45 protein-coding genes (2 of these 45 only partly in view) are annotated in these 57671 nt (G+C 35.1%); 12 read left to right on the plus strand and 33 right to left on the minus strand.

What is annotated here, in order from left to right:
- On the plus strand, nt 1-827 hold the end of the coding sequence (locus ABD859_RS23490; RefSeq protein ID WP_345147271.1) for a glycoside hydrolase family 78 protein. Its footprint begins 1924 nt before the window's first position; the window shows 827 of its 2751 coding nt (coding positions 1925-2751); the start codon falls outside the window, past its left edge; the stop codon is at nt 825-827.
- Nucleotides 828-875: 48 nt separating this feature from the next.
- Here ABD859_RS23490 and ABD859_RS23495 read toward each other — a convergent pair whose 3' ends face one another.
- Nucleotides 876-1364, minus strand: coding sequence for a hypothetical protein (locus ABD859_RS23495; RefSeq protein WP_345147272.1), 489 nt, complete (start codon nt 1362-1364; stop codon nt 876-878).
- A 377-nt stretch (nt 1365-1741) separates the two neighbouring features.
- Between ABD859_RS23495 and ABD859_RS23500 the strand changes: the two genes are divergently transcribed.
- From ABD859_RS23500 to ABD859_RS23520, 5 genes are all read left to right on the plus strand, one after another.
- Nucleotides 1742-2887, plus strand: a complete 1146-nt coding sequence (locus tag ABD859_RS23500) for a sialidase family protein (RefSeq protein ID WP_345147273.1) — start codon at nt 1742-1744, stop codon at nt 2885-2887.
- A gap of 162 nt (nt 2888-3049) precedes the next feature.
- Complete coding sequence (locus ABD859_RS23505; RefSeq protein WP_345147274.1) at nt 3050-3937, plus strand: sugar phosphate isomerase/epimerase family protein; 888 nt, start codon at nt 3050-3052, stop codon at nt 3935-3937.
- 237 nt (nt 3938-4174) lie between these two features.
- A complete protein-coding gene (locus tag ABD859_RS23510) occupies nt 4175-6904 on the plus strand; it encodes an alpha-d-galacturonidase (protein ID WP_345147275.1) in 2730 nt (909 codons plus the stop codon).
- Nucleotides 6905-7226: 322 nt separating this feature from the next.
- The gene (locus ABD859_RS23515; protein ID WP_345147276.1) at nt 7227-10667 is read left to right on the plus strand and encodes a malectin domain-containing carbohydrate-binding protein; all 3441 of its coding nucleotides are present in this window, start codon (nt 7227-7229) and stop codon (nt 10665-10667) included.
- A gap of 283 nt (nt 10668-10950) precedes the next feature.
- Nucleotides 10951-13359: a glycoside hydrolase family 2 TIM barrel-domain containing protein gene (locus ABD859_RS23520; protein ID WP_345147277.1), complete on the plus strand. Its 2409-nt coding sequence runs from the start codon at nt 10951-10953 to the stop codon at nt 13357-13359.
- 362 nt (nt 13360-13721) lie between these two features.
- Here ABD859_RS23520 and ABD859_RS23525 read toward each other — a convergent pair whose 3' ends face one another.
- From ABD859_RS23525 to ABD859_RS23555, 7 genes are all read right to left on the minus strand, one after another.
- A complete protein-coding gene (locus ABD859_RS23525) occupies nt 13722-14450 on the minus strand; it encodes a YARHG domain-containing protein (protein WP_345147278.1) in 729 nt (242 codons plus the stop codon).
- Between the two features lie 216 nt (nt 14451-14666).
- Nucleotides 14667-15995, minus strand: a complete 1329-nt coding sequence (locus tag ABD859_RS23530; protein WP_345147280.1) for a hypothetical protein — start codon at nt 15993-15995, stop codon at nt 14667-14669.
- Nucleotides 15996-16026: 31 nt separating this feature from the next.
- A complete protein-coding gene (locus ABD859_RS23535) occupies nt 16027-18405 on the minus strand; it encodes a TonB-dependent receptor (RefSeq protein WP_345147282.1) in 2379 nt (792 codons plus the stop codon).
- Between the two features lie 223 nt (nt 18406-18628).
- Nucleotides 18629-19618 carry an FAD:protein FMN transferase gene (locus ABD859_RS23540; protein WP_345147284.1) on the minus strand — a complete coding sequence of 330 codons (990 nt, stop codon included), beginning with the start codon at nt 19616-19618 and terminating at the stop codon, nt 18629-18631.
- Between the two features lie 301 nt (nt 19619-19919).
- Complete coding sequence (locus tag ABD859_RS23545; RefSeq protein ID WP_345147286.1) at nt 19920-22103, minus strand: PepSY domain-containing protein; 2184 nt, start codon at nt 22101-22103, stop codon at nt 19920-19922.
- A 135-nt stretch (nt 22104-22238) separates the two neighbouring features.
- Nucleotides 22239-22721, minus strand: coding sequence for a DUF2271 domain-containing protein (locus ABD859_RS23550; protein WP_345147288.1), 483 nt, complete (start codon nt 22719-22721; stop codon nt 22239-22241).
- A gap of 63 nt (nt 22722-22784) precedes the next feature.
- Nucleotides 22785-24272, minus strand: coding sequence for an ankyrin repeat domain-containing protein (locus tag ABD859_RS23555; protein WP_345147290.1), 1488 nt, complete (start codon nt 24270-24272; stop codon nt 22785-22787).
- A gap of 734 nt (nt 24273-25006) precedes the next feature.
- On the opposite strand from ABD859_RS23555, the gene ABD859_RS23560 reads away from it, so the two are divergent.
- The gene (locus ABD859_RS23560; protein WP_345147292.1) at nt 25007-25981 is read left to right on the plus strand and encodes a ribonucleotide-diphosphate reductase subunit beta; all 975 of its coding nucleotides are present in this window, start codon (nt 25007-25009) and stop codon (nt 25979-25981) included.
- Between the two features lie 12 nt (nt 25982-25993).
- Nucleotides 25994-27691 carry a ribonucleoside-diphosphate reductase subunit alpha gene (locus tag ABD859_RS23565; protein WP_345147294.1) on the plus strand — a complete coding sequence of 566 codons (1698 nt, stop codon included), beginning with the start codon at nt 25994-25996 and terminating at the stop codon, nt 27689-27691.
- Between the two features lie 148 nt (nt 27692-27839).
- Here ABD859_RS23565 and ABD859_RS23570 read toward each other — a convergent pair whose 3' ends face one another.
- Nucleotides 27840-28412: a Crp/Fnr family transcriptional regulator gene (locus ABD859_RS23570; protein WP_345147296.1), complete on the minus strand. Its 573-nt coding sequence runs from the start codon at nt 28410-28412 to the stop codon at nt 27840-27842.
- A gap of 3 nt (nt 28413-28415) precedes the next feature.
- Entirely contained in the window at nt 28416-29078 is a 663-nt protein-coding gene (gene ribB / locus ABD859_RS23575) for a 3,4-dihydroxy-2-butanone-4-phosphate synthase (RefSeq protein WP_345147299.1), read from the minus strand.
- A 189-nt stretch (nt 29079-29267) separates the two neighbouring features.
- Between ribB and ABD859_RS23580 the strand changes: the two genes are divergently transcribed.
- The 3 genes from ABD859_RS23580 (at nt 29268) to ABD859_RS23590 (ending at nt 31560) form a co-directional block, all read left to right on the plus strand.
- Complete coding sequence (locus ABD859_RS23580) at nt 29268-30869, plus strand: Na+/H+ antiporter (protein WP_345147301.1); 1602 nt, start codon at nt 29268-29270, stop codon at nt 30867-30869.
- Nucleotides 30870-30976: 107 nt separating this feature from the next.
- Nucleotides 30977-31177 (plus strand): hypothetical protein, encoded by a 201-nt coding sequence (locus ABD859_RS23585; RefSeq protein ID WP_345147303.1) that lies wholly within the window; start codon nt 30977-30979, stop codon nt 31175-31177.
- Between the two features lie 197 nt (nt 31178-31374).
- On the plus strand, nt 31375-31560 hold the full coding sequence (locus ABD859_RS23590) for a hypothetical protein (protein WP_345147305.1): 186 nt from the start codon (nt 31375-31377) through the stop codon (nt 31558-31560).
- 36 nt (nt 31561-31596) lie between these two features.
- Here the strand turns inward: ABD859_RS23590 and ABD859_RS23595 are convergent, their stop codons facing one another.
- From ABD859_RS23595 to ABD859_RS23640, 10 genes are all read right to left on the minus strand, one after another.
- Nucleotides 31597-32043, minus strand: coding sequence for a copper resistance protein CopD (locus tag ABD859_RS23595; protein WP_345147307.1), 447 nt, complete (start codon nt 32041-32043; stop codon nt 31597-31599).
- 44 nt (nt 32044-32087) lie between these two features.
- The gene (locus ABD859_RS23600; protein ID WP_345147308.1) at nt 32088-32816 is read right to left on the minus strand and encodes an anaerobic ribonucleoside-triphosphate reductase activating protein; all 729 of its coding nucleotides are present in this window, start codon (nt 32814-32816) and stop codon (nt 32088-32090) included.
- Nucleotides 32761-32952 (minus strand): anaerobic ribonucleoside-triphosphate reductase, encoded by a 192-nt coding sequence (nrdD, locus tag ABD859_RS23605; RefSeq protein ID WP_345147309.1) that lies wholly within the window; start codon nt 32950-32952, stop codon nt 32761-32763. Before nrdD ends, ABD859_RS23600 begins: the two co-directional genes overlap by 56 nt.
- Complete coding sequence (locus tag ABD859_RS23610; protein WP_345147310.1) at nt 32906-35029, minus strand: ribonucleoside triphosphate reductase; 2124 nt, start codon at nt 35027-35029, stop codon at nt 32906-32908. Before ABD859_RS23610 ends, nrdD begins: the two co-directional genes overlap by 47 nt.
- Nucleotides 35030-35040: 11 nt before the next feature.
- Nucleotides 35041-35772, minus strand: a complete 732-nt coding sequence (ric, locus tag ABD859_RS23615; RefSeq protein WP_345147311.1) for an iron-sulfur cluster repair di-iron protein — start codon at nt 35770-35772, stop codon at nt 35041-35043.
- Nucleotides 35773-35792: 20 nt separating this feature from the next.
- Nucleotides 35793-37316 carry an L-aspartate oxidase gene (gene nadB, locus ABD859_RS23620; RefSeq protein WP_345147312.1) on the minus strand — a complete coding sequence of 508 codons (1524 nt, stop codon included), beginning with the start codon at nt 37314-37316 and terminating at the stop codon, nt 35793-35795.
- A 16-nt stretch (nt 37317-37332) separates the two neighbouring features.
- Entirely contained in the window at nt 37333-38265 is a 933-nt protein-coding gene (gene nadA / locus ABD859_RS23625; protein WP_345147313.1) for a quinolinate synthase NadA, read from the minus strand.
- Nucleotides 38266-38477: 212 nt separating this feature from the next.
- Nucleotides 38478-40472, minus strand: coding sequence for a TonB-dependent receptor domain-containing protein (locus ABD859_RS23630; protein WP_345147314.1), 1995 nt, complete (start codon nt 40470-40472; stop codon nt 38478-38480).
- Nucleotides 40473-40533: 61 nt separating this feature from the next.
- Nucleotides 40534-41385 (minus strand): hypothetical protein, encoded by an 852-nt coding sequence (locus tag ABD859_RS23635; protein WP_345147315.1) that lies wholly within the window; start codon nt 41383-41385, stop codon nt 40534-40536.
- Between the two features lie 72 nt (nt 41386-41457).
- Nucleotides 41458-41829 carry a hypothetical protein gene (locus tag ABD859_RS23640; protein WP_345147317.1) on the minus strand — a complete coding sequence of 124 codons (372 nt, stop codon included), beginning with the start codon at nt 41827-41829 and terminating at the stop codon, nt 41458-41460.
- A gap of 198 nt (nt 41830-42027) precedes the next feature.
- On the opposite strand from ABD859_RS23640, the gene ABD859_RS23645 reads away from it, so the two are divergent.
- Nucleotides 42028-42399 carry a group III truncated hemoglobin gene (locus ABD859_RS23645; protein ID WP_345147318.1) on the plus strand — a complete coding sequence of 124 codons (372 nt, stop codon included), beginning with the start codon at nt 42028-42030 and terminating at the stop codon, nt 42397-42399.
- Between the two features lie 160 nt (nt 42400-42559).
- Here the strand turns inward: ABD859_RS23645 and ABD859_RS23650 are convergent, their stop codons facing one another.
- The 13 genes from ABD859_RS23650 to ABD859_RS23710 form a co-directional block, all read right to left on the minus strand.
- Nucleotides 42560-43156, minus strand: coding sequence for a Crp/Fnr family transcriptional regulator (locus tag ABD859_RS23650; RefSeq protein WP_345147320.1), 597 nt, complete (start codon nt 43154-43156; stop codon nt 42560-42562).
- Nucleotides 43157-43341: 185 nt separating this feature from the next.
- Nucleotides 43342-44175, minus strand: coding sequence for a hypothetical protein (locus tag ABD859_RS23655; protein ID WP_345147321.1), 834 nt, complete (start codon nt 44173-44175; stop codon nt 43342-43344).
- A 51-nt stretch (nt 44176-44226) separates the two neighbouring features.
- Nucleotides 44227-49782: a T9SS type A sorting domain-containing protein gene (locus ABD859_RS23660; protein ID WP_345147322.1), complete on the minus strand. Its 5556-nt coding sequence runs from the start codon at nt 49780-49782 to the stop codon at nt 44227-44229.
- 15 nt (nt 49783-49797) lie between these two features.
- Entirely contained in the window at nt 49798-50736 is a 939-nt protein-coding gene (locus tag ABD859_RS23665) for a formyltransferase family protein (protein WP_345147323.1), read from the minus strand.
- Nucleotides 50733-51863, minus strand: a complete 1131-nt coding sequence (locus ABD859_RS23670) for an ABC transporter substrate-binding protein (RefSeq protein WP_345147324.1) — start codon at nt 51861-51863, stop codon at nt 50733-50735. The genes ABD859_RS23665 and ABD859_RS23670 overlap by 4 nt, the downstream gene beginning before the upstream one ends.
- A 62-nt stretch (nt 51864-51925) precedes the next feature.
- Entirely contained in the window at nt 51926-52465 is a 540-nt protein-coding gene (locus ABD859_RS23675; RefSeq protein ID WP_345147325.1) for a phage tail protein, read from the minus strand.
- A gap of 11 nt (nt 52466-52476) precedes the next feature.
- Nucleotides 52477-53019 carry a phage tail protein gene (locus ABD859_RS23680; RefSeq protein WP_345147326.1) on the minus strand — a complete coding sequence of 181 codons (543 nt, stop codon included), beginning with the start codon at nt 53017-53019 and terminating at the stop codon, nt 52477-52479.
- A 39-nt stretch (nt 53020-53058) separates the two neighbouring features.
- On the minus strand, nt 53059-53601 hold the full coding sequence (locus ABD859_RS23685; protein ID WP_345147327.1) for a phage tail protein: 543 nt from the start codon (nt 53599-53601) through the stop codon (nt 53059-53061).
- A gap of 342 nt (nt 53602-53943) precedes the next feature.
- Nucleotides 53944-54864 carry a carbohydrate kinase family protein gene (locus ABD859_RS23690; RefSeq protein ID WP_345147329.1) on the minus strand — a complete coding sequence of 307 codons (921 nt, stop codon included), beginning with the start codon at nt 54862-54864 and terminating at the stop codon, nt 53944-53946.
- Nucleotides 54865-54912: 48 nt separating this feature from the next.
- On the minus strand, nt 54913-55935 hold the full coding sequence (locus ABD859_RS23695; RefSeq protein WP_345147330.1) for a LacI family DNA-binding transcriptional regulator: 1023 nt from the start codon (nt 55933-55935) through the stop codon (nt 54913-54915).
- Between the two features lie 106 nt (nt 55936-56041).
- Complete coding sequence (locus ABD859_RS23700) at nt 56042-56287, minus strand: hypothetical protein (RefSeq protein WP_345147331.1); 246 nt, start codon at nt 56285-56287, stop codon at nt 56042-56044.
- Between the two features lie 161 nt (nt 56288-56448).
- A complete protein-coding gene (locus ABD859_RS23705; RefSeq protein WP_345147332.1) occupies nt 56449-57558 on the minus strand; it encodes a PepSY-associated TM helix domain-containing protein in 1110 nt (369 codons plus the stop codon).
- A gap of 43 nt (nt 57559-57601) precedes the next feature.
- Nucleotides 57602-57671 carry the 3' portion of a TonB-dependent siderophore receptor gene (locus ABD859_RS23710; protein WP_345147333.1) on the minus strand. The gene runs 2375 nt beyond the window's last position, so only the last 70 of its 2445 coding nucleotides appear in the window; its start codon lies beyond the right edge, outside the window; the stop codon is at nt 57602-57604.

The raw sequence follows: 57671 nt of genomic DNA on the forward strand, positions 1-57671 counted from the left end.
ATCAGTTGTTGAATATCATGAAGAAATTTGCGGTGATTGCTCATCAGGAAAAAGATATTCAGCATTACGATGAATTGGCTTCAAGAATTAAAAAATCATTCAATGCAAAATATTTGAATGCAGATAAAAACAGTTACGCTAATAATACTGTAACCGCCAATTTATTGCCTTTAACTTTCGGAATGGTTCCAGATGAACTTCAAACCAAAATATTCGAAAATTTGGTACACCAAGTTGAAGTGGTTAAAAATGGTCATATCAGCACAGGTGTTATCGGAACACAATTTTTAATGCGTACGTTAACCAATTTCGGAAGAGGAGATTTGGCTTTCAAATTAGCATCCAACAAAACCTACCCAAGCTGGGGTTACATGGTCGAAAACGGCGCAACGACAATCTGGGAACTTTGGAACGGAAACACCGCAGATCCAGCGATGAATTCTCAAAACCACGTGATGCTTTTGGGTGATTTACTGATTTGGTATTACGAAAATATGGCGGGAATCAAAAGCAATCCTGAAACTCCGGGCTTCAAACAAATAATAATGAAACCTGATTTTAATGCGGGATTGACGTATGTAAATGCTTCGTATGAATCAATTTATGGAACCATTAAAAGCGATTGGAAAAAAAATAAAAAAGGATTGGTTTGGAATATTAGTATTCCAGCTAATACTTCTGCGGTTGTGCATCTTCCAGCGAGCGATATTTCATCAGTTACAGTAAACAAACAAAAGCTGTCTCAATTTTCGGGAACTTATAAAACAGAAGATAAAACTATAGTTCTAACTTTGCCTTCGGGTGATTATGTTTTAAATATACGGTAAATTTTTATTGAAACAACAACTAATGCACTTACATTAGAAGGTTTAATACTATATCGATTCATCAAAGTTTATTCCTCCTCTTTCTGTTCGTGTAAAAGCTTGTCTATCCATATATGTGGGCGGACGTTTTACGACTTGTTTATATCCAGCGCTGTCAAAGCTTATAAAACTGTCTCCAACAAGTTCTATTTGCCAGTGCCAGCTTTTATGCCCATTTTCATAGAGTTTTTCTTTTCTTTTAATATCGCTTATTTCAAGTTCAGGTAAAAAGCTAGTTCCAGAAGCATATTGAATTTTTAAATTGGTAACTTCTCTAAAAATTAAGGCGCAGGGCGCTGTCCAAAAGTAATAATGTGCCGAGTCTTTATCTAATACCCATTTAAAAATATAATCTATGTCAAACAGTAAATCGCTTTGTATGAAGTCATCATAAGCATCTGAATCAAGGGCAAATGCATGTATGAAGCAATCGTGCCATCCCATTTGTTCAAAGTCAATTTCTGTCCAGATATTTTTTTCTAACTCAAATGTTTTCATTTAGTTTATAATTACGCATTATGGAGTAATTTTTTTGCAAATTAAAAAATATAATCAAGAATGTATAGGTAAACACTTTTAAATTGTAGTACTTTTCCTTTTTTTAAATACAGAAGCCTTTTGAAATAAATCATAATAGTAAAAGATTGATTTTAATGGGGATTATATGCAACTTAAAAAAATGAGGCTGTAACGACACTTTCGTCAGGAAATTTTGCGATAAACGTTAAATAATTTGCATTTTTAGCATTTCGGGACAGTACAGGATAGATTGTTAATTTTTTAGTGTTATTTTTACACTTAATAAATATTTTTACCTAAAAAAATGTTGGGTATATATTTATAGTCAGAAAAAATAATTCATAATTTAATTAATAATGAAGATTACAAAATTAGTATTTGTCTTGTTTGGACTTCTCCTTTTAGGAAGCTGTAAGTCGGCTTTAGAAAAAAAGACTTGGAAAGAAGGAATTTTAGTAGATCAGTTTATTTACGATAAAGCGCCTTATCCGTCTTGCCACGCCGTTACAATTGTCGAAGCAACAAATGGTGATTTAGTAGCTTCTTGGTTTGGAGGAACGCACGAAAGACATCCAGACGTTTGTATTTATGTAGCAATCAAACCAAAAGGAAGCGATACGTGGAATGAAGGTGTAAAAGTGGCCGACGGTGTCATGAAAGAAGGTCCAAGATTACCAACTTGGAATCCGGTTTTATATCAAATTCCGAATGGCGATTTAATGCTTTTCTACAAAATCGGACCAAAACCATCTGAATGGTGGGGCGTAATCAGAACTTCATCTGACGGTGGAAAAACATGGTCTGAAGCTCAAAAAATGCCAGACGGTTTCTTAGGACCAATCAAAAATAAACCAGTTTTATTAAGCAACGGAACTTTATTATGTCCGTCAAGTATTGAAGGCGACGGCTGGAGACTTCGAATGGAATCAACTCCTGATTTTGGAAAAACTTGGGTAATGGGCGATACGCTTCCAAGAGGAAAACAAAAAATCAACGCGATTCAGCCAAGTATTTTATTTCACAAAGACGGAAGCATTCAAGCTATCGGAAGAACCAGAAATAGAGCAATTTTTAGCACTTTCTCAAAAGACAACGGAAAAACATGGTCAGATGTGGAGTTAATCGGACTTCCAAATAACAACTCAGGAACGGATGCTGTAACTCTTAAAGACGGAAGACATTTGTTAGTTTACAATCACGTTCTGCCTCCGGGAACAGAAGCCAAAGGCCCAAGAACACCTTTGAATGTTTCAGTTTCTAAAGACGGAATCAATTGGAACGCCGCTTTGGTTTTAGAAGATTCAAAAATCAGCCAATATTCGTATCCATCGATGATTCAAAGTTCAGACGGAATGGTGCATATTGTGTACACTTGGAGAAGAGAAAAACTGAAATATGTAAAAGTTGATCCGAGTAAATTAGTAGCACTCCCAATCAAAAACGGAGTTTGGCCAGGCGAAGAAGGAAAAGTAGTGACAGCGGTAAAAGCAGAAGAAGAGTAAAATTAATTTAAACCATTAAGGCATTAAGGGAATTAAGTTGCAGTGGTTAATCAACTTAAAATTAAGAACATTAAGCTTAATTCTCTTAATTTTCTATTCGCAAAGATTTAAATACAGTAAAGCTTAATTACCTTAATATCTTAATGGTAGAAAAAAAATAACATGAAACTAAATAAAAACTTAATTGTTGCAATACTATTTGTTGCTTCAACAACATTCAACAGCTGTGCAACGGCTCAGGCATCAAAAAACAAACAGCAGTACAAAGTTGCAGTTTGCGACTGGATGATTTTAAAAAGACAAAAATTAGGTTCTTTTGCTTTAGCATCTGAAATTAAAGCTGACGGAATCGAACTCGACATGGGCGGTTTAGGGCAAAGACCCACTTTTGACAGTAAACTAGGTGATCCTGTAGAAAGACAAAAATTCTTAGATAAATCAAAAGAATTAAATGTCGGAATTAGCTCAATTGCGATGTCAGGTTTCTATGCGCAGTCTTTTGCCAAAAGAGAAACCATCGAACCGATGATTAACGATTGTGTAGCGGCAATGAAAAACATGAAAGTAAAAGTGGCTTTTTTACCATTAGGAACAGAAAGTGATTTGACTAAAAATCCAGAACTGCGTCCGATTATTATCGAAAGATTAAAATGGGCAGGAAAACAAGTCGGTAAAATTGGAGGAGTGATTGCAATTGAAACTTCTTTAAGCGCTACAGACGAGAAAAAACTATTAGAAGAAGTCGATTCAAAATACATTAAAAGTTCTTTCAATTTTGCGAATGCCGTTGATAACGGAAGAGATATTGTATCAGAATTAAAAATTTTAGGAAAGAAACATTTAGCGCAGATTCACGCTTCTAACACCGATAAATTTTGGTTAGAAAATGATCCTGCGATCGACATGCTAAAAATCAAACAAACATTGGACGAAATGAAATGGAGCGGTTGGCTGATTGTAGAGCGTTCAAGAGACGTGACACAAGTTCATAATGTAAAAGCCAATTACGGAGCGAATGTCGCTTATTTGAAGAAAGTTTTTCAGAATTAAAAAAATATTTGCCACAGATTAAAAGGATTTTCACAGATTAATTAATCCTTTTAATCTTTTAATCTGTGGCAAAAAAAGATTCTCATTTTTGTCATTTCGAGGAACGAGAAATCTCCGCGAGAAGCTCGACAAAGATTGTCGATTTAGTTTACGGAATTACTTGCGAAGATTTCTCGTTCCTCGAAATGACAAACTAGATGAAAATATATTGATTGCCAAGAATAAAAACAAAACACAATGAAACAATTACAATTACTTTTTTTATTTTTTTACGTCACTTTCGCGCAAGCGCAAAACATCACCATTGTGAGTGATGCCAATGCGCCGAGAGCAAAATACGGTGCAGAAAAATTAGCCGAAACGTTAACTTCAAAAGGGTTTCAGATTACTGCTTCAGACAAACTAAAAAAATCAAAAGACAAAGTAATTGTGATTGGCGAAAAAGGAACCGATTTCTGGAAGAAAAACGCCAAAAGTGCTAAAATAGACGACAGTAAACTCACTAAAAAAGAAGGTTTTCAGATTCGTACTCAAAATAATATCACGTATATCGAAGGAACAGATGCGACAGGAGCGTTGTATGGCGCTTTAGAATTGGTAGATAGAATTAAAGAATCGGGTAAATTTCCATCAGAACTAAATATTGACGACAGTCCGGAAATGGTTTTGCGTGGCGCTTGCATCGGAATGCAGAAACCAGTTTATCTTCCGGGGCGTGACGTTTACGAATATCCGTATACGCCAGAAACTTTTCCTTGGTTTTACGATCAAAAATTATGGATTAAGTATTTGGACATGATGGTTGATAACCGCATGAATTCCCTGTACTTATGGAACGGGCATCCATTTGCTTCTTTAGTAAAACTAAAAGAGTATCCATTTGCAGTAGAAGTAAGCGACGAAGATTTCAAAAAGAACGAAGAAATTTATAAATTCTTAACTGTTGAAGCCAACAAAAGAGGAATCTGGGTCATTCAGATGTTCTATAATATTATCGTTTCTAAGCCTTTTGCTGAACATTACAACATTAAAACTCAGGATCGTTCACGACCAATTACGCCTTTGTTGTCAGATTATACTAGAAAATCTATTGCTGCTTTTATCGAAAAATATCCAAACGTTGGTTTAATGGTTTGTTTGGGAGAAGCGATCAATACGGTTGATGATGACGTAGAATGGTTTACCAAAACAATTATTCCGGGGGTTCGCGATGGTTTGCAGGCATTAGGAAAAACAGAAGAACCGCCGATTATCCTTCGTTCTCATGATACGGACGGACCTTTGGTAATGGAAAAATCGCTTCCGTTATACAAAAACTTATACACAGAAAGTAAATATACTGGAGAATCGTTAACAACTTACACACCGGGTGGACCTTGGGGCGAAACGCACAAACAGTTAAGTTCTCTAAAATCGATTCATATTGAAAACGTACATATTTTGGCGAATTTGGAGCCTTTCAGATACGGTTCACCAGATTTTATCCAGAAAACGGTAAAAGCAATGCACAACATTCACGGAGCAAATGCTTTACATTTGTATCCGCAGGCTTCGTATTGGGATTGGCCGTATTCTGCCGATAAAACCAAAACTGGCGAACGTTTATTAGAAATGGATCGCGACTGGATTTGGTACAAAGCGTGGGCAAGATACGCTTGGGACAGTAAAAGAGACCGAAACGAAGAAATTAAATATTGGGATAACGACTTAGCTTCAAAATACGGAACGAGTCAGGAAGCAGCAAACAATATTCTAAAAGCCTACGAAGAAACAGGAGAAATCGCTCCAAAAACCTTAAGACGTTTCGGAATTACTGAAGGAAACCGTCAAACCTTATTGTTAGGAATGTTCGAAAGTCAGTTGGTCAATCCGTCAAAATGGAGAGTATATCCAGGATTCCACGAATCTTGTGGGCCTCCGGGCGAATTGTTATTGGAATACGCTAAAAAAGAATGGAACAAAGAACCACATTCTGGCGAACTTCCAACGCAGATTATCGCTGAAATTACAGAACACGGAAGATTGGCAGTTGAAGCCATCGACAAAGCTGAAGCCAGCGTAACCAAAGACAAAGAAGAATTTTTACGTCTTAAAAACGATGTACATTGTTATAAAGCTTTCGCCGATTTCTTTTCAGAAAAAGTAAAAGCTGCGATTTTGGTTTTACGTTACAGCTATTCAAATGATATTGCCGATTTAGACAAAGCATTGCCGCATTTAGAAAAAAGCATCGAATACTACGAACTTTTGGTAAATCTAACGAAAGATCATTATTGGTATGCCAACAGTATGCAGACTGCACAACGCCGAATCCCGATTGGTGGAGACGACGGAAACAACAAAACATGGGCAGAATTATTACCGCATTACGAGCGTGAATTGGCGAATTTCAAAAGAAATTTAGAAAAGCTAAAATCATCTAAAGATGGTAAAATCGAAACCAAAGAAGGCAAACCTTGGAAACCAGCCGAAGTAACTTTTATTGACGAAAAACCAGGAAGTTATTTGGTAAAAACAGGAACAAAAGTTTACGGAACAGATATCTCTGAATTAACCAAAATTGCTCCTGAACTTCAAAACCTAAAAGGATTCTCATTCGTAGAAAACGACCAAAACGAAAAAGGAACACATTTGAAGTTTAGAAACACAAAAGCGGTTAAATTAGTAGTCGGCTATTTCAACTCCGATCAAAAAAGGTTTTTGTTACCGCCAAGTTTAGAAACCGATGCAGCAGGAAATGCGCACGGTCAGGCCGAAGTAATTTTGGCAAGCGCCATGAATTTGAAAGACTTACCACGTGTAAACATTCATACGTACACTTTCCAACCGGGCGAAAACAAACTCGATTTAGGCAAAGGAAAAGTATTGATTTTAGGTTTCATCGACGCAGATCAAAATATTACACCGCGTGATGTCGGGTATATCGACGCAGGAGAAAAAGCAGCAATCGACTGGTTATTTTATTAATAATTTGGGCGTGTCCCTCCGGGTCGGGCTTTCGGCTATATCTTTTATTCCGCTCCGCTACATAAAAGGATACCGCCTCAATCCCTCACGCAAACATGATCACAAGAACGTTTCGTCTCCTGCAAGGTTTCCAAAACCTTGTAGGTATCTAAGTTAAACATCACAAAATTCAGACCTACAAGGTTTTGAAAACCTTGCAGGACAACACACAAAAACAACCTTATATAACTTATATGGTTTCAAAAATATGAACAGAATAGTTTTTTTTATTTTTTGTTTTTTCTCAAGTTTTTGCTCTGTTTGGAGTCAGGGCAAAAGTTCAGTGCGTAAAGAAATTTCGCTGAATTCATCTTGGGAGACCGTAATGCTGGATAATCTTCCGCTGAAAGAAGAAGATTTTGTAGAAAATCCAAAAACTGATTCCAATTGGCAAAAGGTAAGTGTGCCTCACAATTGGGATCAGTATTATGGTTTCAGGAGAACAAAACATGGAAATTTACACGGAACAGCCTGGTACAAAAGAACTTTAAAACTGGATAAAATCACATCCGGACAAAAGTTCTTTTTGTTTTTTGAAGGCGTAAGTTCGTACGCAACAGTTTGGGTAAACGGAAAAAAAGCCGGCGAACACAAAGGCGGAAGAACCACTTTTACATTGGATATTTCCAAATTAATTGCTTCAAACAAAGAAAATCAGATTCTCGTAAAAGCATCACATCCATCATTTATTGCTGATCTTCCTTGGGTTTGCGGAGGTTGTTCGGGCGAATGGGGATTTTCAGAAGGTTCACAGCCAATGGGGATTTTCAGACCTGTTTCTTTAGTCATTACAAATGATATTAGAATCGAACCTTTTGGCGTTCATATTTGGAATGACAAATCAGTTTCAAAACAAAAAGCGATTCTGCATACGACAACCGAAATCAAAAATTATAGCACTTCAAACCGAAATTTAACGGTAGAAAATACTCTTTTTGATGCTTCAGGAAAGAAAGTTTCAAGCATTAAAAATCAAATCAAATACAATTCAGGAGAGAAAAAAGAAGTAGCGATGACATTGCCGGAAATTCAAAACCCGAAATTATGGTCGCCTTCAAATCCGTATTTGTATAAACTGGTTACAACCATTTCTGAAAACGGAAAAATCTTAGACCAATTAACAACACCTTACGGAATCCGCTGGGTGAGCTGGCCGGTTAGTCGTGACGGAAAAGACAATCGTTTTTTCATTAATGATGAACCCGTTTTTATCAATGGAGTTTGTGAATACGAACATCAGATCGGAAACAACCATGCGTTTTCAAATGAGCAAATTCATGCCCGAATTGAGCAGATTAAAGCAGCAGGATTTAATGCTTTCCGCGAAGCGCATCAGCCTCATAATTTATTATACCAAAGTGAATTAGACGAAAACGGAATCTTATTCTGGAGTCAGTTTTCGGCGCATATTTGGTACGATACACCAGAATTTAAAGAAAATTTTAAAACCCTTTTACGCGAATGGATTAAAGAACGCAGAAACAGTCCGTCTGTTATCATGTGGGGTTTGCAAAACGAAAGTACCATTCCGAAAGAGTTTGCAGAAGAATGCACGCAGATTATCCGCGAAATGGATCCGTTATCTGAAAAGCAAAGAATCGTAACGACTTGCAACGGCGGAGAAGGAACAGATTGGAACGTTGTTCAAAACTGGTCTGGAACGTATGGCGGAGATCCGTTAAAGTATCATCTCGAAATGACGACGCAGTTATTAAACGGAGAATACGGTGCTTGGCGTTCGGCAGATTTGCATACAGAAGGTGAATTCGATCAAAAAGGAACTTTAAGCGAAAACCGTTTTTCACAGTTAATGGAAATTAAAGTGAGAGAAGCCGAATCGGTTCGTGATAAAATTGCGGGACAATTCAACTGGCTTTTTGCTTCGCACGAAAATCCGGGACGTGTTCAAAACGGAGAAGGATTTAGAGATATCGACAAAGTCGGACCCGTAAATTACAAAGGACTTTTTACGATTTGGGGCGAACCTTTAGATGCGTATTATATGTACCGCGCTAATTACGTTTCGAACAAAACCAATCCGATGGTGTATATTGTTTCGCACACTTGGCCAAGCCGTTGGGAAAGTGTCGGAATCAAAAACGGAATCGATATTTATTCAAATTGTGACGAAGTAGAATTGTTTAATGACGTCAATAAAACATCATTAGGAAAACTAAAAAATCCAGGAATAGGGAAACATTTTCAGTTTAATAATGTCAATGTTCAATACAATGTTTTATATGCAGTTGGTTATGTAAACGGAAAAGCAGTTGCTAAAGATTATATCGTTTTGAATAATCTTCCAAAAGCACCAAATTTAGAAACTTTGACGCCGAATAAAACCGATATTTTAAAAGCAAAAAGCGGTTTAAATTATATTTACAGAGTCAATTGTGGTGGTTCAGAATTTACGGATAGTAATGGAAATACATGGTTAACGGATACTCATAAAAGCGGAAAAAATACTTGGGGTTCTTTATCATGGACAGATAATTTCGAAAAACTTCCTGATTTTTATGCAAGTCAAAGAAGTACTTTCGACCCAATTGACGGAACAAAAGATCAGACTTTATTTCAAACCTTCAGATACGGAGTTGATAAGTTAAGTTATGAATTTCCTGCACCAGACGGTGAATATGTAATCGAATTGTATTTCACAGAACCTTGGTACGGAACAGGTGGCGGACTAGATTGCAAAGGCTGGCGCTTGTTTGATGTTGCCATAAACGATAATGTAGTTTTAAAAGATTTCGACATTTGGGCAGAAGCGGGTCATGATAATGCTTTAAAGAAAACATTAAAAGTAAAAAGCATTGGTGGGAAAATTAAAATTTCGTTTCCAAACGTAAAAGCGGGACAAGCTATTATTTCGGCAATTGCGATTGCGACAAAAGATTATCACGCAAGACCAGCTGAAGAATCGGCTAGAAATATTGAGAACATAAGTTTAGATTCTAAAGATTTTAAAATCGCTTCTTGGCTGGATATTAATTCTAAAGAATATGTAAATTCAGAAGTAGCTTTTACAGAACTTCCGTCAGAAGTTTTTGGAGCAGATTATTTACAGTTTTCTGCTGATTCTAAAGTTTCAGGTTCGTTTACGGCAAAAGAAGAATCGAATGTTTTTGTTTTAGTTGATAATAAAATAAAGACTTTAAATTGGCTTTCAGATTATAAAAAAATAGAAGAAAAAGCGAAAAATAGCAACGGAATTTTTTTTGATGTTTTCACTAAAAAAGTAAAAAAAGGAGAAAAGGTTTCTTTTGATAATTCAGAAACGACGACTTCAATTGTTGTGGTTCCAACTTATGATATGGGTGAAAAAGACGATTCAAGACCAGCCGTAATTATCGAAGCCGAAAAAACAAAAACAACCGGAAGCGGAATCGAAAAAGGGAATTTCAAAAAAGCAGATTACGTTGAATTCACTCAAAAGACAAATAACAGCATTGAGTTTGAAGTAAAACCAGGAGTCGCAGGGATTTATTTAATGCGTTTCCGTTTTATGAATCGAAATGAGATGCCAATGAAAGTAAAATTCAAAATGGAAGACGCATACGGAATTTTAATGCGAAACGACACGATTGAATTTTTCCCTTCACCAGAAAAATGGAAAATATTAAATACAACATCAGGAGGTTATATTAATGCAGGAACTTATAAAATTACTTTGGAAGGAGATGATTTGAAAGGGTTGTTGCTGGATAATTTCGAGTTTCAGTAATTTAGCCGCAAAGGCACAAAGACGCAAAGTTTTAAATTTATAAAGATTTGGATTGTAGAGACGCACCGCAGTGCGTCTCTACGGAAACTTTACGGAATTACTTTATAAAAGAGTTTAGATTAGAATAAAAATAATCGCGCAAAGACGCAGAGTCGCAAAGAAAATTAAACCATATAAGTTATTTAAGTTCATTTTAGACAAAGCTTAAATTCTCTTATATAACTTATATGGTTAAGAAAAAAACTTTGCGGTTTTGCGACTTTGCGAGAGAAAAAAAATAAATATGGTTAAGAAAATTACACTTGCATTTGCAATCTTGTTTTCAACAGCAATAATGGCGCAAAAACAAGCCAGAATTGTAGAAGACTTCAATAAAAACTGGAACTTTAAATTAGGAGATTATCCAGAAGCGGTAAACACAAATTATAATTCAGCTGATTGGAGAACGCTTCAATTACCGCACGATTGGAGTATTGAATTACCTTTTGATAAAGACGCTAAAACCAAACAAGCACAAGGATTTTTGCCTGCCGGAAAAGGCTGGTACCGCAAAGTTTTTAGTATTCCTGCGAACTGGAAAAACAAAACGGTTTCAATTGAATTTGATGGTGTTTTTAAGAACAGTGAAGTTTTCATTAATGGAAAATCATTAGGAATGCGTCCAAATGGCTATATTTCTTTTGGTTATGATTTAACGCAGTATTTGAACTTTGGAAAACAGAATATTATCGCCGTAAAAGTCGATAATGATGCACAACCAAACTCTCGTTGGTACACAGGTTCTGGAATTTACAGAAATGTGAGACTGGTTACTTCGGAGAAATTACATGTTGGAAAGTGGGGAACTTTTGTAACAACTCCAGAAGTTTCGGCAGAAAAATCTAAAGTTAATATTGAAGTTACGATTGATAATGATAATGCATCTTCGAAAGAATTTAAACTGGTTACTTCGATTGTAAATACTGACAATAAAGAAGTGGCGAATTTCACTTCGACAGAAAAAATCGGAGCTAAAACTTCTGAGAAAAAAGTTCACAATCTGGAAGTGAAACAGCCAAAATTATGGAATACCGAAAATCCGTATTTGTATAAAGTGATTACAAAAGTGTACGAGAAATCGAAATTGGTTGACAATTACGAAACACCTTTAGGATTTCGTTATTTCAATTTTGATGCTGAAAAAGGATTTTCTTTGAATGGAGTTCCAACGAAAATATTAGGCGTTTGCCTTCATCACGATAATGGTGCTTTGGGCGCTGTAGAAAACATTCACGCGGTTAGAAGAAAACTGACGTTAATGAAAGAAATGGGAGCCAATGCCATCAGAATGTCTCATAATCCGCATTCTTTGGAAATGATGCAATTGTGTGATGAAATGGGATTCATCGTTCAGGACGAAGCTTTTGATGTTTGGAAGAAGAAAAAAGTAACCAACGATTACCACAAAGATTGGGATGCTTGGCACAAACAAGATTTAGAAGATTTCATCAAAAGAGATCGCAATCATCCGTCAGTTATGATGTGGAGTATTGGTAACGAAATTCGTGAGCAGTTTGATTCAACGGGAATTGCGATTACGAGAGAATTGGCTAAAATCGTAAAATCTTTAGATACAACTCGTCCCGTAACTTCTGCTTTGACAGAAAATGTAATCGAGAAAAACTTTATTTATCAGTCAGGCGCTTTAGATTTATTGGGTTTCAATTACAAACATGAAGATTATAAGGATTTCCCAACTAAATTTAAAGGACAGAAAATATTAGCTTCAGAAAGTGTTTCAGCTTTGGAAACTCGCGGACATTACGATCAATCGGAAGTTATTAAAGCCTGGCCAACTAAACATGGCGCTCCTTTTGACGGAAATGCAGATTGGACGGTTTCGGCTTACGATCAGGTGAAATCGTATTGGGGTGCCACGCACGAAGAGAACTGGAAAACCATAAAAAGTCAGGATTTCATGGCGGGAACTTTTATCTGGACAGGATTTGATTATATCGGAGAGCCAGATCCGTATCCGTATCCGGCAAGAAGTTCGTATTTCGGAATTGTGGATTTAGCCGGACTTCCAAAAGATGTGTATTATATGTACCAAAGCGAATGGTCAAAAAAAGACGTTTTACATATTCTACCACATTGGAACTGGAAAAAAGATCAGGAAATCAACGTTTGGGCATATTACAATAATGCAGATGAAGTGGAACTTTTCTTAAACGGAAAATCGCTTGGAACAAAATCGAAACAAAATGATGATTTGCATATTTCATGGAAAGTGAAGTTTGAACCTGGAATATTAAAAGCGGTTTCCAGAAAGAATGGAAAAGTAGTTTTAGAAAAGGAAATTCACACAGCTGGAGAAGCGTCAAAAATTGATTTGAAAGCCGATAAAACCACAATTAAAAATGATACTTACGATTTGGTCTATGTAACGGTTTCTATGACCGATAAAGACGGGAGTTTAATTCCAAACGCTATGGATTTAATAAATTTTGAGGTTTCCGGCGGAGGAAAATTAGTTGGTGTTGATAATGGTTATCAAGCCAATTTGGATTCGTTTAAAGCCAATTCCTGTAAATTGTTTAACGGAAAATGTATTGCGATTATTCAGTCGAATGGGAAGAAAGAAAATATTCAGTTAAAAGCGACGGCTGGAAATAGAATTCCAGTTTCGTCAATTCAAATAAACGTCAATTAATATGTCGCCCCGCTGGGGCTGTGATACTATTCATGGGATGTTTTTTCTATAAATATTTAGCTTCTCCGAAGCTTTCTATTAAAACATAATATGTACGATTTTAGGTTTTTCGAAGCTTTGCATAGAACATTAAAAAAAAGGATTTTCAGCTCTGGAAGAGCTTAATATTTATAGAAAATATAATTCCAATCCTATAAAAAGCTCCAGAGGAGCGAAATATAAAAGTTTTTAAACCACATAAACAATGTAAGTAATTTTAAGTTTTGGTTTAATTAAACTTATATGGTATTTAACTAATGACGCAAATGACTATTCTCTTCATTTTATAAATTTTGAATTTATAATGTTTCTATAAGAAACTTTTATCCCGCAATTGCGAGTCTTATAAATTTGAGTTTGTTGTTCTTAAATTCAAATTGCCAGTTATACATGTATTCATCTTCAGAATGATAATCGTTAAATTCATCAAAACCTTCAATTATTTTAGAATGGCTCATGTAATTGTAATAGAGATTTATTTCTCTTTTTTCTATAGCTAGTTCATAAACAATTTTTACAAAACCATTGTCTGTCATTACACTATTTAAACCGTTGCTTTTGTAGTAATTAATATCATCCAGATTTATTTTATTGAATACTTTTTTTAGTAGTTCAGCATTTTCGCTTCCATACTGCTGTTCGTACACAAAACCAAATTTTGATTTAAGCTCATCTGTTTGGTTTGTCAAAACTAATTTTTTTAAGGTTTTGAGCTGATTGATAAGTTCCTCCTGTTCGGCTTTCAGCAGCTTAGTCTGGTCTTGTAAGATTTTAATGTTTTGTTTTTCTATTTCTTTTAAAACGATACTTTTATTATTTGCGATGGATTTATACCACGATTTAGTTTCAAAATAGTTTTGAAACCTTGAATTTTCAAACTGATAGCCGTTTCTAGCAAAAATTTCATTCGATAATAACCGAATTTCATCTATGCTTAAATCTTTTATCTGTTCTGTTTTGATGATTTTTACGGCGCAAGCAGAACAATCTTTAAGTGTTTGTGCATTAGATGTAAGATTGAATAGTATAAATAATAAAGCAATTCGGTTCATTTTTTTGATGTTAAGTATTTAGAGTTTCAGTGAGTTTTTAAAGTTTTTCAAATGTGACTTTTAAGAAGCAATTGGTATCTGCGAATATAATTAATAGAATTTATTTTACATTTTTATTATTAGTCAAAAAAAAACATTCCGCCTCAATTAAGAAGCGGAATGTTTCACCATTAAAAAAAAATCAAGAATTATCGCTATAATTCAAGTTATCGTTTATTAGAAAACACCTATGTAGTGGTTTCCTGGTTTGTTGACCAATTTTGCACCTTTAGTTACAGCACCAGTTACAGAGTCAATAATGTAAATATTTCCATCTTTTCCAACTGGTGTAACGGCAATATAAATTTCGTTCCCGTCAACTACAAATCCTTGGTATTGACCAAAATCTAAGTCAGCATCATACGCAATACCGTCTACTAATTTTGCTGTTTTTGCATTTAAATCAAGTCTTGCAACAAAACCCTGATCGCTTCCTTCGTGGTGATAAACAGCATATGCAATTCCGTTTCCAACATATCTCCAAGCATCAACATAAGAGCCTTTAACCCCTAGAGCAGTATCTAAACTAAAAACATATGAGTTGTCGTATTCATTACTTTGGTTAATTTTTAAAATATAAGAACCGTTTTTAGTATCTCTTTGTGTTGCCTGATAGATATTTCCATCATTTGCCACAAAGCTGTTGAAACTTCTGTAACCGCTTGTATCACCAAAACCAACAGTAGAAGTAATAATTTTTGGATTTTGTAGAGAAGGATAGTCTACTACAACTGATTTAGATCCTATACGCTCAAATCCGCTTTCATTTGTTCCTGTTGAAGGATTTGTTTTACGCATCCATGTTCCAATAATTAATTTGTTTCCTGCTTTGTTAAGTGTTGGAGCATCTAAACGGAAAATATGATGTCCTAAAGCTTCTTCTTCTGCTGATAAAGGAAGAGGATATTGCTCATAAGTTGCAATTTTAATTCCCAGAAAATCTAAACTCAATACGGTTGCAGTACCTCTTGTATGTTTATATGTTACTCCATCGGCTTCAGTTGTTACAACGGGAGCGGTTACGTTTACGGCAACACCTGTTTTGTCACCATCAAAAAGTTTAACCCATCTTGGTGAAGCTCCAGCATATTGTGCAATACTTACAGTTTGTCCTGACTGAGAGAAGTTTTTACCTCCGTTTACATTGTAAGTCATAAACTGACCGCCATTTGCACCAGTGTAAGTAATATTAAAAAGTGTTTTTCCGTCTACAGACGATTGTAAACGCGCTGTTCTGCTTGACTGAACAGGTTCTCCGTTATCATAAACATTAATAGAAACATTTGGATTTTTTGCATCTTCTTTGCTTACAGAATATACTTTTGTTCCTCCGTCGCCGTCGCCCGGATTAGTCTGCATTATAGCTCCGGCTACTGTTATCCATCTGTCTTCAGTTGGAGCTACCGGAGTTTCTTCATTTTTATTATCATCACTGCTGCAGCTTGTCAGCGCAAATGTGGTAAAAGCCAATCCACATGCCAGTAGTTTAAATGTACTTTTTTTCATATTGATTACATTAAAGATTAATTATTAGTTACTAAAATTTATTAAGTGTATAGTTTAGTTTTATATAAAATGCTCTTCCTGGTTTTTGAACAGCAAAATTGTCATAAACCTGCTCGTTTGTAATGTTTTTAGCATCAAAGCTTACAATATATCTTCTGCTTGGAAATGTGTAACTCAAACCCAGATCATGTGGAAATTGAGATGGTGTTTTATCCATTTCTGTCTCAAGCCATGTCGTGTAAAATTCACCTACATAAGTAAAATTGTAATACAGATTTAATTCTGATTTTTCCTGTAATACATTTTTAAAATTATATTGAGCATTCGCATTAATTATAAAATATGGTTCGTTAGGATATTGTTTATTATAATTGTCGTAGATTTTGCCGCTTGGATCATATTTAAGTTTGAAAAGAGAATTAAACCTTGACATATTCATGGATAAAAACAGCCTGTTTTTATTTGAATATTCTAATGAAGCTTCATAACCAAGAGATTGGGCTGTTCCCATATTTACAGATGGTGTTGCCTGAAGCGCCTCATTAACTCTGGTGCTGAATTGACGAACAATTTTATCTTTTGAGTTTCTCCAGAAACCAGAACCGCCAAAACTGAATTTATGATCATTAACAGCAAACGGACCAAAACGCACACCCGCATTTAAATTGTTACTTCGCTCTGGTTTTAAAGCGCTGTTCTGAATTTGATTTTCGCCGGGATTCCCAAATATTTCATTTTCAGAAGGAAGTCTGACAGCTTTTTCTGCAGATGTTGATAACATTACTTTGGGCAGCACAAAATATGAAGCGGCGAAACCATAACCATAATTAGTAGTAGTACTGCTTTCATAATTTTCAGTTAGTGTTGACTGCCCGTTAACTGTTGTTATTAACGGCGTTCTTTGTTCAACTTTCTGCTGGTATCTTTTACCAAATAAATTTGTTCTTAAACGTGAGCCAAACCCTTGAAATTCATAAGCAAATGAAAGTATGTTTTTTTCCAGATCACGCATTTGCTGAAAACTTCTTTCGAGTTCTGATTTCATTTCATCACGATCATCTCTCATAAATGAATACAGCATAGTACTGAATACCAATCTGTGATTTTCATTTATAGAATAATTTAAACCGCCTCTCGTGCTGAAAATTTTATTATTAATATGAAGGATTGTCGGCGCTCCCTGTTGTGCGCCATACGGCGTTAAAACAGGAAGACCTTTAAGTCCAATTGCTTTTTGATTAAACCAGTTATAATTCCACTTTACAGTATCATTTAAAACCTCATTTCTCTGGCTGAAGACAGAATTTATAGTAAATTCCAGACCCTTAACTATAAAGTCTTTTTTAGCATAATTAATGCTGATTACCCTTGCATCTGCTTCTGTAAATCTTCCTTTATACGGTGTTGACATTGCCTGACCGTGTTGAATTTCATTATAATCATCAGACAGATTAATACCAATTAAAAAAGTGTCAGCCCACTCAACATCTGTAAAACCAAGTTCAAAACGGCCTCCGTAAGAACGATAAGCATCATTAAAACGTTTAGCTCTTATTTCCTTCATTACGCCATCTGCCTGAACATCGCGTGCAAATTTTCCCCATATTTCATAATTATTGTCAGAGTAATTATAAAATCCGGAACCTTTTAAGGTAAAACCTGATTTATCGCGATAAGTAGTATTAAAATTGGACTGAATAGTATTAAACGAACCGTAAGAAACAGAAGCATTCAAAGTATTTTTAGCTCCTTTTTTTAGAATAACGTTTATTGCGCCGCCCAAAGCATCATCGGCCAAATGCGCCGGAATTACACCTTTGTAAACTTCAATACGCTCAATTAAAGCTGGCGGAATACTATTTAAGTTGAAAGAAGATCCATAAGTAGCAATCGGAATTCCGTCAATAAATATTCGGATTGCGTTGCCCGACATTCCGTTTAAATTGTAATTTACACTAGAGCCTAAACCTCCGTTTTGTCTGATTCTAACTCCTGCAGATTGTCCTAATAAATCATTAGTCTGAATGTTTCTTTTTGCTGCTTCCTGCGTTTCTATAACATTTACAGAGAAACCTTTTTGTATGATTTCTTTTTTTGCAGTGGTTTTTTGAATGAATACTTCTTTTAAAACTTTTGGATCAGTTATTTTTTCTAAAGAAATTGTAATCTCTTGTAATGGACGGTTTAAAACAATATTTACGGTTTTCTTTTTGGCTTCCATCGATGAAATTTCCAAAGTATAATTTCCGTAAGGAAGACCTTTAAATTCGAACTTTCCGTCATTATCAATCACCGCAAATTTCGCAGTGCCGGTAATTTGTACAGAAGCTCCAAAGGCAATTTCATTATTGGTAAAAGTTACTTTTCCTGTAATTTTTCCGTTTTGAGACCATCCGGAAAAGGTTATCATGAAAAGGAGAAAGTAAAGAATTCTCATATTATAAGTGTACTGATTTTGATATGGCAGCAAACTTATGTTATTATTTAAATTTGATCTAAATAAACCCGTTAGAAGATTATTAGATTTACATTAGAGATTTTAATCTTAAATAATTAGGTGTATTCATTACTGTTTTTGTAAAAAAAAACCTGCAGAATTGCAAGCCTTGATATTTTGTAGTTAACTAATAACTTCATAACTTATAATTAAAATTCTTCGATTTAATCACTTTCCCTTTATCAGTAATCATAACACAGCTGTAATCAGGGAATTTTTGAAGTAAAAGAAGTCCTTCTTTTTGTCCTAAAACCATCATCGAAGTACTTAATCCGTTTGCTGTTTCAGCATTTGGACCAAAAACAGTTACGCTGCATAAACCCGTTGCAGGATATCCGGTTGCAGGATTTATAATGTGTGAATATCGTTTTCCATTAAAAACAACAAATTTTTCATAACTGCCGGAAGTGGTTACAGCACCGTCTTTTATTGGAACTGCTGCCAAAAGTTTTTCGGGATGAAACGGATTTGTAATTCCAATTTTCCAGTCTTTTCCGTTAGGTTGTTTTCCCCAGGTGCTCATATCGCCGGAGCCGTTTATAATCCCGGCCTGAATGCCTTTTTCGATCATCATAGCACGGCATTTATCGGTTGCATAACCTTCGCCCAAAGCACCAAAGCCAATTTTCATTCCTTTTAGTTTCAAGAAAATAGTCGACTCGACACTGTCTAAAATAATATTTTTATAACCTACTTTTTCTACCGACTTTTTTATGGCTTCCGCCGAAGGCATTTCGTTCATAGAACCGTCAAATTTCCAGATTCTGTCCATTGCAGCGAAACTTACGTCGAATCCGCCGTTGGTAATTGCAGAAAGTTTTAAGGCTCTTTGTGTTAATTGAAAAACTTCGCGATCTACTTTTATAGGTTTGATTCCTGCGTTTTGATTTACCTGAGAAACCTGCGAATCTGATTTCCAGTCCGAAATCAGATTTTCAATTCGGGTGATTTCTGCAATAACAATATCAATGTTTTTTTCTGCCGAAAGCGAATCTTTATCCACAATGCTGATATCGAAACGTCCGCCCATAAGCAGTGTTGTTCTTTTTCGCAAAACCTGAGCATTTGCAGAAAAACAAATAATAGTAAACAGAAACAAGAATTTATATGATAAAAATCGATTCATTAAAAATCTTTAAAATTATAATTTAAGCTCCAGAGGATTGTGTTTTTTCTATTATTTCGCCCCTCCGGGGCTTCCTTTATGGGGATTAATTAATTTTCTACAAATATGTAATCCCTCTGGGATTTTTAAGTTGATAAATCAATAATCAATAATCAATAATCCAAAATCTACAATCTGCAATCTACAATCTGCAATCTAAAATCTACAATCTAAAATCTACAATCTAAAATCTGCAATCTAAAATCTAAAATCTACAATCTAAAATCTGCAATCTAAAATCTGCAATCTAAAATTCTAAATTTTAATAGCAGTCCGTTAAAATCTGGCCGTTATTTTTGTATTCTGCGATAGTTTTAATTTCGTTTTCTCTGCACAAATCATCAAGAATCGTTTCAACATCTTTTTGCATGGCAAGCGAACCGCAAATCATAATAACTCCGTTTTCTTTTAGCAGATTCATAAAAAATAAGCTGTCTCGGCGAATTAAATCCATTACATAAATTTGTTTGGCTTCGCGCGATAAAGCAACGTGAAAATGTTCAAGATGCTGTTTTTCTTTCATTACTTTGGCGAACTTTTTATAAGCCAAAAGAGTAGGCGTTACCATTCTGAATCCGCTGTAAAGATGTATTTCTTTTTTAGCTTTATTTTGCTCGATCATTCCTAAAAATGGAGCAATTCCGGTTCCGTTTGAAATAAAAGCTGTTTTTGATGCTTTTTTAGGAAAATGAAATGCTTTATTATTAATAATTCTGGCTTTTATTGTATCGCCCGGTTCCAGATTATTTAAATATCCCGAACCTAAACCGTTTGGATGTAATTTGACTACTAATTGTATATTTCCAGAATGATTTCCAATAGAATATAAACGTTCTCTGGAATCATTTGCCGGATAAACAGCCAGCAAATCGCCTGAAGCAAATTTTGTTCGGCTTGCGGCGCGTAAGGTTAATATAAAAGTATGTTCAGTATCAGAAATTGGTGTTTTGTCTAAAACCATTAATTTATCAAGACCTTTTGGAACATGATTGTATAAAGATGGAGTAGTGGCAAGCGGAATTTGTGTTTTGGCGCTCCAAAGTTTAATCCATTCTGTAAATTCTACTGCTGATTTATCATTAACGGTCTGCAATTCTAAAAAGCGTTCTGCCCAGTTTTGTTTTTCTAACAACTGATCTATTTCAACCGCAAATCCGCAGAAATCCGGATATGATTTTGAACCAAAACCAACTACCGAAAATTGAATTTTCTGATCCTGATTTTGTTTCTGTAAAAGTGTTTTAAATTTCCGTGCGTTTGAAGGCGGATCTCCTAAACCGTGTGTTGACGAAAAAACAATAATATGTTCCGCCTTTGGATAAACCGAAAAATTATTCATTTCGGTTATAAAAGCTTTATGTCCCTGATCTGTTAATTGTTTTAAAATGGCATTGGCAAAACGAAAAGTGCTTCCGTTTTCTGAACCTGCGAGAAGTATAAAAGTACTTTCGTGAGCTTTAAATTTGTTTTTAATTCGGCTTGATCTTCTTTTTAAAGTAATCGCAAAACCAGAATAAATAAAGAAAAGGATATTAATACAGGCAATTGCCAGAATAACAGCCCAAATTCCGTTTATTCTTCCTGTATGAAGATCAAGACTTAAAGCTGATAATTGAACGGTAAACGGTGAACGTTTTTCTGAAATTACAGTTCCGTCAACCTGATTTACTTCAATTTCACGGTCTTTAAGTTCTATGATGTAATATTCTTCGGGATCGTCTGTAAAGGGAAATTCAATTTTTTTGACTTCGGATAAAAGTGTCGTTTTAAATACAGAAGTTTTTTTGGCTTCTGCCGAAAGTTCTGTTTTTACAGGTTTCGCTTTTTCTTCACCCATAAAAAAGTTGAATCTTTCCAGCGATAAATAGGTTCCGGTAAGTGCAATAATCAAAATTGGAATTAAAGCCAGACGCCCTAAAACAACATGGTAATATTGGGCGAAATATTCTTTTATAACTTTCGAAAAGAAATTGCGAATTCCTCTTTGTCTTTTTAAAACCAAAACAAAACCGGAAATCGAAATCAAAAGCAGGCAAAATGAAATTATGCCGACAAAAAAACGTCCAGTTTCATGAAGAAAAAGTGAACGATGAAAACCAGTTATCCATTTAATAAATTCGCCTTTTTTAGCAGGAATTCCTAATGTTTTTCCTGTTTTGGCATCAATGTACGCATTTACGTCGTTTCCGTCTTTATCCATCGCCTGTAAAGTCACAAACTGATTATAATCAACAGAAAGTTCGGTAATTTCAGAATACTCTTTTTTTAATACAGGCAGTGTCTGCGCTAACGTAATTTTGTCAAAATCTGCAGCTTTGTACGGAAGTGTTTTTTCCTGTACCGCATCAACCGCCAGAATAATTCCAGTAACGGAAGCCAAAAGCAGAAATATCGAAGAAAACAAGGCCAGAGCCAAATGTGCATAACGCCAGAAAGAAAGAGTCATTGAATGTATTCTAGAAATGTAATAAATGTTTAAAGCTTTGTCAAAATTAAAAACTTTGACAAAGCCCAGATTCAATTTTAAGCAGAAAAATAGAATTCATGCTTATAATTAGGTTAAGAAATAATGTACAAAAAATTATATTTTGTTAAGTCGAACATATTTAATGTATCCTTTTCCTTCTGTTTTATCTGCGAGACCTTCTGTAGAAAGCGGGATTTCAAGATCGCTTACATAATATTTCTGATCTTCAACTGCTGATTCAAAACGCAGTTTGTAACCTTTGTTTATTTTAGAATCTTCGATTTCTATTGTTGTTACGCTGCGATCGCCTCCTGTTACAGATGCTCCTGTTTTTGCGCTGATGTCTTCACTTTTTTGAGCATGGAATTTATTCCACTCTTTTAGTGATTTGTACCATTTTTTGTCATCGCCCATAACATAAAGCGTTTTTTCGTATGCACCATTTGGGTTAATAAGCGATACTACGATATAAGCACCTTCTCCCATATAATTAGTCATTTGAAGCATGCATTTGTATTTGCTTGATTGCGCGTTTACCTGTATAGCAGCAAAAAATAAAAGAGCTCCGCAAAGTGCAGTTTTAAATATAGATTTCATTTTGTATTAGAATTTTAATGGAATTTAAAGTTTAGATTTTCGAATTTGAATTTTAAAAAAGCATTATTTTAAAAACTCAACCGAAATGTTGTTTTTAGTCAGAAGTTCGTTTTCTTTTGCCAATGCATAAGCGGTTTCGTCAAATTCTGTATTGATATCTTTTTTAGCACCAGCTTCGATAAGATATTTTAAAACAGCATCATCTTTAGAAGTCATTGCGGCTCTGTGTAAAGCTGTTAAACCATCTTTGTTTTTGGCATTTATGTCTGCTTTTAGTGCTGTGATTTTTTTAAGAAGTGCAACATCATTTTTAGTAATCGCCAAATGATATAATGTATTTCCGTCTTTTTGAGCTGCTGCTAAATCTAATCCTTTATCCTGAAGCAGTTTTGCTTTTGCATCAAAAGGATCTGCCGAAGCATCTTTTCCGGCTGGTCTGTAAGACTGCACTAAATAAACGCCTAAATTGTTTCCGTCTTTATCTTTAATAGTAACATCAGCGTCTTTATTTAAAAGTAAAGATACCGCATTTGGAGTTCCGTATCTTACTGCATTTGTCAAAGCCGATTCTCCTTTTAAGTTTTGTGCATTAACGTTTTTAGCTAAAGGAAGTAAAAGTTCTAAAACCGAAGTTTCTCTTGCCGATGCTGCAGCCATTAAAGGCGTATTACCTTCTTTATCTGCTTTGTTTGCATCAGTTCCTTTGCTTAAAAAGTATTTTACAATTTCAGTCTGGTTTGGTTTTCCAGCTAAAATATGAAGTACATTTTGTCCGGCTTTATTCTGCGCCGTTGGTTTTAGTTTTACTTCTTCAACTAAATATTTATAAGTTTCAATTGTATTTGTTTCTCTACGGCTTCCCTGAGCAGCAGTAAAAAGAGCGTTATCATTTGGTTTTACTCCTTTAGCCAAAAGTTTTTTCAAAAGATCAATATTTCCAGATCTTGCGGCATAAGTAAAGGCTGTGTTTCCATCGTTATCTACATCTTTAAGCGACATTCCTTTCGTTGCAAAATAATCAGCTGCCTTTAAATCTTTATCAGATGAAATGGCTAAAAGCAATAAGTTTGCACCGTTTGCATATTTTTTCTTTGGGTCGATTCCGGCTTTAAAAAAAGTATCATACAATGCCGGATTAGATTGTCCGTTTGCAGCAGCAAAATCTACAGGAGTTGTACCGTGGCTGTCTTCAAATTTAATATCAGAACCTTTTGCAATTAAATAATCTACTAATTCAGTATTTCCTTTGTAGGCCGCCCAGTGCAGATAAATACGATTATCGTGGGTTAATTTTGTAATTGAATTTCCCGGCTGATCGATTAAAAACTTAATAGTTGCAATTGGCGCATCGTTGTTTATAGCCAGCGTTGCAACATCAAAAGCATTTACATTAGCTTCTGCAGGATTGTTTCCTTTTGCAATTTCAGCTTTTACAGTATTTACATCTGGAGAAGTTTTCCAAAATGATTGTTCTAATAATGTATTTTTTTGCTGCGCATTAACGAAGAATGCCGATGCTAATGCTAAAGAAATAAAAAGATTCTTTTTCATATTATATTATGTGTTTATTGGTATTTGATTACCAAAAATGATAGATGAGATATAAGTCTATTTAGAATAAATCAAAATAATGGCAAATGTAGAAATTAATATTTTGAAATCAAGTTTTATTGGCTTCAAAAGTTGAATTCTAATGATATTTTAATTTATTTTTTGTATTTTATAGTTTGCGATCAGCTGCTCTAAATAATTTTAAAATTGTAAGACAAGGATTTTATGTTTTAGTTTAAAATTGTTTAATATTTTTTATTTCAATTTTAATTTAACATGTTGGTATTTAATTTTTTAGCTTTTGTTTTGCTATAACATTCTGCTGTGCAGCTATTTACTTTCTTACCATTAAAATTTGTTTTTGAAGACGAAAATTTTGTTTGAAAAAAATCATTTCCTGAAAGAAAAAACTTAAAAATTAAAAACACTCTGTTGATAACTGTTTTTTTATCTCATGTAATATTTCAGATTTTTTTGTTGACAACTCTATTTAGATTTAGTATAAATAACTGATAACTCGGCAACTACAGAAAATTATGTCCATGTTAATAAATAGTTTTTTTAATGGTTTTTAACATAGGTTTACCTGTTGATAATTGCTCGGATTTTTAACATCAAAATTTAGACAAAAGAAGATTCGAGGGTTAATTTTGTATGTATAGAAAACGCAGTTATCCTTCCCCAAATTCTGTTATTTTCTATTCTAAAATTAGTCACCGATAAATACTATATATATGTCTATATTTGATAAAAGAGTCAATTATAAACCTTTTGAATACCCGGAGGTTTTACAATTTACAGAAGCGATAAATAAAGCGTATTGGGTACATACTGAAGTTGATTTTACTGCAGATACTCAGGATTTTCATGCTCATTTAACATTAGCAGAAAAAACCGCAGTAAAAAACAGTCTGCTGGCAATTGCCCAGATTGAGGTAGCCGTAAAAAGTTTTTGGGGAAACATTTACGAGCATTTTCCAAAACCGGAGTTTAATGGTTTAGGAACTACTTTTGCAGAGTGCGAATTCAGACATTCTGAAGCATATTCGCGACTTTTGGAAGTATTAGGTTATAATGATGAGTTTGAAAAACTGCTTGATGTTCCGGTTATCCGCCGTCGTGTAGATTATCTTTCAAATGTTTTAAAAGATACTCGCTCTCAGGATAACAGAAAATATATGGTTTCGCTGATTTTATTCAGTATCCTTATAGAAAATGTTTCGCTTTTCAGCCAGTTTGCTATTCTGCTTTCTTTTACAAGATTTAAAGGTTACATGAAAAATGTAAGCAACATTATTGCGTGGACTTCTATCGATGAGCAGATTCATGCCAACGGTGGTATTTACATCATTAATAAAATCAGAGAAGAATTTCCGGATTATTTTGATGCCGATACTCTTGAATTAGTTAGAGAAACGGTTAAAGATTCTATTGCCGTAGAATCAGATATTTTAGACTGGATATTTGAAGAAGGTGAAATCGAAAGCATTAAAAAAGGCGATTTAGTCAATTTTATGAAGTTTAGAATTGATGAGAGCTTAAAACAGATAGGTATTCCAACTATATTTAATGTAAATATCGAAGATTATAAAGCTCTTGCCTGGTTTGAAGAAGAAGTTTTTGCAAACAGCCTGGATGATTTCTTTGCAAAACGTCCGGTAGAATATACAAAACACGATAAAAGCATCACGGCAAACGACCTTTTCTAAACAGCAGCAATTATGAATACAATAGATACAAATGAAGTAAATAGTCTTCCGCAGAATGAAGCGGGAACTAAAATGTGGTGGAAGAACTCAGAGAGTGAACAAATTTTAAATCGTGGTTATCTTCTAAAAGGTGAAACGGTTGAAGGTGCAATTGACAGAATTTGTACTGCAGCCGCAAGAAGATTATACAAACCGGAATTAAAAGAGTCTTTTGTAGAAATGATTGAGCGCGGCTGGATGAGCATTAGTTCTCCGGTTTGGGCTAATATGGGAACCGAAAGAGGTTTGCCAATTTCTTGCTTTAACGTACACGTTCCGGATAAAATTGAAGGAATTACTCATAAATTAGGTGAAGTTATTATGCAGACTAAAATAGGCGGCGGAACGTCTGGTTATTTTGGTGAACTGCGCGAACGCGGAAGTGCTGTAACTGATAATGGGAAAAGCAGCGGGGCTGTAAGTTTTATGAAACTTTTTGATACTGCTATGGATACTATTTCACAGGGTGGTGTACGCCGAGGTGCTTTTGCTGCTTATCTTGATGTTGACCATCCGGATATCGAGGAGTTTTTGAAAATTAAAAGTATTGGAAATCCAATTCAAAACTTGTTTACTGGAATCTGTGTGCCGGATTACTGGATGCAGGAAATGATTGACGGCGATGTAGAAAAAAGACAAGTTTGGGCAAAAGTATTAGAAAGCCGTCAGCAAAAAGGTCTGCCTTATATTTTCTTTAGTGACAACGTAAATAAAAACAAACCGCAGGTATATAAAGATCAAAATCTTAGAATCAACGCCAGCAATTTATGCAGTGAAATTATGCTTCCGTCAACTCATGACGAATCATTCATCTGCTGTCTTTCTTCTATGAACTTAGAATTGTATGAAGAATGGAAAGATACTGAAGCGGTTAAACTGGCAATCTTTTTCTTAGATGCTGTTTTACAGGAATTCATTGAAAAAACAGAAGGTAACTATTATCTTTCTGCAGCAAATAAGTTTGCAAAAAGACACCGTGCATTAGGTTTAGGTGTTTTAGGATGGCATTCTTACCTGCAGAAAAATATGATTCCGTTTGAAGGAATGGAAGCTAAAATGAAAACGACTGAGATTTTCAAACATATTAGTGACAAAGCTGATAAAGCAAGTCAGGAATTGGCCAGAATTTACGGCGAACCAGAATTGTTAAAAGGTTACGGAAGACGTAATACAACCACAATGGCAATTGCGCCTACCACTTCATCTTCTGCTATTTTAGGACAGACTTCACCGGGAATTGAACCTTTCAGCAGTAATTATTACAAAGCCGGATTAAGTAAAGGTAATTTTATGCGTAAAAACAAATACCTTAAAAAACTATTAGAAGAAAAAGGTTTAGATAATGAAGAAATCTGGAGAGGAATTATGCTAAACGGAGGAAGTGTTCAGCATATGGAACAATTGACTCAGGAAGAAAAAGATGTTTTTAAAACATTTAAAGAAATCAGCCAGCTTGAAATTGTACAACAAGCAGGAATTCGCCAGAAATTTGTAGATCAGGGACAAAGTTTAAATCTTAATATTCCGGCAGAACTGGCTATTAAAGATGTAAACCGTTTAATGATCGAAGCGTGGCAGCAGGGAGTTAAAAGTCTGTATTACCAAAGAAGCCAGAGTGTTTCTAAAGAATTGGTTACAAGTCTTGTTTCTTGCAGCAGTTGTGAATCATAAAAATTATAAAGCCGAGTCGTTTAGATTCGGCTTTTTTTTAGCGCTACGAATTCACGAATCACAAATTTCTTTTTATTCAGCCACAGATTAAAAGAATTAAAAAGATTAAAATCTGTGAAAATCATTTTAATCTGTGGCAAATAAAACTCTAAATCTTCGACTTTAATCTGCTTAAGGTTTCTTGTGAAATATTAATATAAGAAGCTACAATTTTATTGGGAAGCCGTTTTACAATAGCTGGATTTATTTTTAAAAGCTGATTGTATCTTTCTAAAGCATCCATAGTAGTAAACGACATTAATCTATTGGCATTATTGACATATGCTTTTTCGAGATAATTACTGTAAAACTCACGCCACTGCGGAATTATTTTCATTAAATAATTAAAATCTTCATGGGCAATGGCAAGCAATTCTGATTTTTCGATAACCTGAATATTTTCTGCAGCGGGCTTTTTGGTAATAAAACTGACTAAAGCTGTAGCGAATTGATTTTCAAAGCCAATATATCGGGTTACATCTTTTCCTTCTTCATTAATAAAAAAGATCCTTACACAGCCTTTTCCAATAAAAAAAGTGTGTTGGCTGGTTTGTCCTTGTTCCAGCAGCAGTTCGTTTTTGTTTTTCTTTAAAGGTTTAAAATAGGAGAGAATCGTATTTAAATCTTCGTCAGAAACGTCAATGTTTTTTTTGATGTAATTGCCAAGCTGTTCGTATATCATTTTTTATTTGTAATCCCTCACGAATTTACGGTAATAGATAATATCTTCGATCGATAATACTACCAAATCATGTTGTTGTGCAAAGCTAACGATTTTGTCCAGTTTAGCCATAGTACCGTCTTCGTTCATTAATTCGCAAAGAACTGCTTCGGGCTGTAAACCGGCTAATTTCATTAAATCGACACTTCCTTCTGTGTGTCCGTTTCGTTCTAAAACGCCATTATTTTTTGCACGAAGAGGAAAAATATGTCCCGGTCTGGCAAGATCTTCCGGTTTTGCATTTTGTGCAATGGCGGTTTTTATGGTTGTAATTCTATCGGATGCAGAAACTCCGGTTGTCACGCCTTTTTTTGCTTCAATTGTTACTGTAAAAGGTGTTTGAAAACTGCTTGTATTTTCTTTTACCATGTAAGGAAGATCCAGCTGATCTGCTTTTTCATTTGGCAGACAAAGGCACACAATACCGCTGCATTCGCGAATCATAAGCGCCATATCCTGAACATTTATATGCTGTGCAGAAAAAATAAGATCGCCTTCGTTTTCGCGGTTTTCATCATCTGTAACTATAATTCCTCTTCCGTTTTTAAGCTGTTCAAGAGCATTTTCTACACGTTCTTTACTGGTAATTCCAAATTGCACTAACGGACTTAGTTCTGTACTTATCATTGTATTATATTGAAGTTGTTTTTTTGAAATAAATAGAAAACAAATCTAAACTTGTCAGCGCTTAAAAAGTTTGATGTAAGTCAATAAATTGACTATTCTTTTTTTAGTGATATTCTAATTTAATTATCATAAAATCTTAATTTAGCACCTCAAATTATCATCCCAAATAAATAATACTTGCAGTAAAAAATGGAAAATATTACAGTAATTATCATGCTGCTTTTTGGCGTAGCTTTTCTTAGTTTAGTAAGTAAAAGATATAATTTTCCAATTCCTATTGTGCTCGTTATGTGCGGTGTAATTATTAGCGTAATTCCGGGACTTCCGGTTATAGCACTGAGTCCGGAAATTGTCTTTATTATATTTTTACCGCCTCTTTTATACCATGCGGCATGGCATACAAGCTGGTCTGAATTTAAACAGACAATCCGTCCCATAACATTAGCTGCTGTTGGTTTGGTATTTTTTACTACCGGTTTAGTTGCCGTTGTGGCACATTGGCTTATAGATGATATCTCTTGGCCGTTAGCTTTTTTATTAGGTGCCATTGTTTCGCCTCCAGATGCAGTTTCGGCTACTGCGATTACTAAAGGATTAGGTTTACATCCAAGATTAATTGCCATTCTTGAAGGAGAAAGTCTTGTAAACGATGCAAGTGGTCTGGTTGCTTACAAATATGCACTTACGGCTATTACAGCGGGGAATTTCGTTTTATGGCAGGCTGGATTAAACTTTGTTTTGATGTCAGTTCTTGGAATAGCAGTTGGTCTCGCGGTTGGTTTTATAATGTATTACATTCATAAAAGATTTGTGTGTGATGATATTATCGAGGTAACGCTGACATTATTAACGCCTTTTGCATCGTATTTAATTGCTGAACATTTTCATGGCTCAGGCGTTTTGGCAGTTGTAGCAACTGGTCTTTTTTTAGCGGCAAGGTCTGGTACTATTTTTTCTCATGAAAGCCGAATCATGACTAATACAATATGGGATGTTTTAAATAATATTCTCAACGGATTGATTTTTATTTTAATTGGTCTTCAATTGCGTCAAATTATAGAGGGAATCAGTAATTACTCCGGTAATTCTTTATTTGTATGGGGATCTGTAATAAGTATCGTTGTTATTTTGGTTCGTTTTTTATGGGTAATTCCCGCCACGATAATTCCGCGAATATTGAGTAAAAAAATCCGCGAAAAAGAAGAATTCGATTATCGCAACATGATTATTTTTGGATGGTCTGGAATGAGGGGAGTGGTGTCTATGGCCGCAGCTTTGGCACTTCCGTTAATGCTTAATAAAACTGAAGAGTTTCCGTTAAGAAACTTAATTATCTACCTCGTTTTTTGTGTTATATTATCTACTTTGGTAATTCAGGGACTTACGCTTCCGTGGCTGATTAAAAAACTTAAAATACAACGTTATTCTATTCTTGCCGAAGAATATGATGTAAGAAATAAAATTGTTTCTGAAACTATTTCGCATATTGAAGATAATTTTTCTTTGCTGGATGGTGAATTGCTTCATAATATTAAAAGTAAATATGAAGTTAAGTTTAATCGCTTGCAGAAAACGGAACTTCCTGCAAACTTTTTTGGAAATGGAAAAGTATTAGGCGGGCAGATTTTTAATGAATTTACCAAAGTTCAAATCGACCTTTTAAACGTAGAGCGTGCTAATCTTGAAAGTATGCATAAAAAAGGTTCTGTAAACGAAGAGATTTTTAGAAAAATTGAAAAAGAACTTGATCTGGAAGAAACCAGATTATGGATGGAAATGTATGACGAATAGAATTTCCTGAATCTTATAAATGATTGTCATAATTATGTAAATGTATTCACGACCAGTTTTTTAAATTTGGAATATTAAGTTGAATACAAACAGTAAAAAATATAATTATGAAAACGATATTAAAAACCAAAATCGCATTGCTGATTCTGTTAACGGGACTTGCATTTTCTTGTAAGAAGAATGAAACTACGATAGAATCTACTTCTGTAGATTCAACAGAAACTATGATTGATACCGTAGGTCCTGAGGTAGATACAACTTCTACAGATACAATGAGAACAGTTCCTGCAGATTCTGTTAAGAAATAGGAATTTTAAATTTAAAATTTAACCCGCAATGTTTATTCATTGCGGGTTTTTTATTGTTTTAGATTTTGTTTTTAATAAATACAGAATATTATTATTTAGAATTAAAATAGAATACAGTTTGAAAGAAGTATTTGAGATTTTAAAAGCGTTCTGGTTCATTTAAACGCGTATTTTTGATTCAAAAAAAAAATTAAACAATGAAAACTGATTTTATTAAATTTTTATCTCTTGCTTTTATGGCAGTGTGTATTGCTGGCTGCAGCGTTCACAGTTCGTCACCTTCTACTGGTTCAGGAAAAATTCCGCCGGGACAGGCTAAGAAAATGTCAGGAAGCAAAAGTGCAAAAGAATATGCACCGGGACAGCAAAAAAAGAGAAATTAGTATCTTATTTAAAACCGTAATTTTTTACGGTTTTTTTTATATCCCTCCGTATCGTAATGTTGATCCTAAAATAAGCATAATAATGCCTATTGAAGTAACGGTAATGATTAAAACGGCCATCTTTTTTATATTGTATTCATTAAGATTGGGAATAATTTTAAACTGAGCAATTAAGGCACATAGAATGGTAAGAAATAACAAGATTAATTTAGTGGAAACTACTTTTTCAAAACTTCCTGAAAAATGAAACCAGGAATCGATTGTAACACCAAAATCATACGCCATCCAGATTCCGGTAATAACAAGTGTTATTAAAGAAGACATTCCGAGTGTTTCAAATTTTCTTTCAAAATTTAAAATAATATTTGGGTCTTTTTTTCGTAAAGCCGAGGGCAGAAAAACAATACTCAATGTAAGATGTCCGCCTACCCAAATTGTGGCTGCCAAAAGATGAATTATTAAAATAAAATGATGAAGTGTCATAGTACTGTTTTTTAGAGTTAAGTATTCAAAAAATCAGTGAGTTATTATTCTCTAAAAATAACTTTTATTTTTGAGGTTGAGAAATTTTCAGTGTTTAGTAATTTATCTGAATGTCCTAACTGACCAATAGTGGGAACGTTATTCATAAAGTATTGTACATAATAATTTCCTTCATATTTTTTGTTTTCAAGGTACTGGATCATTTTTAAAAAACGACTTTCAGAAATAAGTGCTGAATGAAGCGTAGTCCTGACTTCAAACGGAATGGAGGAATTCATTAAAAGTTTCAGACTTTCTTCAAATTCAGCAAATACATTGGATTGTGTAATAGATTTAAAACTTGTTGGCAGCGATTTAAAATCTAAAGCGACATAATCCATTAAATTTTTCTCAATTAATTGTTTTAAAACCTTTGGTTTTGAGCCATTGGTATCTATTTTTACCAAAAATCCCAAGGCTTTTATTTTTTCGATAAAAGGAATAATACTTTTATGAATGGTGCATTCGCCTCCGCTAAGGACTACGCCGTCTAATAATCCTGTTCTTGTTTTCAGAAAATCGAGTACACTTTTAAAATCCTGTCGGCCTTTTCCTAAAACTATATCTGGATTATAACAATACAAACACCGCATATTACAGCCCGCAAACCACACTATGCAGGCTGCTCTATCCGGGTAGTCTAATAAAGTAAAAGGTGTTATGCTGTAAACAGCTTTATTAGACTGAAATTTCTTTAAAATGTGTTCGCTGCTGGTGTTCGCCTTTTTTTCCAATGTTAAAACTTTCTACAGGCCTGTGATAGCCCATTACTCTTGTATATACTAAACATTTGCTTCTTTTAGCATTTTGCTTTTCGGGAATTTCATGAGACTGTGTTTTCATATAGTAGCGTTTGTTGGTTATTTTCATTTAAAATTATTTCATCGCATTTTGGGCAGTATTCATGTTCACCGTTTAGATAACCATGAATAGGGCAGATGCTGAAAACCGGCGTTACGGTTATATAAGGCAGTTTAAAATTGGTCAGTACTTTTTTAACGAAGTTTTTACAAGCTGCAGGACTGCTTATTTTTTCTCTCATATAAAGATGCAGAACCGTACCGCCGGTATATTTACACTGTAGCGCATCCTGAAGCAGCAACGCTTCAAAAGGATCATCAGTATGGTCAACCGGAATTTGAGAACTGTTTGTGTAATAAATATTTTCACCACAGCCGGCCTGTAATATATCAGGGAAACGCTTTTTATCTTCTTTTGCAAAACGATATGTTGTTCCTTCTGCCGGAGTAGCTTCCAGATTGTATAAGTTTCCGGTTTCAGACTGAAATTCTTTCATTCGGTCGCGGATATAATCTAAAATTTCTGAAGCAAAATGAATTCCTGAACTGGTTGTAATATCTTGTTTTCCATCAGTAAAATTTAGTACCATTTCATTCATTCCGTTTACGCCAATTGTAGAAAAGTGATTTCTAAAATGTGATAGATAGCGTTGTGTATATGGATACAAACCTCGGTCATACATTTTTTGAATAAACATTCTTTTTTTCTCCAAAGTCGATTTGGCAATTTTAAGAAGATCATCTAAATGATGAAACAGATTAATAATGTTTCCTTTATACAGATATCCTAAACGTGCCATATTTATGGTCACAACGCCAATGCTTCCGGTCATTTCTGCACTTCCAAAAAGACCATTTCCCCGTTTTAATAATTCGCGGAGATCAAGCTGTAAACGGCAGCACATACTGCGCACAGCATTTGGTTTATAAGCGTCTGGATTTTCAATTCTGTTTCCGTTATCGTCCAGAATATACTGGCTTCCCATAAAATTCTGGAAGTAAGATGAACCAACTTTGGCCGTATTTTCAAACAATAAATCGACGTTTTCTCCTTCCCAGTCAAAATCTTCTGTAATATTTACTGTTGGAATAGGGAAGGTAAAAGGCTGACCGTTTGTATCGCCTTCTGTCATGATGGTGTAATAAGCCTTGTTTATGAGGTTCATTTCATTTTGAAAATCACCATATTTCAAATCCGTTAATTTGTTAACACCTCTTTTTTTGGCTTTATAAACTAACTCCGGATCGTTTGAATAAAGAAATAAATGTTCGTCATTTCTTGTTGGAATTTGTTCTTTTAAATCAGCAGGAGCAACCCAGTCCAGCGTTACATTGGTAAAAGGCGATTGTCCCCATCTGGCCGGAACATTTAAATTGTACACAAAACTGCGAATGCCTTTTAAAACCTGATCATACGAAAGCTGATCTTTAAATACATAAGGAGCTAAATAGGTATCAAAAGAACTAAATGCCTGAGCGCCGGCCCATTCGCTTTGTAGAATTCCAAGAAAGTTTGCCATTTGTCCCAATGCTTCTCTAAAATGCGAAGGAGGTCTGCTTTCAACACGTCCGCGAACGCCGTTAAATCCTTCATTTAAAAGCACACGAAGACTCCATCCGGCACAATATCCCGTTAGGCAGTCAAGATCATGAATATGAATATCGCCGTTTCTGTGTGCTGCGCCTTCTTCTTTAGTATAAATTTTATCGAGCCAGTAATTGGCAATTATTTTTCCGGCTGTATTGCTTACTAAACCAGCGTTGGAATACGAAGTATTGGCATTTGCATTAATTCGCCAGTCAGACTGGTTAATGTATTCTTCGACTGTTTGTGTGCTGTCTACATAAGTAGTATCGTCGTTAAGGCCATTAATATGTTCTCTCTGAAGTTTACGGGTATGGCGATAGATAATAAACGAGCGCATGGTTTTGAAATAACCATTTTCAAAAAGCACCCGTTCTATTATATCCTGAATTTCTTCTACAGGCCACGAATATTTAGATTCGAGTCCGGTAAGAACAATTTTTAGGACTTTTTTATCCATCGGCAGATTAACACTTTTAAAAGCTTTTTGAATGGCATCCTGAATTTTATAGGCTTCAAAAGGTTTGTATTCTCCGTTTCGTTTGATCACATATTTTTCCATGATAATATAATTTAAGGCACTTGCTCAAAGTTTTTTTCAAGCATAATTGCTTTTGGAAACAGTATGTTGTTTTCCATGTGTATATGTTTGTGCAGGTTTATTTCGAAATCTTCCAGCATTGCAAAAGCGGCTTTAAAAGTATTGCAGGCTTCTGTATGCGGAATATAATTATTGGTTAATGCGGCAATTTTTCTAAAACGCTGTCCTTCCAGATTATGTTCTTCTTTCATCATGATTACCTGATTTTCGATGCTTCCAAACGGAGTTGTTTCTAATGAAAAACCTTTGCTTTGTGCTCTTTTCATTTGTATGATGAAAGGAAAAAGTACACGTTCTTCTTTTTCCATGTGTTCTTCAAGATCTAAAGAAGAAGCTTTGAAAATCTTAAATATTTCGAATAATTCAGGAAAATTTTCGCCGTGAACATTGCATAATTTGTGCAGGTATTCTAAAAGTATCGGTGTTTTTTCTTTTATGTAGCGATGATGCGTTTTTATAATATAATCTGTTAACAAATCCAAAGGCCATGATTTATAATCAAATGATTGGTTGGCGGCCTGAGTTTTTGCTTCTTCCAGTTTTTCTATTAAAACGGCTTCCTGAATATCTCTTTTTCTGCATACTTCTTCAATAGTACGATGCCCTTTACAGCAAAAATCGATGTTGTATTTGGTAAAAATGGCCGCTGTTCTAAAATCATTTGCTGCGATCTCGCCAATTGTGGTTTTACTGGTTATTTTCATAATGATAGTGTTGGTTATGTTTAATTTAAAGACAAAATATATGGGGACTTTCTTTTTTTGCAGTGTTTAATAATGATTAAAGCCACTGTAAGCATATTTGAAAATTCGATAAACGGAATCGTGATTTCCTGATTGTGTATGAGTGTTTCAGCAGCATTTTTTATCAATTTTATTTTATGAATGGCATAATCAGTATTGCGTTCTTCACTGGAATAAAAATTCGTAATAAGGGCTTGTATCTCTTTTTTTAAAATTAAAAAGGCAACATAATCTGTTTTGATTTCTTTGTTTGGGAATTTTGGAATCAGCACTTTTGAGGAAAACTGATATAATTCGATTGTTTTATCGATATTCTCAGATGCCTGATGGGCAAATACCAAAGCCTCGAGAAGCGAATTAGAAGCCAGACGGTTTTTTCCATGCAGTCCGGTTCGGGCACATTCGCCTACAGCATATAGGTTTGGAATTGCCGTGGCGCTGTTTCTATCTACTTTAATGCCTCCGCATTGATAATGTGCCGCGGGTACAACAGGAATCAAATCTTTTTCAGGAAATAAGCCAAGTTCGTTACAATGCGAGGTAATGGCCGGGAATTTTTTATAGAAAGCTTTCATGTCTAAATGCCTGCAGTCGAGATATACATGTTTTTTTTGAGTTTCATGCATTTCTTTGTGAATGGCGTGTGAAACAATATCGCGTGTAGCCAGTTCTCCTCTTGAATCGTATTTAAATAAAAACCTTTTTTGATCTTCGTTTACTACATAAGCTCCAAAACCCCTAACGGCTTCTGAAATTAAAAATAACTGACTTTTTTTTCCTGTGTATAAAGCCGTTGGATGAAATTGAATGTACTGCATATCTTCAATTTCTACTCCGGCGCGGGCTGCAATAGCGATTCCATCTCCGGTTGCAATTTCAGGATTTGTAGTATTTTCAAAAAGATTGCCGCATCCGCCGGTGCTAAGAATTATAGATCTGCAGCGGATATACTTTATTTTATTTTCGTTTTTATCATAAAAAAATGCACCTGTACAATGAGTTTCATTTTCTTTCTTTTCCGTATTAAGATCTATAACCTGATAATTTTCAAATAATCGTATGTTAGGTAATTCGGTTATTATATTCAGGAGTTTTTTTTCTATTTCCAGCCCGGAACGATCTTTATGATGCAGAATTCGATGCTGCGAATGTCCGCCTTCTAAACCCAAATCCCATTGTCCGTTTTGGTTTTTATCAAACGAAGTTCCAATTTCCAGTAATTCCTTAAGTCTTTCCGGAGCCTGCTCTACAACCATTTTTACGATTTCTTCATCACATTGTCCGCCGCCGGATTTTAAAGTATCTTGTATATGCTGTTCAAAACTATCCTGCAATAAATTAGTCACCACTGCAATACCGCCTTGGGCAAGCTGTGTACTCGTATTTTTTGCCATTTTTTTTGTCATAATCACAATCGATAAATCTGGACGTTTTTTTGCTGTTTTCATGGCAAAAAATAATCCTGAAATACCAGAACCTACTATAAGGATGTCTGTTTTAAGCATGGTTTGTTTATTTAGTTTATGACAATTCAAGCATTCTTTGAATGGGTTTAAGCGCTTCCATTCGCAAAGACTCATTTACTATAATTTCAGGACTTTCGTTTTTAAGGCACCAATACAATTTTTCGAGCGTATTTACTTTCATAAATGCACATTCGCTGCAGGCACAGCTGTTATCTTCTGTGGAAGGAGCCGGAATCAGCGTTTTATCAGGTACCGCTTTTGAAAGCTCATGCAGGATACCGGCTTCTGTAGCCACAATGTAAACGGCAGCAGGATCCGTTTTAATAAAGTTAATAATGCCGGAAGTCGAGCCAATGTAATGTGCTGCTTTTAAAATATGGCTTTCAGATTCCGGGTGTGCCGCGATCTTAGCGGTTGGATTTTTATTGTAAATTTCGATTAGTTTTTCCATCGAAAAAGCTTCGTGAACCACGCAGGAACCATCCCAGAGAACCAATTCACGCTGGGTTTGTTTTTGAAGATAGTTACCTAAATTTTTATCGGGAGCAAAAATGATTTCTTTATCAGAAGGAATCGAATTAATAATTTTTTTTGCATTTGATGAAGTGCAGACTAAATCGCTCATGGCTTTTATTTCGGCAGAGCAGTTAATGTAGGTAACGACTACATGGTCTGGATATTTTTCTTTGAAAATTTTAAAATCTTTGGGATCACAGCCGTCTGCAAGCGAGCATCCGGCATTTAAATCCGGAAGAATTACCTTTTTATCCGGATTAAGTATTTTGGCTGTTTCTGCCATAAAATGAACTCCGGCAAAAACAATAATATCAGCATTTGTATTTTGTGCTTTTTTTGATAATTCAAGACTGTCTCCAATGAAATCTGCAATTTCCTGAATTTCCTCATTTTGATAATAATGAGCCAGAATTACAGCATTTTTTTCTTGTTTTAAGCGGATGATTTCGGGTATCAAAAATGATTTGTCCATTTTTTTGAGTCTTGTTTTTCCTAACCGTTAAGTATTAATTACTTTGTTGAGGAAGTTTGTGGTTTTATTAAAATTTGTTTTTGAAATGTATTAATACATTCATTTGATAGGGTAAATATAGTATCATCAAATTTTTCAAATTATGATTCCAGTCATACTATTTTATGTTTATTTTTTTATTGTTTAATTAAAAGTCTTTAAATCAATGTTTTCTAATTGAAGCTGAAAGTGAGATTAATAAAAACATTTCTGCCCATTCTTGGAATTTTGTTCCAGTCTGAAAATGTCGTGTAATATTTATCGAAAATATTCTCGACTCCGGTTTGTATTTGCGCAGTATTTTGGTTCCATTTAAAATTATATCCGGCATTGATATTAAAAATTAAATAATCTGGTGTTTTGGTTTGTCCGTAAGTTTTAGCAAAATCGTTTTGAGCCAGATTGCCAAGTACCAGAATTCCGGCATTGAATTTTTCTTTTTTAAAATCGATTCCGGCATTGTAACGAAACGGACTTATAAATGGAAGGTTATTTCCTTCGTTATCTTCGCCAAGACTGTAAACGAGCTGGCTTTTTAACTGCCAGTTTTCTGCAATGGAATAATCAAAATTAAAATCAGTATTAAATATAACGGCATGCGGCATTGCGTCGTAAACTTTTATTCCAGAAGCGCCAATTGTCATAGGCAGAGCCTCAGGATCAATTTTACCAATGATATAATCTGAAATATGGAAGTAGGAAGCACTTATTTTAGCATGAAGTCGATTTGTTTTAAAACCTAAAAAAGCATTACCTTCCAGAGCTTTTTCGTTCTTTAAATTTGGGTTTCCTATGTAATCGTAAAAGTCGCTGCTGTTGTACAAATAAAATCCGTATCCTTCTGAAACCGACGGAGCTCTTTCGGCGTAAGCCAAACCAAAACCATATTCCAGTTTTCCATTGTTTTTACTGTAATTTCCTGAAAAACTTTTTAAGAATCGGTTTTTTGAAGATTCCATTTCGGGATAAAAAATGCGGAGACTCTGTAATCCAAAATCATTAGCGACGGTGTTAGAATGAAATCCCAGATTTGTACTTATTCGTATAATGCTTTCGCGTGTAATTTTGATATTATCTTCAAGCGATAATCCGTTGTAAAAAGTTCTAACATCAGGCCAGGTGTACATGAACATCAAATTTTCTGCGGGATCTTTTGGATACATCGTCATTTCGGCAATTGATTTATTGTAAAAAGAATTTAAATCAGCCAGAAATTCATGGTTTTCATATTTTCCTTTCATTTTAGAATAAACCCCATATGTATCAGACCAGCCGGGCATATCCATGTGTATAGGAACAAAAGGTCTTTTGGTATCATCCATTTTATGCGTAATGGTGTTGAAATATGCTTTTGTTTCCCAATTAGAAATCCAGCCGGAATCTGGCATGTATTTATAACTCAGCGACAAGATTTTGGCTTCTGCCAATGAAACATCCATAGGAAGTGCCGGATAACCCACATTAGTCGCTTTATCATAAATTACTGCTGCTTCGAGCAGATTTTTGATATTGATAAAGTAACCCGCAGTGCCTGAAATATTGTACTTTGTAAATTGAGAAAAACTGATTTCTTTTCCATTGCCGGCTTTATAATTTTCGGCATCACGATGCATAAAATCAATATGACTGTAGAATTTATGATCATTATAGCCAAATGATCCGCCTATGATTTTCTGCTGATTATTAGTTTCATATCCTGAACTTAAACCGCCGTTCCAGCCGTTTTGTTTCTGGCTGTATACATTTCTCTTTAAATCGAGAGAACCGCCAATTGCTGCGCCGTGACAGCTTGCCTGCTGACCGGAGGTAACATTGGCTTCAGATAAGTTTGAAACTTCTACATAAGATGTTACAGGATCCATTTTATCTGTACAGGCACCAAAAATCCGCATTCCGTCAATTGTAATAACAGTGCGTTCTGTCGACATATTATTAATCATGGGTTCCCAGGCATAGGCACCACGTTTTATCATGTTTATTTTAGATGATTTTTGAAGATAATCTTCTACAGATGTAAGCGATTTTGACTGTTTTTGGTTTAAAGCTGCTTTTTTACCAATGACAATTATTTCATTTAGTTTTACTGTTTCTATACTATCCGTTTGTTTTTCCTGTGCCCAGCATATTGTTGAAATTGCAGTTAAGATAACTGCGATTGTATTTTTCATTTTAAGATACTTTAAAAGAAAGAGACAATTGTTTTTGCCTCTTTCTTGTTATTAGAAGTCTTTAGAATTCGATTTCAAAATAGAGACTGCTTGCCGGATTTTCTGTTGTTACTGCTTCTCCTTTTAGAACTTCATTTTCAGGATTTAAAAGCTGAAGATTAATTTTCCAGTAACCCGTCATGGTTAAAGAAAGTCTGCCTTTGTAAAAACCGTTTGTTTCAGACTGAACTAAATCGACATTGTTTGGTGATCCGTGATTTCCCATACTTGGCATTCTGGGATCTATTTTTACCTTAAAATTATTTACAACCGGAAATGTCATCATATCCTGCATTTTGTAAATCCCAATTGTCATATCGTTTTGGGCCACTTTTGGAGTTTCTGGTTCTATGTACGCCATTACATAACGAACACCATCTGATCCTGTAAATGAGGTTACAGTTTGTTTTTTTGAAGCCGAAACTTTGATTTTGTCTTTTGCTGTATACAAAATATTGTTAATGGTATAGTTTACAGTTAGTTCCCAATATTCAGTTTCGTTTTGTGCCATTTGAAAAATTATATCACCGGTATATAAAGTCTGCTTATCTAAAACTTTAGTTATATCAGATTTTGGACATGAGTGCTGCATCATGGTCATGTGCATAATAGGCGTCCAGTCTATTTGAGCATCTTTAATGTAAGTGCCGTCTTTTTTGTCTTTAATTCTTAACGTAATATGATTATAACCCTGAACGAGACTGTCTTTTTTAGCATACACTTCGATTGTGTGGCTGTCATTTGATATTTCCTGGACTTTTTTGAGTCCGATTGTTTCATCTGCCGGAATTTGGGGAGTGTTATCATCATCAGATGAGCAGGAAAAAGTGATAATTGCAAGTAATAATAATGCTGTGTATTTTAAGATTTTCATGTGATAGTAATTTAAGTATGGGTAATATTGTATCTGCCAAATTGCTTTAGAAGAAATAAAGTGTATTAAAAACTAACAGTTGAAAATAGGCGGACGAAATACAAAAACAGTATCTAAATGAGAATATAGATTTTGATATTCTAAATGTATTTTTTGAATGTGTTTATTGTCTTTATCAAAACTAAAAACCGGAAGACTTACAATAAACAATATAACCGTTTCTGTCGTTTCAGTTTTCTTTTCGTTTGAGGACGGAATATCATTTTTATAAGCTTTTGCCAATTCTTTTTTTAAATGACACTTTCCATTGCACTCTAATTCTGGTTTGTTTTTGTTTTCACATAATTCTGTTGCTATATAATGGTAATTCAGTACATAATCCAGAAATGGAAAAGCGGGTCTGAACATTAAAGCAAAAAAGAATATGTAAACACAAAATTTCATACTTGTATTTTGAGACTGCGAAGGTATCATGAACATTTTTCGAAGAGTATGATTATAGTCATATTTTAAGAAAAACAGGTTTTAGAATTTTGATGAAGTTTACTGAATTGAAAAACGGTAAAGAAAAAATTATTTTAAGCAGGGCTTTAATTTTGGTACTGTTTATTATTGCTTAAAAAATTAATATTTAAAAAGTGTATGAAAACCGACATTAGAAATAAGGAGGATATTAAAATATTGGTAGATGCTTTTTATCAAAAAATTAAAACGGATGAGATTATAGGCTATTTGTTTAATGAGGTGGCTCTTGTAAATTGGGAAAAACATCTCCCGATTATGTATGACTTTTGGGATAATATTCTTTTTCATACCGGAAATTTTGACGGAAATCCAATGATGAAACACCGAATGCTGGATGAAAAAAGTACTTTAACCGAAGCACATTTTTTGCATTGGACTAAGTTGTGGAAAAAAACGGTAGATGATTTTTTTGAAGGGGAAAAAGCAGATGAGGTAAAAATCAGAGCAAAAAATATTGCCAAAGCTATGATGAATAAAGTAATTAACTAAAAGAAAACGGGAACTTCTATGGTTCCCGTTTTTCGTTTGAATGTTATTAAGTTTGAATTAATAATTTTCTTTTAACCTTTGCAAAGAAATAAAAAGCTTTTTTTTAGAAATATGATTTGAATCATAGTTTGTTATCTTTTAAAATTGTCAAGAATTGATATTAGTAAAATAACTTGTGATCGATAATTTCAATTTTTTTATTCTTATTCATGAGTGAAATGGTTCTGATAACGGTTTCTACACGTAAACCCGTAAAATCTGCAATTTCCTGTCTTGTATACGGAATTTTCATTTTTTGTGACGGTTTGCTGTTGTGTTGTCGTTTGAGGTTATCAAGAAAATACTGAATTCGATATTCTGGTTTATGGTTGATAATATTTTTTGAGAAGACAATTTTATTATAAATTTTCCATGCAAATAATTTTAAAACTTTTGACTGGATTTCTGGATTCTCTTCCAGAAATGAAAAGAAATTTACTTTAGAGAGTTTTAAAATAACACAATCTGTTTGTGCAATAGCCGAAGCAGGGTAGGGCTGACCAATAAATAATGGCGGTTCTCCAAAACTGTTTCCTTCGTTAAAGACGCCAATTGTTAGATCCTTGCCATCTTCATTTGTGTAACTCATTTTTACAGTGCCTTCTAAAATTTGAAAAAAAGAAAGAGGCGGATCATTTTCATAAAAGATAATAGCATTTTTAGGCACTTTTTTAGCTACAGCACCCCAAGTATAAAGTAAATCAGTATCAATATGCATTTTGTCAACAATTACTTCAAATGCGTTGGATTATAAAATGGTAAACCCAATGCTTTATTCTTTTAACTTGGACAAAGAAATGAAATCATAAAAAATAAAAATATGATAAATGTTAGGTTTTAGGATAAACAAAAAAAGCTATTCATAAAGTATGAATAGCTTTTTGGTATAGATAGTAAGAAGTACTAACGTATTGCGAATCTTAGTTTTATACCATAAGATACTAATCTCATGTTTCTTGCAAAACCAGAATCGAAAGCGCTGTTGTATTGTAATTCTACAGGAACATCAGCATTGTACTGAATCAGATTTTTGTTCTCTTTTTTATCATAGATATCATTAAGACCATAATCTAAATAGGTACCAATATAAATAGAATTTCTATTTCCTAATTCTTGTTTTAAACCGGTTTCAAAAGTTGCAGAATATGAAACTTTTGTATCAAGGTCTTTTTCTGGTGTTTTTAGATCATTAACATTGGCGAAACCAGCAAAAGCGGGACTAAATAATTCTACATTATATTGTGGGTAATAACCGCTTGTAGTACTGTTTCCAATTGTTGACTGATAGGTGCCGCTTGAAGCAAAACCTATTTTAGCTCCGGCAGAAACATATAGTTTTGATGTGCCCGGAGTTTCAAATTGAATGTTGATAGGAACATTAATGTAAGTCAGTTTTTGTTCTTCTCTTAAATTAGTAAGTCGGTATCTAAATTGAAAAGCTTCGTTTTCCGGATCAACAGTATTGTACTGCCCGAATATGTAACTAAATTTAGAGTCAGAAGTATAAGTTTGGTATTCAACACCAACACCTAAACTCAAGCCTTCATTTAAATAGTATGCATAGCGAAGTCCTGCGTTGATACCATTTCCGGGAACATATTCTCCTCCTGTAGATTTTATAAACGAAAACGGACCGCCCAATGAAATAGAAAACTCTTGTTTTTTATCCTGACCATAACTATTTGATGCTGCAAAAAATGCAGCAATAATGGCGAGTGATTTTATATATTTTTTCATCTTATATTTTATTATGCCGGCACTATTTTTAGACAGTGCCGGCAGGTTTATCTATTTTACAATTACTTTGAAAGATTTTTTTGCATTTGGAGTTTCAAGAACTACCATAAGTATATTACTTTCAATTGTTTGAGGTAATTGTATCTCAGTTATTACTGATGATGATTGAACAGTTTTAATCAATTGACCTGAAACAGAGTAAACATTGATCTGCATTTTCTCTAATTCTTCCTGAGGGAAATCAGCTTCAACAGTAATCGCTTTTCCAGTTTGTACCGGGTTTGGATAAAGTTTAGCCTGGAATGAGTTACTAAGCGTGATTTTAGATGCACATGTTTGAAGTACTTTACCATCTTTAGTAGTCATTTTTACACTGTAATCTGCGGTTGGGTCTAAAGTTGTGCTTAAACTTTCGCTTACAGAATAGTATTGACCAGTTCCAATTAATTGACCATTTTTAAACCATTGGTAAGCCACAAATTCGTAACCTCCGTTTGTAGCAGGATTGTTATTTACAAGAAGTACGTTGTTAAATTTCTGACGAACGATATCAAAGAATCCAAAAGGTTTTTCTACTGTGATTGAGTAAACTGCAGATAAACTTCCATCTTCTGACGTAACGGTTACATTTTGATTATAAATTCCAGGTTTTGGAGTTTGAATCGTAAAGTTTGCCGATGGAGTAATAACAGCGTTTGATTCATTTACTAAAGAAACATTCGGGTTATTCTCTGAACATGTCATTACATAATTGATTGTTTTTCCAGGATTTTCAAAAACTTGTGTTCCTAAAATAATTCTCTTAATATCAATATTGTTGTTTAAGATTATTAACAATTGTGAAACATCCGGAGCAGGAAGATAGTTAGCATCTCCGGCTTGGTGTGCCGTGATTGTTACTTCTCCTGATCTTAGCATAGTTACTACACCAGCAGCTGTAACATTAGCAGGAGCCAAAGCTGAAATGTAACTAAATGTGTAACTTACTGGTAAGTTTGAACTTGATGTTGCAGTTAAATTGAAAGTATTGTTTGCTCCAAGTGTTTTAACTGGAAGCGTATTAAATGTAATTAACTGCGGTGCTTTATTGATAACAAGATTTGCAGTAAGAACTACAGGAGCACAGTTTGAAGAACTCGCGCTTGGAGTTATTGTTGCTGTTACGCTATAAGTTCCTGCATTTACAGATGTGTTATTAGCAGAGTAAGAAACCGTTGCTCCTGCCGGAAGATTTGCAACCTGTAATGGATGCGCATTTCCGTCGTAAGTAACCTGTGCATCGCTGAAAGTTACTGCATTAAGCGGAGAAGCTAATACTTCTACCGTTTGAGTTTGAGTAGAAATATTTCCGTTTCCATCATTATAGCTCCATGTAATAGTATATGATCCCGGAGTATTGTATGTTAAAGGATCTGTAGTAGTTCCGTTTATTGTTCCTACACAATTGTCTACAGCAGTTGGAACAGCAATTTCAGATGCTAAAACAGCACAATAGTTTGTAATTGTTGGAAGTACTGCCACAGTAGGAACTGGTGCAGTTACATCTGGAGTTGTAATAATAGTTACAACTTGTGTTGTAAAACATCCGTTTGCATCTGTAATAGTTGCTGTATAATTTCCAGGAACCAATCCTGTTGCTGTAGCAGCTGTTCCTCCAGATGGAGCCCATGAGTAAGTATAAGAACCCGCTCCGCCTGCAGCAGTTACAGTTGCAGTTCCGTCAGCAGCACCACTACAAGAAACATCTGTTTTTGATGAAGTTGCTGTAAGAAGAATAGGCTGTGTAATTGTTACAGTTTCTGTAGCTGTACATGCGTTTGCATCGGTTACGGTTACCGTATAAGTTCCCGCACTTAATCCAGAAGCTGTAGCGGCTGTTCCTCCAGAAGGAGCCCATGAGTAAGAATAAGCTCCTGTTCCTCCAGTTACGGTTACAGTTGCGCTTCCGTTGCTTCCTCCATTACAAGAAACATTAGTTTGAGATGCTGTTATTGCAATTGCATCTGGCTGCGTAATTGTAAAACTTTGTGTTTGTGTACACAAATTAGCATCAGTTACAGTTACAGTATAAGTTCCCGCAGCTAATCCAGTTGCTGTAGCAGCAGTTCCTCCAGACGGAGCCCATGAATAAGTATAATTACTTGTACCTCCTGTAACATTTACAGTTGCAGAACCATTTGCTCCTCCATTACAAGAAACATTCGTTTGTGAAGGTGTTAATGTTAGTGCAGTTGGTTCGTTGATCGTGAAATTTTTCACAATAGAACATCCGTTTCCGGCAGTAATCGTTACAGAATAATTTCCTGCAGCTAATCCGGTTGCTGTGTCAGCAGTTCCTCCAGATGGAGCCCAAACATATGTAAATGGCCCTACAGCACCAGAAGGTACAACAGAAGCAGAGCCTGTGCTTGTTCCATTACATAATACATCAGTTTGTGATGTTGCCGCAACTAATGTATTTGTAGTGGCAATAGTGAAATTTTTAGTTATGGTACATCCATTAGCGTCTGTTATAACTACAGAATAGTTTCCGGCAGTTAATCCCGTTGCAGTTTGTGCTGTCTGTCCGTTTGACCAAAGGTAAGAATATGGAGTTGTACCTCCTGCTGGAATAACTCCAGCATCTCCTGATGTACTACAAGTAGCGTTTGTTTGACTTGTAGTTGCTGTTAAAGCTGGCGGCTGAACAATAGTAAAAATTTTAGTAATTGAACATGAGTTAGCATCAGTAATAGTTACAGTATAAGTTCCTACCGGAAGACCTGATGCAGTAGAAGCAGTCCCTCCAAATGGAGCCCATGAGTAAGTATAATTAGCAGTTCCTCCAGATGCAGTTACTGTAGCACTACCAGTTGAACCTCCATTACACAAAACATTGGTTTGTGATTGTGTCGCAGTAAGAGTTGTTGGCTGTGTAATAGTAAAACTTTGTGTAGTCATACATGCATTAGCATCTGTAACAGTTACTGTATAAGTTCCTGCAACTAATCCGCTGGCAGTAGCAGCGGTTCCTCCACTAGGAGCCCATGAGTATGTATATCCTGGAGTTCCTCCTGTAACACTTACGGTTGCTGTACCATTTGCTCCTCCATTACAAGAAACGTTAGTTTGTGAACCAATACTTGCTACCAGAGCAGATGGTTGTGTAATAGTAAAATTTTGTGTAGTTGTACATGCGTTAGCATCAGTAACAGTTACTGTGTAAGTTCCTGCAGCTAATCCTGTTGCCGTAGCAGTAGTTTGTCCAGAAGGAGCCCAAGAATAAGTTCTTGTACCTGTTCCTCCGGTTACATTTACTGTTGCTGTACCATTTGCTCCTCCATTACAACTAACATTAGTTACAGCTCCAGGAGTTGCAGTAAGTACAGCAGCTGGCTGTGTTATAGTAAAGTTTTGAGTTTTTTGACATAAGTTTTCATCAGTAACTGTTACGGTATAGGTTCCGGCAGCAAGTCCTGTTGCTGTAGCAGCAGTTCCTCCAGATGGAGCCCATGAATATGTATAGTTTCCAACTCCTCCTGTTACGTTTACTGTAGCAGATCCTGTTGATTCTCCGAAACAAGCAATATTTGTTATTGCTCCTTGTGATAATGTTAATGCAGAAGCAGGCTCTGTGATTGTAAATGATTGTGTTGTTTGACAAGCATTAGCATCTGTAATAGTTACTGTATAAGTCCCTGCTGTAAGACCTGTTGCAGTAGCAGCGGTACCTCCAGCTGGTGCCCATGAGTAAGTATAAGCACCTGTTCCTCCTGCAGCTGTAACACTTGCAGATCCGGTTGGACTGCCGTAACAAAGAATATCGGTTTGAGATGATGATGCAACAGTTAATGGAGCAGTTGGTTGTCCAACAGTAGCTGTTGCAGTAGTCTGACAGGCATTAGCATCTGTAATTGTTACTGTATAAGTTCCTGGCGCAAGTCCTGTGGCAGTAGCCGCAGTTCCTCCACTCGGAGCCCATGAATATGTATATCCTGGAGTTCCTCCTGTTGGATTCGCAGTAGCAGTTCCATTACTTCCTCCAAAACAAGATACATCAGTTTTAGAAGCTGTTGCTGATAAAAGTGTAGGTTGTGCTATAGTAAAGCTTCTGGTTGCCTGACATGCATTGGCATCTGTAATTGTTACTGTATAAGTTCCAACACTTAGTCCGGTTGCAGTAGCACCAGTTCCTCCAGATGGTGCCCATGAATAAGTATAACCTCCAGCAGCTCCTGTTACAATTACAGTAGCTGTACCATTTGCTCCTCCGTTACAGCTCACATCCGTTTTTGATGTTATAATATTAAATGCCGATGGTTGTGTAATGGTGGTACTTCTTGTTATTTGTGTTCCTTCACCATCAATAACGGTTACAGTATACACTCCAACAGAAAGTCCTGTTGCAGTTGCGTTTGTTCCTCCGGATGGTGACCATGAATATGTATATGGGATTGCCCCTCCAGTAGGAACCACAGTAGCTGTACCATTTCCTCCTCCATTACAGCTTACATCTGTTTTAGAAATCGTACCGCCTAATGCTGCCCCAGTAGTAAGAGTTAGTTCAGAACCATATGTAGTTGCAGTGGTATTTTTAGCGTATGCTCTGTAATATATTAAAGATGCGGGAGTAAGGCCTGTTACGGTACCGATGAAAGTACCAGAACCAGTTCCAATTTGAAATTTATTATTTGCAGTAGTTGGATTTGGCGTTAAAGCCCATACAATACCCCTTTCTACAGCTGTGTCGCCACCATCATCAGTCACAACACCGCCAATTGTAGCACTTACAGATTTAACGTTTGTTGCGGCAGTAGTAGTTACAACTGGAGGCGAACCTAAAAATGGAGCCGCAGATGGCATGCTAATAGTAGTTCCGGATTTAGTCCAGTTTGCAGAATTCATTATAGAAGCGCGGATATTGGCTATAGTATTAACCTGGGCACCGCTGGCAATATTAAATTTAGCGGCAACAGGTGTACCTGTACCTCCAGGGCCAGTAAAAAAAGCATTTGTTCCTCCTGTAAGTCCGGGAGGAAGTTTAGAGCCGTTTGTTCCATTGGCACATGCAGCTGAATCCCAGGCAGCAGTGGTTGTACCGTCAGGACAATTATAGTAATGAAGCCCTGCAATTAAAACAACACCGCCATCTGTAACTGATCCGGAGCCGCCCTGAAATGCAATAATTTGATCTCCTACAGTTGATAATGAAAGCCCTTGTGTCATAGCGGGATCGCTTACAGTAATACTTCCATTTGCTGTTGAGCTATTTGTAACAGGATTATAGACTGATGCAGTTAATCCGGTTATTATTATCTCTGCTCCGGGAGAAATGGCATTTGCCACAGTCCATGTAATGGTTCCCTCTGAGCCGCTTCCAGTACCAGCCTGCCATGTACCAGTAGAAAAATACCCCCTGTCTGTAAAACGGATAACAGTATTAGCAGGAATTGTAACAAGAGCTACAAACGAAAATGAATCACCAGTGGTGATTGTCGCATCATATCCGGTGAAGAGAATATCTCCAGCGTTTAAGTTCTGGGAGTTACCTACGTAACTCTGCAAAAATATCCCTAAAAACAAGGCGATATTTAAGGTTTTTTTAATTTGAGAGTAGAAATGTTTCATAATAAAATAGTTAAATTATAAAGTGGCAAATTGCTCGCCGTTTTTTATACCGAAAGCGAGCAATTTATGCCCACTCATAAATCCTTCTTCCGTATAAACAGTATTAATTCGGAGTTGTGTATTATTATAACATTGTATAATTAAGCCATTACTTTCGTTGATTTCCAAAATGGTTCCCGGAGGTTTTGTATAATCATTACTTGTGTTGGTTTGAGAAACTTCAAGAATGCGTATGTTTAATCCATTCCATTGAGTATAAGCTCCTTTATTCCATGGATTGCAGGCATTTACCAGAGCCTGAATAGATTTGGAATCCTGATGTTCCCATTGAATGGAGACATCTGTAATGGTAGGCTTTTTATAATAACTCGCCAGTTTCTCGTCCTGTACTGAGCCTTTATCATTATTATGTAATAGAGTGAAGAGCTCAGGTAAAATATAGGAAGCCAGATATGATAAATTAGTACACAGCATTCCGTATGTTAGATCTGAATGCAGAGGCAGTGTTTTTTTTAGAATCACTCTTCCTTTATCTATATCTTTTTCAACTGCGTGAACAGAAATTCCTGTTTCGCTTTTTTGTTTTCTAATAGATTCAAAAACAGGATCTGCACCACGCATTTCAGGCAGTAATCCATAATGGAAATTGTAAAACGTGTTAGGATTTTCTTCAATAATTTCTTCAGGAATTTTCCATGGAAAAGTCATTGTGAAAATATTTTTAAGATTTGGTGTTTTAACAATTTCCTCTAATTGGATTTTGAGTTTTGCTTTCTCAATCCATATTAAACGAATACCAGTTTTAGCTGCAAAAACAGAACAAAAAGCTTTAACATCTTCATTGTCTGATGGAACACCTATTGTATGAAGTCGGCCAAGGCTGTGCAAAGTTTGAATAGCTGGGAAAGCCAGTCGGTTATTGCATAAAACCACTATGTCACGTATCGGATTCATGATTCTAAGCAGGCGTAAGAGTTAAACCAGGAATTTGTAGTTTCATTTTGAATCGCAAGAATGTGATAATGCAGCCGTTCGCGTTCTTCTTTAATATTATCAGCAGCAACAATATTTTCTAATTGACAGTTTCCTGTTTCTTCATTTTTTGTTACGGTTGCATAATAAACAGGAGCTTCAGATGATCTTGTATTCGGATTCATATACACTTCTCCCCTTGGAGAATTAATTGCAATACCATCTAATGATAGACCGTTTAATGCCTCAATAAATAAAGCAGCCTCCCATCCTAATAAAGAAAAAATATTGGCTTTTTGTTCTTTAATGTTTTTCATTGTTGAGACAAAATCTTCATTCTCTTTATTCGAAGTATTAGCTGACCATGGAATTGCACAGCTCCAGTTATAACCGGGATAAGGTATTTTATTCATCCAGAATTCTTCGGCAGTAAAACCGCTACCGTAAGTTTTACGAGAAGCAATATTTTTTAGTTTCGCCGATTCTCTAAAGAAATCCTCTGCCATATCGCCGCAAAATGAAGTGACAATAGAAACATCTTCATTTTGTTCAAGAAATTCTTCTAATGGCTGAAGGCTGAAGTCTGCACGTTGTAAAGAAGTAACATGATTATAGCTGATCATTCCTCCATTATCTGCAATTGCTGTAGAAATAGAATAAGGAGATTTGTATCCTGCATCATAAAATGAACAGGTAAATGCAAAATTATTTTGCCCTTCTTCTGCAGCTTTACGAACAATAGCTCGAGAGCATAAAGTTCCTTCTAAAGAAATAAAATAGACATTTGATAATTTTTTATCAAAGTTCTGAAAATGATAGCCGCTGTCTAAAACGATTAGTAATTTATCAGAGCTTTCAAAAAGAGGCTGTATAAATTCAGCAGTTATAGGATTTATATAAGCAATTATAACGTCTGTTTCATTTAAAAGCAGTTGTTCGCAGCATTCATGAATTTCTTTGTTGTTGCCGCCAACTCCTATACTGGCAGTTACAATTTCATGTTTTTCATCAATGCCTTTTTTCTTCAGGGCAGATTTAAATCCGTCCACAATATCAAATGACATTGAAGGATAAATAACAGATCGGGTTAGTAGTAAAGCTATTTTCATAAAATTTTATAAACTGTTTTTAAATAAAACAACCCATTATTTTTTATAATGGGCTGCTATTTTTAGTTTCTAGAAGGGTAGATTCCTTGAATACAGATAATGTAATTCATCCCTAAAGATGGCTGTTGTATTGACATTGGCTGGGTGTTACCAGCTGGCGCTACTGTAATTGCCGGCATTATAGGTTTCAAAGCACCATCAGCCGCAGCATTAGAATAAAGGCCGTCTAAAGAAGCCAGATTAGTATTTGCAGGAGCTCCAGTATTACCAACATCTGCTACAACTTTCAGTGAAAATGTACCATTGGCAACATGTGTATGTGCCGGAATATTTGAAATCAGGGCAGTAGTGGTATTGCTACCTAATACTGCTCCTACAGGAAATTGTGTGATACCCGAAGCTACACCTGTTCCAGCAGGGATTCTTCCTCTAAAATCAGGTAAAGCAAAATTAGTCGTTCCGTTACCTCCATATGTAGTCCCTAGCAGACTGAATAGAGCTTGGTTTGTTGATATTGCTAGTATTTGCCCATAGCATAATGCCCATGTTTTTGGTGCAAAATTGGCGGCAAATAATCGAATTTCTGACATTGTTCCTTCCATAATTTTTTTGTTTAGTTTCTGCTTGGAAAAATTCCAGATACACAAATTATATAGTTAGTACTTAGATAAGGCTGTACAATATTAAAAGGAATACTGCTTCCTGTACTTGAAATTGCTACTGTTGCGGCTTCTGGTTTAAGATTGTTATCAGCAGCAAATGTGCTGTATGCATCTGCAAGACCTGCGAGAATATTACCAGTTGGAGATCCCGTATTTCCAGCTCCTTTTAAAACAGGTATTGTAATAGTTCCAGCTGTTGATAAGTGTACATGCGATGGCATTTGGTTAATTGTCATTGTAGTATTTTCAGTACCTATAACCTGACCTAGAACTACCGCAGGTAATCCTGGTCCTTGTCCTGTTCCTACAGGAACACGCCCTCTAAGATCTGGTAAATTGAATGTATTTACTCCATCTCCGCCATATGTGGTGCCAATTAATGCATATAAAGCATCATTATTGGCAATGCTTAATTGTGCTCCGTTACAGAACTGCCAGCCTGCTGGCGGAAAGTTACCGGCGAATATGCGTACTTCAGATAAATATCCTTCCATATTTATTTTTTTTTAGATTTGACTTAAACTTGAGGTGTGTTATGAACGAGCAGGAAAATTGCCATACAAACAAATAATGTAGTTTATACCGATTGTAGGCTGCATTATAGAAATTGGATTTCCTGGACCGCCGGCCGGAGACAGAGTAACTGAAAAAGATACTTGTTTCATACTATCTTCTCCTGCCAGAGTACTGTACATATTGGGTTTTGCTGCTAATGCATTTCCGTCTGGAGTATTAGTATTTCCATCATCTCCATACGATGGTACAGTAACGGTTGCAGTAGCACCGTGTGTGTGTGCTGGAAGATTTTGGGTAGTTAAAGCAATCGTGTTTGCTCCACCAGTCTCACCAATTACATAATCTGATGTTCCTGGTCCTGTTCCCGGACCAATTATAACACGTCCTGCAAGATTTGGCAGGGCAAAGTTAGTGGTGCCGTTACCTCCATAAGTAGTTCCGAGAATAGAGAATAAGGCCGTGTTGGATTGTATGGCAACGATCTGCCCATTACAAAAAGCCCAGTTCCTAGGTGCAAAATTCGCAGCGAATTGACGAATTTCTCCGATAGTTCCATCCATAGTTTAATAGGTTAATGTTAGTTATTTAGATTTTTTTAAATGGCTCGTGTCAGACTGGCTTACAATTAATAAATACTCTGACAGTTTTTTAGTACAATACTAAGGTACTGGATATAAATGTTTTAACGAACAGGTATTTTTACCTGTTTTTTGAAAAATATTGATAATGAATCTCTTGCAAGAATCATTCTGGAACTAAAATTAATCCGCTATGTGCTTAAAGGGAAAAGATATGTCACGAAAAAGGGATTTCATGTCATGAAATCCCTTTTTTGGTGTAGATAAAATTATCTACTGCTTTGCGACGCAGAAAATGATACAGAGAAGTATCCTGAAGTATATTTATATTTTTTTGTCCTGAATTTTTTCTTTTTTAAAGAGCTCAAAATCAATTAAATCATAATCTGGACAAGCGCCTTTTTGAGAAGTAATAAAAGCGCCTAATGCCGTGGCCTGATTCATAATTTCGACAGGATCTGCGCCAATAATTCTTTTAGATAAAAAACCGGCTAAAAAAGAATCACCGCTTCCTACTGTATCCTGAATAGTTACCGGAACTGCCGGCGCATCATATTTAGTATTACCATCATAATACAAAGCACCCTTACTTCCTTTACTTACCAAAACTTCTTTGATATCAAACTTATCCTGAATAAAGTGTACAGCATCATCTTCGCTAATATAATTTTTACCTAGAAATTCAAGAACAAGACGCAGTTCTGCTTTGTTCATTTTAACCAAGTCTGTTTTATGAAGTAATTCGTTTATGACCGGAATAGAGTAGTGGGGCGGACGAATATTGATATCAAAAACTTTAAATTGAGCTATTTCCAAAAGTTCAAAAAGTGTATTTCTGGAAGTTTCATTTCTTGTAATCAAACTTCCAAAAACAAAAGCAGATGCATTTTTTATTTTTTCGGTATAATCATTTCTAAATTCTATGAAATCCCAGGCAACAGGTTTTATAATATCATAATGAGCTTCGTTATGTTCGTCAATATGAGCAATAACAGTTCCTGTTGGATATTGAGTATCAATCTGGCTGTCTTCTGTCGAAATATTCCATTCTCTCAGTTGTTTCATAAGATCAGTTCCCAGTTTATCATTTCCCACACGACTTATCATGTGCGAATCAATTCCCATTCGCATCAGGTTATATGCTACATTAAAAGGTGCTCCTCCTGTGCGGGCACCTTCAGGAAAAATGTCCCAAAGTACTTCTCCATAACAATAAATTGATTTTGTCTTTTGTTCTTCTTTCATGGTATTTTTATTTCGATTAAACGTTTAAGCAAAGTGATAAATAAAAAATTAAGGAAGTCTTTTTTTAGAAGATATTCCTATATGAAGCTCAGCATGTAAAATTACATTTTGCAAAGGTGTTGTTTTAGTATTGATTTTTTTATGCAGCATTTGTACTGCGATAGTTCCAATGTTTAAAAGAGGCTGTTTAACAAACGTAAGCGGAATAGGAAAAAGTTCATAAGCTTCAGTTTCATCAAAAGCTGCAACAGCAATATCATTGGGAATATTTAAACCAAGCTGTGTTAATTTTTTAAGCCCTGAAACAGCAAGTTTATTACTGGTAAAAAAGACAGCGTCTGGTCTTTGAGATGTATTCAATGTAGTGTCAAGACCCTTGTAAATATCTCTGTCAATATAATCTTTATCGACCAGCAAAATTTGATTATCATTTATTTGCAACTGATGTTTTTTTAAACCGTTTACAAAACCCTGAGTTCTCTCCAGCAAATGCTGTAATTCTGTTTTATAGGCCACAAGAAGAATGTTTTTAAAACCTTCTTTAATAAGATGTTCCGTAACTTTCTGGCTTATATCATGATTATTAATCTGAATACTGTCTGCTTCAATTTCTGGTATATAACGGTCAATCAGAACAAATGGAATTTTTTGCTTTTGAAGTTTGAGCAGACATTTTTCGCTGTTTTCAACCGGAGCAATTATTAAACCATCAGCCTGACGATCTGCAAACATATTAATAAGAGCCTCAAATTTTTCGACATTTTCGTCAGAACTGCCTATTAGAAGAGTATAGCCCAATTGATTGGCCTCGTCTTCAATAATTCTGGCCAGCTGCGAAAAATATGGATTTGCAATATCTGCCACAACAAGACCAATTATATGAGTCCGTTGTGTTTTTAAGCTTTTGGCAATGTTATTTGGACGGTAATTTAATTCTTCTGCAGCTAGTTTTACTTTGTCGATTGTTTCCTGCGGAATACGGCTGTTTATCTTATTATTAAGTACATAAGATACTGAGGCGATAGATACGCCTGCCTTTAATGCCACATCTTTTATTGAAACTCTTTTCACCGTTTAACTTTTTCAGAAAAACAAATATAGTTAAGTTAAACGTTTAAGCAGGCAGTTGTTTTGAAATTTTATAAATAAAGTGAGTTAAAAATCAATAGCAGAGAATTTATTCAGAATGATCGTCTATGATATTTTTAACACTGCTAATAAAGGTTTCAGTGTTTTTTATTTCATTTTTAATGTAAATATCATAGTCAGTTAAATTAAACTGCTCAAGCATATCTTTTTTAAGATATTTAATCATCGATTCAATGCTGCGGGTGTCGTTGTCGTTTTGTCTTTTTAATTCACGTTGTTTACTTTCTAGGTAGGCTAAAGTTTTTTTTAATCTTTGAATACTTAATTTATCCACGCTGAATCTTTTTAAATTTATATAACTTCTCTGCTACATACGTTTAAAATGACAATTCAGTTTGTCATCTTTTCAAAAAAAAATTAAATGTTTAGTCAAATATAATTAACTATCTGTATAACCATCTGAAAAACAGCATTTATACAGATAGTGAAATTCTGTTATTTTTTGCTTTTTTTTCTTCCAAGCCAGATTAAAAGCCCGGTTACAGGCAGTGTTACGGCAAAAAGACAAACTAAAAAAGCAAGGATTTTAGTTGGATATCCGTAGATACTTCCGGTATGAATAGGATAAATCAAACGTCTTACTTTATCGCCGTCACTTAACTTTTCATAATGTCTGGCTTCTATAATTTTACCCGTATATTTATCAAAATAAGCAGTACTCGAAATGTTCGGAATCGATTCTTCTAAGTTTAGTTTAATAACCGTAATACTGTTTATAGTATCAGATGGAATTCTAATCTGTGTATCGCCTTTGTATGGAAAAACACTATCTGTTTTTGAAAATATATTTTGATAGAAATAAGTTTTGTCAAGTTGAGGATCAACTTTCGTTGGATTTTCAACTTTTGCCGAAGGCTTTTTTGTTGTGCCGTCTGCCAGCAGAAAAATACCGCTTTCAAACCATTTAAACGACCAGGTTAAACCTGTTAGTGAAATAATTAGAAGAACAAGAAAACTATAAAACCCAAAAACAGAATGAAAATCCCAATTCACTCTTTTAAACGATGCGTTCCATTTTACGGTTAATCGCTGCTTTAGATTTTTTATCTTTTTCGGCCACCATAAAATCAGCCCCGAAATCAGCATAAAAACAAAAATAAGACAGCTGCATCCTGTTATAAATTTTCCAACATCACCTAAAATTAAATGACGGTGTAAATCTAAAACAATAGAAAAAAATCTGCTTCTTTGAGGAATTTGTCCTAAAATTTTTCCCGTATAAGGGTCAATAGAAAATATCTGATTTTTTTTATCAGTATCGGCAGCAGTAATAGTTAAAGTTCTCTTAGGATCATTGTAAGTGTAGATTCGGTTAATTTTTTTAATCGAATATTGATCCTGTAAATTCTTAGTAATAAGATCAACAGGTATTTTTTTTGCGCCAATTTCCGAAACTTTATAGAACTCCGGATTTACAAATTCATCGATTTCATCTTCAAAAACCAAGATACTTCCGGTAAGGGCAACAATAAAAACAATTAGCCCGGACGCAAGTCCGAGCCAAAGGTGTAATAGGCCAATATTTTTTTTAAACGTTTTATTCATGTATATGTGGCAAAAATGTTTTCAAATATAAATAAACCATTTATTAAAATGAATATCCTAAAGTTAACAGCCAGTTTGAAGGCGCTCCCGGAAATAATCGAATATAATCATAT

This window comes from Flavobacterium ginsengiterrae, from assembly GCF_039539785.1.
In the GTDB taxonomy this organism is placed as follows: Bacteria; Bacteroidota; Bacteroidia; order Flavobacteriales; family Flavobacteriaceae; genus Flavobacterium; species Flavobacterium ginsengiterrae.

What these genes read in the sequence shown, in the direction of transcription:
- ABD859_RS23495 (WP_345147272.1), bottom strand. Translation starts at nt 1,364, where the DNA reads ATGAAAACATTTGAGTTAGAAAAAAATATCTGGACAGAAATTGACTTT.
- ABD859_RS23500 (WP_345147273.1), top strand. Translation starts at nt 1,742, where the DNA reads ATGAAGATTACAAAATTAGTATTTGTCTTGTTTGGACTTCTCCTTTTA.
- ABD859_RS23505 (WP_345147274.1), top strand. Translation starts at nt 3,050, where the DNA reads ATGAAACTAAATAAAAACTTAATTGTTGCAATACTATTTGTTGCTTCA.
- ABD859_RS23510 (WP_345147275.1), top strand. Translation starts at nt 4,175, where the DNA reads ATGAAACAATTACAATTACTTTTTTTATTTTTTTACGTCACTTTCGCG.
- ABD859_RS23520 (WP_345147277.1), top strand. Translation starts at nt 10,951, where the DNA reads ATGGTTAAGAAAATTACACTTGCATTTGCAATCTTGTTTTCAACAGCA.
- ABD859_RS23525 (WP_345147278.1), bottom strand. Translation starts at nt 14,450, where the DNA reads ATGAACCGAATTGCTTTATTATTTATACTATTCAATCTTACATCTAAT.
- ABD859_RS23530 (WP_345147280.1), bottom strand. Translation starts at nt 15,995, where the DNA reads ATGAAAAAAAGTACATTTAAACTACTGGCATGTGGATTGGCTTTTACC.
- ABD859_RS23535 (WP_345147282.1), bottom strand. Translation starts at nt 18,405, where the DNA reads ATGATAACCTTTTCCGGATGGTCTCAAAACGGAAAAATTACAGGAAAA.
- ABD859_RS23540 (WP_345147284.1), bottom strand. Translation starts at nt 19,618, where the DNA reads ATGAATCGATTTTTATCATATAAATTCTTGTTTCTGTTTACTATTATT.
- ABD859_RS23545 (WP_345147286.1), bottom strand. Translation starts at nt 22,103, where the DNA reads ATGACTCTTTCTTTCTGGCGTTATGCACATTTGGCTCTGGCCTTGTTT.
- ABD859_RS23550 (WP_345147288.1), bottom strand. Translation starts at nt 22,721, where the DNA reads ATGAAATCTATATTTAAAACTGCACTTTGCGGAGCTCTTTTATTTTTT.
- ABD859_RS23555 (WP_345147290.1), bottom strand. Translation starts at nt 24,272, where the DNA reads ATGAAAAAGAATCTTTTTATTTCTTTAGCATTAGCATCGGCATTCTTC.
- ABD859_RS23560 (WP_345147292.1), top strand. Translation starts at nt 25,007, where the DNA reads ATGTCTATATTTGATAAAAGAGTCAATTATAAACCTTTTGAATACCCG.
- ABD859_RS23565 (WP_345147294.1), top strand. Translation starts at nt 25,994, where the DNA reads ATGAATACAATAGATACAAATGAAGTAAATAGTCTTCCGCAGAATGAA.
- ABD859_RS23570 (WP_345147296.1), bottom strand. Translation starts at nt 28,412, where the DNA reads ATGATATACGAACAGCTTGGCAATTACATCAAAAAAAACATTGACGTT.
- ribB (WP_345147299.1), bottom strand. Translation starts at nt 29,078, where the DNA reads ATGATAAGTACAGAACTAAGTCCGTTAGTGCAATTTGGAATTACCAGT.
- ABD859_RS23580 (WP_345147301.1), top strand. Translation starts at nt 29,268, where the DNA reads ATGGAAAATATTACAGTAATTATCATGCTGCTTTTTGGCGTAGCTTTT.
- ABD859_RS23585 (WP_345147303.1), top strand. Translation starts at nt 30,977, where the DNA reads ATGAAAACGATATTAAAAACCAAAATCGCATTGCTGATTCTGTTAACG.
- ABD859_RS23590 (WP_345147305.1), top strand. Translation starts at nt 31,375, where the DNA reads ATGAAAACTGATTTTATTAAATTTTTATCTCTTGCTTTTATGGCAGTG.
- ABD859_RS23595 (WP_345147307.1), bottom strand. Translation starts at nt 32,043, where the DNA reads ATGACACTTCATCATTTTATTTTAATAATTCATCTTTTGGCAGCCACA.
- nrdD (WP_345147309.1), bottom strand. Translation starts at nt 32,952, where the DNA reads ATGAAAATAACCAACAAACGCTACTATATGAAAACACAGTCTCATGAA.
- ABD859_RS23610 (WP_345147310.1), bottom strand. Translation starts at nt 35,029, where the DNA reads ATGGAAAAATATGTGATCAAACGAAACGGAGAATACAAACCTTTTGAA.
- ric (WP_345147311.1), bottom strand. Translation starts at nt 35,772, where the DNA reads ATGAAAATAACCAGTAAAACCACAATTGGCGAGATCGCAGCAAATGAT.
- nadB (WP_345147312.1), bottom strand. Translation starts at nt 37,316, where the DNA reads ATGCTTAAAACAGACATCCTTATAGTAGGTTCTGGTATTTCAGGATTA.
- nadA (WP_345147313.1), bottom strand. Translation starts at nt 38,265, where the DNA reads ATGGACAAATCATTTTTGATACCCGAAATCATCCGCTTAAAACAAGAA.
- ABD859_RS23630 (WP_345147314.1), bottom strand. Translation starts at nt 40,472, where the DNA reads ATGAAAAATACAATCGCAGTTATCTTAACTGCAATTTCAACAATATGC.
- ABD859_RS23635 (WP_345147315.1), bottom strand. Translation starts at nt 41,385, where the DNA reads ATGAAAATCTTAAAATACACAGCATTATTATTACTTGCAATTATCACT.
- ABD859_RS23640 (WP_345147317.1), bottom strand. Translation starts at nt 41,829, where the DNA reads ATGAAATTTTGTGTTTACATATTCTTTTTTGCTTTAATGTTCAGACCC.
- ABD859_RS23645 (WP_345147318.1), top strand. Translation starts at nt 42,028, where the DNA reads ATGAAAACCGACATTAGAAATAAGGAGGATATTAAAATATTGGTAGAT.
- ABD859_RS23650 (WP_345147320.1), bottom strand. Translation starts at nt 43,156, where the DNA reads ATGCATATTGATACTGATTTACTTTATACTTGGGGTGCTGTAGCTAAA.
- ABD859_RS23655 (WP_345147321.1), bottom strand. Translation starts at nt 44,175, where the DNA reads ATGAAAAAATATATAAAATCACTCGCCATTATTGCTGCATTTTTTGCA.
- ABD859_RS23660 (WP_345147322.1), bottom strand. Translation starts at nt 49,782, where the DNA reads ATGAAACATTTCTACTCTCAAATTAAAAAAACCTTAAATATCGCCTTG.
- ABD859_RS23665 (WP_345147323.1), bottom strand. Translation starts at nt 50,736, where the DNA reads ATGAATCCGATACGTGACATAGTGGTTTTATGCAATAACCGACTGGCT.
- ABD859_RS23670 (WP_345147324.1), bottom strand. Translation starts at nt 51,863, where the DNA reads ATGAAAATAGCTTTACTACTAACCCGATCTGTTATTTATCCTTCAATG.
- ABD859_RS23675 (WP_345147325.1), bottom strand. Translation starts at nt 52,465, where the DNA reads ATGGAAGGAACAATGTCAGAAATTCGATTATTTGCCGCCAATTTTGCA.
- ABD859_RS23680 (WP_345147326.1), bottom strand. Translation starts at nt 53,019, where the DNA reads ATGGAAGGATATTTATCTGAAGTACGCATATTCGCCGGTAACTTTCCG.
- ABD859_RS23685 (WP_345147327.1), bottom strand. Translation starts at nt 53,601, where the DNA reads ATGGATGGAACTATCGGAGAAATTCGTCAATTCGCTGCGAATTTTGCA.
- ABD859_RS23690 (WP_345147329.1), bottom strand. Translation starts at nt 54,864, where the DNA reads ATGAAAGAAGAACAAAAGACAAAATCAATTTATTGTTATGGAGAAGTA.
- ABD859_RS23705 (WP_345147332.1), bottom strand. Translation starts at nt 57,558, where the DNA reads ATGAATAAAACGTTTAAAAAAAATATTGGCCTATTACACCTTTGGCTC.